This is a genomic window from Cellulosimicrobium sp. RS (assembly GCF_046159675.1).
GTDB classification, from domain to species: domain Bacteria; phylum Actinomycetota; class Actinomycetes; order Actinomycetales; family Cellulomonadaceae; genus Cellulosimicrobium; species Cellulosimicrobium funkei.
The window spans coordinates 1-57277 of record NZ_JBJXVU010000008.1 but is presented as its reverse complement, the minus strand read 5'-3'; the positions used below and the strand labels follow the sequence as shown (position 1 = coordinate 57277).

The window sequence follows — 57277 nt, the reverse complement described above, 5'->3', positions numbered from 1 at the left end:
GGTTCTCGGCGAGGATCTTCAGGCTGTACGGGAGGCGCTCGACACCCTCGACGGCGGAGAGGCGGAAGATCTCGTACGAGTTCTCACCGACCTCCAGCGTTCCCTTCGACCCGAACGTGTCGACGCTGCTCACTCGTAGCTCCTTCGTGGCGAGACGGTGGCACGGATGCCATGGTTCAGGGGGCTTCGCCCAGACTACGCCGGGCCGGTGCGCCGCTCCGGCCGCGTCCCGGAGGACGGGCGGGGCGGTGGCCGGCGGCTCGTCCACGACCCGCTGCGACCTGCACCGCGACCAGCATACCCCATATATCTTGACGTCAAGATATATGGGGTCGGCGACGGCTCAGAGGTCGCAGTCGCACAGGACGTTGAGCTCGACGACCTGCTCCCCCTCCTCGGGCCGCGCCCACGCCTCCGCCTCGGCGCGCGACGCGAAGCTCCGGCCCACGAGCCGCCCGTTCGGCATCAGGACGCCCACGCCGACGACGTCCCGGACGTCGTCCGGACCGTCGCCGGGCCCGTCCTGGCTCGCCGCCCGGACGACCGTCCGGGTCCCCGTCGCCGCCGTGCTCGTCATGCGCGCCTCACCGTCCGTGCTCGTGGGGTCTCCCCTCATCATGCGCCCGGGGCGGCGCGCACGCGCCGCCGCGCGGTCAGCGCGTGAGGACCGCCACCGCCTCCAGGTGGTGGGTCATGGGGAAGAGGTCGAACGCGCGCAGCGACGACAGCCCGTAGCCGTGCTCCGCGAGGTACGACACGTCGCGCGCGAGCGCGGCCGGGTCGCACGCGACGTAGACGACGCGCGACGGCACACGGCCCACGACGGCCTCGACGACGGCGCGCCCGGCACCGACGCGGGGCGGGTCGAGCACGACGACGTCCGCACCGCTCCCGTCCTGGGCGAGCACCTGCTCGACCGGCCCGTGCCGCAGCTCGACCCGGTCGAGCCCGTGCGCGTTGCGCCGAGCGTCGCGCACGGCCCGCTCGTCGCCCTCGACCGCGAGCACGGTGCCCGCGTCCCCGACGGCGGCCGCGAGCGGCGACGTGAACAGCCCGGCCCCCGAGTAGAGGTCGAGCACGCGCGCGCCGTCGACGTCACCGACGCCGTCGAGCACCGCGCGCGTCAGGGCGGCGGGCGCCTCGCGGTGGACCTGCCAGAACCCGTCCGCGGCGACCCGGTACGTGTGCTCGCGGTCGCCGAGCACCACGCGCTCGGTGACGCTGCGCCGCGCGTTGGGCCGGTGGTCGGGCGACCCCCCGCGCCAGGGCTCGCCGTCGACGAGCAGGACCGGCGCGGACCCGACGGGCGCGACGAGCTCGATCCGGGTGCCCGGGCGCCACGAGCGGGTGAAGACCTTCTCGTGGGCCGCGAGGTCGGCGACGTCCTCGCTCGCGAGCGGCATCGCGTCGAGCGGGACGACGGTGTGCGAGCGGAAGCGGTGCATCCCGGCGCGGCCGCCGCCGTCGGCCACGAGGTCCACGCGCGTGCGGTAGGCGAGGCCGCCGCGCTCGTCGTCCCCCGGCAGACCCTCGACCTCTACCTGAGGGTGAAGATCGTCCAGGTCCACGTGCGCGAGGCGGCGCAGCTGCTCGGCCAGGACGTCGCGCTTCCACCGCCGCTGCGCGCCGATCGCGACGTGCGCGAGCTCCCCGCCGCCCACGCCGCCCGGACCGGCCTCGGGCCACGCGGACGGCACGCGGTCGGGCGACGCCTCGAGGACCTCGACCGCGTCGGCGCGCCAGAACTTCGCGGCGTCGCCGCCCTCGGTGACGCGGGCGCGCACGCGCTCGCCCGGCAGGGCGTGCCGCACGAAGACGACCCGGCCCTCGTGCCGTGCCACGCAGTGACCGCCGTGCGCCACCGGGCCGACCTCGAGCTCGACCTCGACCTCAGGTCGAGGGAGCACGCGCGGCGACTGCCGGGTCTGCCGGCCGGGTCGTCGGCCGGACCGGCGCGGCGCGCGCTCGGGACGACCCGCGCCGGGGTCGGACGGTCGGTCGGAGGGCACGGCAGGACCACGCGAGGAGGACGGCATGCCCCCAGTATCCCGGACTCTCCCGCGCGCTCCCCCCGCACTCTCCCCCGGCTTCCCGCCGGCCCCCGCCGCGGACGCACGAAGGCCCGGCCCCGACGTCGGGACCGGGCCTCCTCCGGGGGTCGCGCCGGCGCGATCAGTACCCGGTGAAGCGCTGGCGGAAGCCCTCGCCCTCGAGCCCGGTCTGCCCCTCCGTCGAGGAGAGCTGCCACGGCACGGACGCCACGACGACGCCCGGCGTGAAGAGGAGCCGGCCCTTGAGGCGCAGCGCGCTCTGGTTGTGCAGGAGCTGCTCCCACCAGTGCCCGACGACGTACTCGGGGATGTAGACGACCACCAGGTCGCGCGGGGACTCGCGGCGGACCGACCGCACGTACGACAGCACGGGGCGCGTGATCTCGCGGAACGGCGAGTCCAGCACGCGCAGCGGCACCGGGAGGTCGAGAGCCTCCCACTGCCGCATGAGGTCCTCGACGTCCTCGGCGTCGACGCCGACGGTGACGGCCTCGAGCACCGACGGCCGTGACGCCCGCGCGTACGCGAGCGCCCGCATCGTCGGGCGGTGGATCTTCGAGACGAGCACGATCGCGTGCACGCGGCTCGGCAGCGCGCGGGCGGCCGCGGCGTCGTCGCCGAGCGCGAGCTCGTCACGCACCGTGTCGTAGTGCTTGCGGATCGACTTCATGAGCACGAAGACGATCGCCATCGCGAGGATCGCGATCCACGCGCCGTGCGTGAACTTCGTGAGGAGCACGATGACGAGCACCGTGCCCGTCATGCCGAGGCCCACGGTGTTCACGACGCGCGAGCGGCGCATGCGGGACCGCTCGCGCGGCTGGTGCTCGGTGCGCAGCGCGCGGGTCCAGTGCAGCACCATGCCCAGCTGGGACAGCGTGAAGGACACGAACACGCCCACGATGTAGAGCTGGATCAGGCGCGTCACCTCGGCGTCGAAGGCCCAGATGAGCACGATCGCCGCGACCGCGAGCGTGATGATCCCGTTCGAGAACGCGAGGCGGTCGCCGCGCGTGTGGAGCTGGCGCGGGAGGTAGCCGTCCTTGGCGAGGATCGAGCCGAGCACCGGGAACCCGTTGAACGCGGTGTTGGCCGCGAGCACGAGGATGAGCCCCGTCACGGCCGACACGACGTAGAACAGGATCGGGGCGCCGCTGAACACCGTCTCCGCGAGCTGCCCGATCACGGGGTGCTGCACGTAGTCGACCGGGAGCGGCTCGCCGTTGAGCGAGAGCTGCGCGTGCGGGTCCTCCGCGTAGTGCACGCCCGTCGCCCGGGCGAGGAAGAGGATGGAGAGCATCATCGCCGCCGAGATGCCGCCCAGCAGGGCGAGCGTCGTGGCCGCGTTGCGCGACTTGGGCTTGCGGAACGCGGGCACGCCGTTGCTGATGGCCTCGACGCCCGTGAGGGCGGCGCAGCCGGACGCGAACGCGCGCGCCACCAGGAACGCGCCCGCGATGCCCATGAGCCCCTGGTCGAACCCGCTCTCCGCCGTGAGCTCGAACTCCGCGCTCTCCGCCGGGCCGAGGTTGCCGGTGACGTACTGGAAGAAGCCGACGACCGCCGTCGTGCCGATCGCGAGCATGAAGAGGTAGACGGGGATCGCGAAGAAGGTGCCCGACTCCTTCACCCCGCGCAGGTTGACGAGCGTGAGCAGCACGACGAGCCCGATCGCGAACGCCGCCTCGTGGTCGCGCAGCGCGGGGATCGCGCTCGCGGCGTACTGCGCGCCCGAGGAGATCGAGACCGCGACCGTGAGCACGTAGTCGACCATGAGGGCCGAGGCGACGCCGACGCCCGCCGTCGGGCCGAGGTTGACCGTCGCGACCTCGTAGTCGCCGCCGCCCGACGGGTACGCCCGCACGTTCTGGCGGTACGACGCGACGACCGTGAGCAGCACGACCACGACCGCGAGGCCGACCCACGGCGAGATCATCGTCGCGCTGAGGCCCGCGAGCGCGAGCGTCAGGAGGATCTCGTCCGGGGCGTACGCGACGGACGAGAGCGCGTCGGACGCGAACACGGGCAGCGCGACGCGCTTGGGGAGCAGCGTGTGCCCCAGGTGCTCGGAACGGACAGGCCGTCCGAGCAGCAGCCGCTTCGCGGCATCAGCGATCTCCGACACGAGGCCACATGCTATGCCCGACGGCGTCCGGTCGCGCTGGTGCGCGCCCGCGGGCCCGGCGGGCGGTAGCGTTCGGTGCGTGCACTTCGTGATCATGGGCTGCGGGCGCGTCGGTGCGACGCTCGCCCAGTCCCTCGAGTCGAGCGGCCACTCGGTCGCCGTCGTCGACCAGAACCCCGACGCGTTCCGGCGCCTGCCCGCGGAGTTCACGGGCAAGAAGGTGACCGGCGTCGGCTTCGACCGCGACACGCTCGTGCAGGCCGGGATCGAGGACGCGTACGCGTTCGCCGCCGTCTCCGACGGCGACAACTCGAACATCCTGTCCGCGCGCGTGGTCCGCGAGACGTTCGGCGTCGAGAAGGTCGTCGCGCGCATCTACGACCCGCAGCGCGCCGAGATCTACCAGCGGCTCGGCATCCCGACCGTGGCGACCGTGCGCTGGACCTCCGACCAGGTGCTGCGCCGCATGCTCCCGTTCGGCGCGACCGACGAGTACCGCGACCCGTCCGGGCGCGTGCGGCTCGCCCAGGTCGACTTCCACCCCGGCTGGATCGGCCGCACCGTGCGCGCCATCGAGGACGCGACCGAGGCGCGCGTCGCGTTCGTCAGCCGCTTCGGCGACGGCGTCCTCGTCACCGACCGCACCGTCCTGCAGGAGAACGACGTGCTGCACGTGCTCATGGACGACGAGCGGGCCGCCGTCGTCGAACGCAAGCTCACCCACGCACCGAAGGTCGAGGCCGAGTGATGCGCGTCGTCATCGCCGGGGCGGGCTCCGTCGGCCGCTCGATCGCCCGCGAGCTCCTCAGCCACGACCACGAGGTCATGCTCGTCGACAAGCAGCCCGCGGCGATGCGCGTCGCGCAGGTCGCGGACGCCGACTGGCTGCTCGCCGACGCGTGCGAGCTGTCGTCGCTCGCCGAGGCGAAGGTCGACGAGTGCGACGTCATCGTCGCCGCGACGGGCGACGACAAGGTGAACCTGGTCGTGTCGCTCCTCGCCAAGACCGAGTTCGGCGTGCCGCGCACGGTCGCGCGCGTCAACAACCCGAAGAACGAGTGGATGTTCGACGAGTCGTGGGGCGTCGACGTCGCGGTGTCCACGCCGCGCATCATGACGGCGATGGTCGAGGAGGCCGTCGCCGTGGGCGACCTCGTGCGCATCTTCACGTTCCACCAGTCCGGCGCGGACATCCTCGAGGTGACGCTGCCGCCGTCGTCGCCGCTCCTCGGTCGCCGCGTGGGCGAGGTGCGCTGGCCGGCGGACACCGTGCTCGCGGCGATCGTGCGCGGCACGCGCCCCATCGCGCCGAGCGCGGACGACACGCTCGAGGTCGGGGACGAGCTCTTGCTCGTCACGGGAAACGAGGCGGACGAGGGCGCGCTCGCGCGGCTGCTCGCCGGCGAGGGCGAGGACGGCCCGACGGCGCCGGACGCGCCCGTCGAGGCTCCCGAGCTCGGCGGCGACCTGCTCTGACGGCGCGGCCCGCGCGACGGCGCGGCCCGCGCGACGGGCGGCTACGCCGTGCGCCGCGGTCCGGCGGTCGCGGGGCGGCGCACCAGGATCCACGTGAGCCACAGCACGAGGGCCCACAGCGGGATCCCCATGACGAGGCGCGCGGTGCCGAGCCAGCCGACGTCGCCGTCGAGGTACAGCGGCACCTGGACGGCGAGGCGCGCCCCGAAGAGCCCGATCCACAGCCACGTCGCGGCGGTGTAGCGGCGCACGAGCGCGCGGTCCGACCGCCACGCCCGCGCCCAGCGGGCGAACGCGCCGGGCTCTCCCGCGCTCCCGGCGGCCGGCTCGGCGGGCTGCGGCGCGGGAACGTCCGCGCCCTCGCGGGGCTCGCCGTCGGTCGCGTCCGCCGTCGTGCCGCCGGACGCCGTCCCCACGCCGAAGCCGCTGCGGAAGCCCTCCACGACGAGCCCGACGAGCGGCCAGCGGACCACCACGGACACCAGGAGCGCGACGAGGTACGCGGCGTTGGTCCACAGGCCCCACGCGAAGTAGTCCTGCGCCTCCCCCGAGCGCCACGCCCACAGGACGCCGATGCCGACGCCCAGAAGGCCACCGAACGCCTGCGTCACGGGCGTGCGCTGGACGAGGCGCGCGGCGACGGCCACGAGGGCCGCCGCGACGGACGTGACGAGCGCCCAGCGCAGGTTGGTCGTGGCGACGTAGACGACGACGAACACGAGCCCGGGCGCGACGGACTCCACGAGCCCGCGCACGCCGCCGATCGCGTCGGCCACCGAGAAGTCCTCGCCCGCGAGCGCGCGCACGCCGCGGGCGCGGCCGTCCTCGGGCGCCGCGACGTCGTCGACGACCGTCTCGACCACCTCGGCGTCGTGCGCGACGGGCTCGGGCGCGCGGCCCGGGTCGGGGCGCCCGCCCACGGGGCCGCCGGTCGCGTCGCTGCTGCTCGTCATGTCGTGGCGTCCTCGGGGGCTCGGGTGGGCGGCGCCGGCGGGAGGGCCGGTGCGGCCGGGTCGGGTGCGCAGGATCGTACGGCACGGCCGTCCACGACGGCCGCCGGGCTCACTCCCCCGGCTTGGCCAGGAGCTCGTAGCGCGGGTTGAAGATGGTGCGGCGGCCGTCGACGTCGCACACGAGGCCCTCGACGAGCGCGCGGCGCCCGGGCTCGATGCCCGCGATCCGGCGGCGCCCGAGCCAGACGAGGTCGACGACGCCGGACCCGTCGAAGAGCTCGACCTCGACCGTCGGTACGCCCTCGCGCGGGCGGAGCACGACGGACCGCAGGACGCCGGAGATCTTCGCGCGGCGGCGGTTGGGCAGCTCGGCGACGGCACGGCAGCCCTTCTGCCGGGCCGCCTCGGTGCGCTCCTCGTCGGCCGCGAGCTCCTCCTGGGAGGCGAGCGCGGTGCGCCAGGCGTCACGCAGGGTGGGGACCATGTCAGCGGATCTCCGTGATCTCCGGCCCACGGGTCAGCGGGTCGAACGACGGCGTCTCGGGGGCACCGGCCGGGGTCGGGGCCGGGGCGGCCTCCGGGCCCTTGCCCGGCAGGTGCAGGGTGAGCAGGTCGCGCGGCGGGCGCGGGTTCTGGTCGCGCACGACGACGATGTTCGCGAACACGGTCTCGAGCAGCCGCGCCTCGGCCGGGTCGACCGCGGCCTTGCCGGTGAGCACGCCGCGCAGGAACCAGCGGGGGCCGTCGACGCCCACGAAGCGCGCGGGCCGCACGCCCGGGCGGCCGTCCGGCGTCTGCGCGGGGATGCGCGCGAGCAGCTCGCGCCCGAACGGGCCCGGCAGGTCGTCGACGGTGCCGCCCTGCTTGGTGACGGACGCCGCGATCTCGCCGCGGATCTCGTCCCAGATGCCCTCCGTGCGCGGCGCGGCGAACGCCTGCACCTGGAGCCCGGAGCCGCCGACCGCGCACGCCACGCCCGTGATGCGCTGCGTCTTCTTGTCGACCTCCATGCGCAGCTCCATGCCCGGCACGCCGGGGAGCCACACCGCGCCGAGGTCGAGGCGCGGGCCGCGCTCGGGCACCTGGGCGGAGTCGTACGGGCCGCGTGCGGGGGCCTCGGCGGCCGCCTCCGGGGCGGACGCGCCGTCGCCGACCTGCTCGGACGTCGTGCCCGACGGCTCGGGCGACTCGGTCGGCTCGGACGACCTGGAGCGACGGAACAGACCCACGGACGAACTCCTTCACCTGCCCGGCACTCGGCCGGGACTCCTCACGGGGCGCTCGCCCCGCACTGATTCCACACTAGCCCGCGCAGCGGCGGGCCGGGTGCGCCGGTCAGGGTGCGGGCGTCCAGCCGCCGCTCGACCCGAACCCGCCCTCGCCGCGGTGCGAGCCGGGCAGGCGCTCGGCCTGCACGAACCGCGCCCGCTCGACCTTCTGGACGACGAGCTGCGCGACCCGGTCGCCGCGCCGCAGGACGACGGGCTCGCGCGCGTCGGTGTTGAGCAGCGTCACCTTGATCTCGCCGCGGTACCCGGCGTCCACGGTCCCCGGCGCGTTGACGACCGTGAGGCCGTGCTTCGCCGCGAGACCCGAGCGCGGGTGCACGAACGCCGCGTAGCCGTCGGGCAGCGCGATCGACACGCCCGTCGGGACCACGGCGCGCTCCCCCGGCGCCAGCTCGACGTCGACGGTCGTCACGAGGTCCGCACCCGCGTCGCCCGGGTGGGCGTAGGCGGGCAGGGGGACGTCGTCGAGGAGCGTGATGAGGACGTCGACGTCGCCGGTCGAGGGCTGCTGGTGGTTCGGCACCCGCAGAGCCTAGTGCGCGCGGCGCGCTGCGAGCACGTCGGCCGCGGTGCGCGGGGCTGGGATGATGGACCCATGACCGACGCCGCCGACCGCAGCACCCCGTCCTCGACCCGCGGAGCCGCCGGGACGCCCGGCACCGCGGGCACGGCCTCCTACCGCGAGCGCCTCGTCCCGGGCGTCGGCGGCTGGGCCGCGGCGCTCGGCTTCGCGCTCGTCCTCGGGATCGCCCTGTGGCCGGCGAGCCACGCCGTCGCCCTCGGGGTCGGCGGCCTGGCCGCCGTCGCGGGCGTCGTCGCGCTGTGGTGGACGTCGCCCGTCGTCGAGGTCGCCGACGGCGAGCTGCGCGCGGGGCGGGCCCACGTCCCGGCGTCGCTGCTCGGCCAGGTGACGACGCTCGACGCCGACGCGATGCGCGTCCAGCTCGGCCCCCGCCTCGACGCCCGCGCCTACGTGTGCCTGCGCGCGTGGGCGCGCACCGGGGTCCACGTCGTGCTCGAGGACCCGCAGGACCCGACGCCGTACTGGCTCGTCTCGACCCGGCACCCGCAGCGCCTGGCGGACGCGGTCCGCGCCGCGCACGCCGCCTGAGCGGGGGCGCTCGCACGCGGCGCGGCTGGACCGCTGGACCGCGCGTCCGCGCCCCGCTCGGTCTACAGGCCCCGCGGACGACGACGGCCGCCACCCCGGGGAGGGGGCGGCGGCCGTCGGCCGTGGTGCGCGGAGGGTCAGGCAGCGCACTCCGAGCAGATCTGCTGGCCGTTCTTCTCGTAGGCGAGCTGGCTGCGGTGGTGCACGAGGAAACAGCTCGCGCACGTGAACTCGTCCGCCTGACGGGGAAGGACCCGGACGGAGAGCTCCTCGCCGGACAGGTCGGCACCGGGCAGCTCGAAGCCTTCGGCCGCCTCGGTCTCGTCCTCGTCAACGACGCCCGAGCTCTTGTCGGAGCGACGAGCCTGGAGCTCCTGGAGCGAGTCCTCGCTGAGCTCCTCTTCACTCTTGCGGGGGGCGTCGTAGTCTGTTGCCATCTGTGGGGTCACTCTCCGGAATATCGTCGATCGCGACTGTGCGCGTCCGGACCACCGGCGACGGCCGGTCGTGCCGGGCGGCACGGGTGCGGGGTGCGGGGGCACCCCCTGACGTGTCGTGCCCCGAGGGGGTTCGTGGCACTGCACGCTCATCAATGCGCGGCGCACCGGAATTGTTCCCGGTGGGCCCCCGGATTCTGCACCATTTCCCTGAGTGATGCACCCTGTGGCCGGGCACCCGCCCGGGTGTCGTTGGTCACGGGTGCACGGCACCCCGTCAGGAGTCGGAGTCCGCTCCCGCGTCCTCGAGGATCCGGACGAGCCGGGCGACCGCCTCGGGCGGTCCCGCGACCGTCATCTCGCGGTCCGCGGCGCGACCCCGCAGGCCCGTCACGAGCGCCCCGGCCTCGTGCGCGACGAGCGCTCCCGCGGCCATGTCCCACGGGTTGAGACCACGCTCGTAGTAGAGGTCGAGCTCGCCCGTGGCGACGAGGCACAGGTCGATCGCGGCCGAGCCGAGGCGGCGGATGTCGCGCACCTGCGGCAGCACGTCGAGCAGCACGCGGGCCTGCGCGCGGCGACGGTCGGCGTCGTACCCGAAGCCCGTGCCCACGAGGCACTGGCCGAGGTCGGTCTCGGCGTTGACGTGCACGGGACGGCCGTCGAGGGTCGCCCCCGCTCCCAGCCCCGCCGTCCACGTGCGGTCGTCGACGACGGAGTGCACCGCCCCGGCGAGCACCGTCCACTCCAGCGGGTCGGGCGGGCCGACCACCGCGGCGACCGATACCGCGTACGACGCGACGCCGTAGAGGTAGTTCACCGTGCCGTCGACCGGGTCGATGACCCAGGTGACGCCCGACGTCCCGGCCGAGGCGCCCTCCTCCTCGCCGAGGATCGCGTCGTCGGGGCGGGCGGCGGCGATGCCGCGGCGCAGCAGCGCCTCGGAGTCGGCGTCCATCCGCGTCACGACGTCGGTCGCGGTCGACTTCGTCGCGGCCACCTCGACCCGGTCGGGACGGCCGGAGCGAACCAGCTCGCCGGCCTCGCGCGCGAGGCGCTCGGCCAGGTCGCGCAGGTCGGCCACGGTGACGTCGTCGGGCTGCCGGGGGTCGTCGATGAAGAGGCGCACGGCTCACATCCTGCCCGACCCGCGGCCTGCCCGGCGACCCTCCCACGGGCCGGGCGCGGACCAGCCGAGGCGCAGCGAGACGAGACGGAAGCCGAACACGAGCGCGAGGACCGCCGCCTGCGAGAACGGCCCGAGCAGGTCCGCCTCGGCGAGCGCCGCGGTGAGCGCGGCCCCCGCGAGCGCCGGGATGGCGTAGAGCTGCTTGTCCTGGAACAGCAGCGGCACCTCGTTGGTCAGCAGGTCGCGCAGGATGCCGCCCCCCACGCCCGTGAGCACGCCCGCGAAGACCGCGGCGAGCGGGCCGACGCCGTACTCCAGGGCCTTCATGGTCCCGGACAGCACGAAGAGCGCGAGGGCGCCGGCGTCGAGCACGATGATGCTGCGCCGCAGCCGCTCGAGCCGCGGGTGCCAGAAGAACGTGACGACGCCCGCGAGGGCGGCGACGGCCACGAGCCGCCAGTCGGAGATGCCGACGGGCGGGATGGCCCCGATGAGGACGTCGCGCAGGAGCCCGCCGCCCAGTCCCGCGGCCCACGCGAGCACGAGGACGCCGACGAGGTCGAACCGCTTGCGCACCGCGGCGAGCCCGCCGGACAGCGCCGCGAAGAACACGCCGCCGAGCTCGAGGGCGTCGCCGGGCACGAGGTCGAGGATCACCCCCGCATCATCCCAGCCACGGCCCGCTGGGGCCGGGGCCGGGCCGGGGCCGGGCCGGGCCGGTGCGAATGGGCGGCACACCGCGCGTGCTGCGCCGCTCGGGGATGGGACGATGGCACCCTCGAGGGAGCGGTGGCGCGGGCGTCGCGGTCCACGGCGCACGGCGGTCCGGCACGCGGCCAGGCGCCGGACGACCGGGGCGGCACCACGAGCGGCACACGAGCGGCACACGAGCGGCACCGCGAGCGCCACCGGGCGCGGCGACACGGGAGGGTCCATGGACGAGCTGGAGCTGGTGAGACTGCACGAGGACGGGGAGCACCTCGTCCTGCGCGCGACGGGTGGCGCGCAGTTCGTGCTGCCCATCACCGAGGCGCTGCGCGCGGCCGTACGGCGCGACCGCCCGCACCTGGAGCACCTGCGCGCGGAGGGCGAGCGCAACCTCGCCCCGCGCGAGATCCAGGCCCGGCTGCGCGCCGGGGACTCCGTCGAGGCGGTCGCCGAGGCTGCGGGGCTCGGGGTCGAGCACGTGCGCCGGTTCGCCGGCCCGGTCGTCGCCGAGCAGGAGTACGTCGTCGAGCGCGTGCGCGGGCTGCGCCCGGGGCACGACGAGGACTCCCCGACGGTGGACGAGCTCGTCGCGCAGCGGCTCGCCGCGCGCGACGTCGACGCCGCGGCGGTCGCGTGGAGCGCGGCGCGCGCGCACGGCTCCCCGTGGGTCGTGACGGCGACGTTCGAGGCCGGGACCGGCGAGCGGACGGCCCGCTGGACCTACGACCCGGCGACGCGCGCGCTGCAGGCGCTGGACGACGAGGCCCGCTGGCTCTCCGGGACGGACGCCCCGCGCGACCCGGCACCGGGGGCCGTGGCGGTGTTCGACGTGGACGCGACCGCGCGCGGCGCCCGCGGCCTGCGGGCCGCGCCGCCCGCCGACGACGGGACGGCCGAGCTGCTCGACGACCTGAGCCAACGGCGCGGCGTGCGCCCGCGCAAGGACCCGGCGTCCGCGGGCGACGCCGTCGGGCAGGAGCCGTTCGAGGGCTTCGGTCCGCTCGCCCCGGGGAACCGTGAGCAGGACGAGGACGAGGGCGGGTTCTCCGGCGGCCTGCCCGCGGGCGCGACCGTGGTGCACCTGCCGACGATCCGGCCCCCGCAGGGCCTGGTCGCCGCCGCCGACGCGTCCGAGGACGGCCCCGACGAGCCCGGGCGCCCGCAGACCGCGCCGTCCGGGGAGGCGGGCGCGGACGACGACGCCCCGTCGGCGTCCGACGCCGACGGCGCCTCGAGCACGACGCGGCCCCCGGCCGCGCGCGAGCCCCGCAAGGGCAAGAACCGGTCGCGCGCGAAGGTCCCGAGCTGGGACGAGATCGTGTTCGGGGCCCGCCCCGAGTGATGCCGGCGGCGCGTCAGCGCGGCAGGTCGAGCGGCAGGCCGTCCTCCGTCGCGTGCCGGCGCGCGACCACCGTCGTCATGCGTCGCATGTGGTGGCGCCGGCAGAGCACCTCGTAGCCGATCTCCCCCGAGCCGGCCCGGACGTCCCCGACGACGACCTGGTCGCCCTCGACGACCATGCGCCCGTCCACCGTGCGCGCGTTGTGCGTGGCGCGCCGCCCGCACCAGCACAGCGACTCGACCTGGAGGACCTCGACCCGGTCCGCGAGCTCGATGAGGCGTGCGGAGCCCGGGAACAGGCGCGTGCGGAAGTCGGCCGTGATGCCGAACGCGAAGACGTCGATCTCCGTCTCGTCGACGAGGCGCGCGAGCTGCTCGACCTGCGCCGGGGAGTAGAACTGCGCCTCGTCGCACACGAGGTAGTCCACGGGCACCGGCTCGGCGGTGACCAGCGACCAGAAGTCGGTGTCGTCGTGGACCTCGCGCGCGACGACCTCGAGCCCGAGGCGCGAGGAGAGCCGGTCGGACCCGGCGCGGTCGTCGCGCGAGAAGATCAGCCCGCGCCGGCCGCGCGCGGCGTGGTTGTGGTCGAGCTGGAGCGCCAGGGTGGACTTGCCGCAGTCCATGGTCCCGGAGAAGAAGACGAGCTCTGCCATCGGCGGTCCTCCGCGAGGTCGGTCGGTGCGTCCGCGCCGGGTGGCTCCGGCGCGACGGGACGCGGTCGGGTCAGGTGGCCGCGACGAGCAGCGGCACGCGCATCTCGCGCTCGGTGAGCGAGCCGTGCACGCCCACGAGCGTGAGCGACGCGGGCGTCTGGGTGCGCGAGTCGACGACGGTCGCCCGCCCCCGCAGCGCGACCATCACGTCGCCGGCGGAGGCGACGGCCTCGGGCCGAGGGTCGGGCCCGAGGAATCCCCGGGCCAGCACCTCGTCCCGCTCCAGCACGAGCGCGTCGTCGCCGAGGACGTCGCGCCAGCGCGCGGCGACGGCCGCCGTCTGGCCGGGCTCGGTGTACACGTGGACGGCGCGCGGCTCGCCGCCGACGAGCTCGACGCCGCGGGCGAGCGCGGGGTCGGTCGCGACGTCGCGGCGCAGCGCCGGGTCGACGTCGACCATGCCGTGGTCCGCGGTGACGAGCACGAGCGTGCCGCGCGGCACCGACCGCACGAGGCGCGCGAGCTCGCGGTCGAGCGCCTCGAGCTCGTCGCCCCACTGCCACGACGCGCTGCCGTGGTGGTGGCCCGCCTTGTCCACCTCGCCCCAGTAGAGGTAGACGAGACCGGGCCGGGACAGCGCGCGGACGGCCGCGTCGACGCGCCCCGCCAGCGGCTCGGCGGCCGCGTACGTGCCGCCCCGCAGCGCGGCGACCGTCATGCCCGACCCGGCGAACCGGGCGGGGCCGGTGGACGTCACCGCGACGCCCGCCCCGGCCAGGCGCGCGAGCACCGGCTCCTCGCGCTGGAGCTCGGCGGGCGCGGGCGCGCCCTCCCACGACACCATGTTGGCGAGGCCGCGCGTCACCGGGTTGCGCTGCGTGTACCCGAGCATGCCCGTGCGGCCCGGCGCGGTGCCCGTGCCGAACGCGCCGATCGCGGCGGCGGTCGTGCTGGGGAACGTCGAGGTGAGGGGCCGCGCGTCGGGCAGGAGCGAGCGCAGGAACGGGGCGTGCCCCGCGCGCTCGGCGAGGTTGACGTGGCCGAGGCCGTCGACCAGCACGACGCACACGCGCTCGGCGCGCGGCAGGTCGAGCGCGCCGCGCGCCGTCTCGCTCGCGAGCCCCGTGGCGGTGGTCAGGCCGACGCCGAGCGCACCCGCGGCGGCGGGCAGGACGGCCGCGAGGCCGCGCGTCCCGTGCTCCGGCGCGAGCAGGCCCGGGGGGAGCGCCGGGTCGGCGACCGGGGCCGGCGCGCCCGCGGGTGCCTCGCTCACCGGGCGCTGTGCCGGGTGGTCGAGCGCGACAGGGCCCGCGCGAAGTCCACCGCGGCACGGACGGCGTCGCGGCCCTCCGCCTCGGCGCTCACGCGGACGACGACGTCGTCGGGCGTGATCTGGCCGGTGAGCCCGTGGTCGGCGTCGCACGCGGGGTCGGGGCAGCCGGCGGGCTCGAGGTCGACGCGCGAGACCGCGCCCCAGCCGAGCGCGAGCGTGACCTCGAGCGGCGCGGCGCCCGCACGGTGCTCGTGCGGCTCGGCCACGACGTGCGTGAGCGAGACGGACCGCACCTCGGACAGGGGCACCGCCTCGGTCGTGGCGGCGGCGGAGGCCGACGGGTTCTCGCTGTCCGCCGGGTGGTCGTCGACGTGCGCCGTGACGAGCCGCGTGGGCGTGAGGACGAGCACCGTGAGGTGGCGGCGCACCTCGGTCGCGTCGAACGTCGTCTCCGGGAGCACGAGGTGCGAGACGATCTCCTCCCCCGCGACCGCGAGGTCGAGGACGTCCGCGACGAGCTCCGGGTAGTAGCCGGCGCGGTGGAGCTGGGTCGTCAGGTCGGTCCAGGCGTTGGAGGTAGCAGAGGGCACCCGCGCATTGTCCCATCCGGCGCCGGGCCGGGGCCACCCGCCGTCGGGGGCCCGGGCAGGTCGCGGCCGGCCCGTCAGCCCGGCAGGGCCCGCCGGAGCGCGTCGGCCCGCTGGGCGTCGGCGAGCGTGACGCGCGCGCTGAGGACCGCGGCCCCGTGCTCCGAGACGACGACGGGGTACAGCTCGAGGCTGCGGACCTCGGGCAGGTCGTCCGCGAGCACGGACACGCGCGCCAGGACGTCCTCGAGCGCGGCCGTGGCCACCACGTGCGTGCCCATGTAGCCGAACAGGCGCGGCGCGGCCCGCACCGAGCGGACCATCGCCGCGACGTCGACGTCGGTCAGGGGCGGCACGCCGTACGCGACGTCGCCGAGGAGGTCGACGGCGTCGCCCGCGAGCCCGAACGAGACGACGGGGCCGAAGAGCTGGTCCTCGGTCGAGCGGACCACGCACGCGACCCCGGCGTCGGCCATCGCCTGGACCTCGAACGGCTCGTCCGCGGCGCCCGGCAGCACGGCCGCGAGCGCCTCGCGCATCTGCGCGAAGTCCGTGCGCAGCTCGGTCTCGTTCGCGATGTCCAGCCGCACGCCGCCGAGGTCGGCCCGGTGCCGCAGGCCTGCCGCGGTGCTCTTGAGCACCACGGGCCAGCCGACCTCGCGCGCCGCCTCGACCGCCTCGTCGGCGGTGCGGACCCGGCGCGCGGGCCAGACCCGCACGCCGTAGCACGCGAGCAGCTCCGCCGTCGTCGTCGGGTCGAGGTCGACGGCGTCCTGACCGGCGAGCGCCTCCTCGACGAGCGCGCGCGCCCGCACCGGGTCGACGCCGGCCGGGCGCACGGGCGTGCCGTGGTCGGCCTCGCGCCAGCGCGCGTAGCGCACGACCGCGCCGAGCGCGGCGACGGCGTCCTCCGGCGTCGAGTAGGCGGGGACGCGCACAGGGGCCGCCCCGCTCTGCGCCCCCGGGGCCGGGGCCGAGAGCTCGTCGGTGAGGCCGTGCAGGCCGAGCATGCTCGCCACGGTCGTGCGGCCCGTGCGGGCCGCCGCGTCCGCGACGGCGCGCGAGACGTCCGCGCGCCGGGGCCCGACGACCGGGACCTGCACCACGACGACGACGTCGCACGCGTCGGGCGCGTAGAGCGCGTCGACCGTCGCGGCGAGCTCGTCGGCGGACGCGTCCTCGGGCAGGAAGTCCGAGCGCGCGACGACGAGGCCCGCCGAGGAGGACGCCTCGGCGACGAGCGCGGCGAGCGACGCGGAGCTCGCGAGGATGCCGACGCGGCGTCCGGCCGGGAGCGGCTGGTGCGCGAGCAGCTGGGCGATGTCGATCATGTGGTGCGTGTTATCGGCCCGGATGACGCCGGACTGCCGCAGCATCTCCTCGAGCGTCCGCCGCGGCGCGCGCGTCGAGCGGACCGCGTGCCCCGGCGGCACGACGTGCCCCGAGCGCCCCGCCGTCACCACGACGACGGGCTTGACCGACGCGAGGCGGCGCGCGATGCGCGAGAACTTGCGCGGGTTGCCGATGGACTCGAGGTAGAGGCACACGACCTGCGTCGCGGCGTCGTCCTGCCAGTACTGCATGAGGTCGTTGCCCGAGACGTCGGCGCGGTGCCCGGCGGACAGGAACGACGACACGCCCAGGCCGCGCCGCGCCGTCGTCGCGAGGAGCGTCACGGCCATGGGCGCGGACTGGCTGAACAGGCCCACCACGCCGGGGGCCGGCAGGTCGTGGGCGAGGGTCGCGGCGAGGGCGGGGCGGTCGGGCGCGTCGCCCGTGCGCAGCAGCCCGTAGCTCGCGGGCCCGACGACGCGCAGGCCCGCCGTGTGCGCGACGCGCAGGAGCTCGCGCTGCAGCGCGAGCCCGTCCGGACCCGTCTCGGCGAAGCCGGCCGACAGCACGACGACGCCACGTACCTCGAGGCGCGCGAGCCGGCGGACGGCGTCGATCGCCGCGGGCGGGGGCAGCGCGACGACGGCGAGGTCGACGGGACCGGGCACGTCGGCGAGGGTCGCGGACCACCGCTCCTCCCCCGGGCCGCGCGCGGCCCCCACGACGTGGACCGTCACGTCGCTGCGCTCGAGCGCGGCGAGCGCGCGCTGCGCGAGCAGGCGGTCGAGGGCCTCGCCGTCGTGCTCCGCGCGCGCGTCGGCCGGGGCGTCGGGGCCCACGAGCACGACGCTCGTGGCGCCCAGCAGCCCCTGCATGCTCCGGGCCTCCGCGCGGTGCTCGCGGTCGGCCATGACGGCCCGCGACCGCTCCGTGGGGTCGAGGTCGACGCTGACCTGGACGAAGCCGTCGTCCATCTGCTGGCGCACGTCGTACCCCGCCTCGCGGAACACCGCGAGCATCTTGCCGTTCTGGGGCAGCACCTCGGCCGTGAAGCGGCGCACGCCGCGCTCGCGCGCCGCCGCGGCGACGTGCTCCAGCAGCACGGAGCCCAGGCCCCGGCCCTGCGCGGAGTCCGCGATGTTGAAGGCGACCTCCGCCTCGGCGGGGCCGGTGCGGTCGAACCGTGCGACGCCGATGATGTCCTCGCCGCCGTCCCCGGGGGCGCCGTCGCGCGGGCGCACCGCGACGAGCGCGACGCGGTCCACGTGGTCGACGCGCGTGAAGCGCTCGAGGTCGCGCTCGGACAGCCGTTCCATGGGCGCGAAGAACCGCAGGTAGGTGGAGCGCTCGGACTGGCCGACGTGAAAGCGCTGGAGCGCGTCGGCGTCCTCGGGGCGGATGGGCCGCACGTGCGTGGTGGTCCCGTCGCGCAGCACGACGTCGGCCTCCCACTCCACCGGGTACCGGTCCGGGTCCCGCCCCGGCGCGCCGTCGTCCACGACCCCAGGCTATGCGGTCGCGCGCGCGGTGCGCCTGCGCCACCCCGGCCCGCGCCGGGAGGACAATGGTCCCGGCAGGCAGTCCCGGCACGTGCCACGGCAGGCGCCGTGGCACGGCGTGTCGGACGCGTGGCGTACCCTCGCGTGCGGCACGCAACCGCAGCACCCCGGCCGGCCCAGCACCGGCCACGACGGCACAGACCCCGCGCCACCGCGGCGCACCGAACGGCAGGAGCCCGCAGGCCCATGGCGCGCAAGTCCTCGACCCCCTCGATCGACCCGGCCGAGGTGAACGAGAAGATCGTCGACGTCGACGTCCAGGCGGAGATGGAGACGTCGTTCCTCGAGTACGCCTACTCCGTCATCTACTCGCGCGCACTGCCCGACGCGCGGGACGGCCTCAAGCCCGTCCAGCGCCGCATCCTCTACATGATGGCCGACATGGGGCTGCGCCCCGACCGCGCCCACGTGAAGTCGGCGCGCGTCGTCGGCGAGGTCATGGGCAAGCTGCACCCGCACGGCGACGCCGCGATCTACGACGCGCTCGTGCGCCTCTCCCAGGACTTCTCGCTCCGGCTGCCGCTGGTCGACGGGCACGGTAACTTCGGCACGCTCGACGACGGCCCCGCCGCCTCCCGGTACACCGAGGCGCGTCTCGCGCCGCCGTCGCTCGCGATGACGGCAGGGCTCGACGAGGACGTCGTCGACTTCGTGCCGAACTACGACAACAAGCTCCAGCAGCCCGAGGTCCTGCCCGCCGCGATCCCCAACCTGCTGGTCAACGGCGCGTCGGGCATCGCGGTCGGCATGGCGACGAACATGGCGCCGCACAACCTCGTCGAGGTCGTCGCCGCGGCACGCCACCTCGTCGCGCACCCGGATGCCGACCTCGAGGCGCTCATGCGGTTCGTGCCCGGCCCGGACCTGCCGACGGGCGGCAAGATCGTCGGCCTCGACGGCGTCCGCGACGCCTACCGCACGGGCCGCGGGACGTTCCGCACGCGCGCCACGGCACGCGTCGAGAACCTCACGCCGCGCCGCAAGGGCATCGTCATCACCGAGCTGCCCTACCTCGTCGGCCCGGAGAAGGTGATCGAGAAGATCGCCGAGGGCGTCAAGACGAAGAAGATCCAGGGCATCACGGCCGCGACCGACCTCACGGACCGCGAGCACGGGCTGCGCATCGTCGTCGAGGTCAAGACCGGCTTCAACCCCGAGGCGGTGCTGGAGCAGCTCTACAAGTTCACGCCGCTCGAGGACTCGTTCGGCATGAACAACGTCGCGCTCGTCGACGGCCAGCCGCGCACGCTCGGCCTGCGCGAGATGCTCACGGTGTGGGTGAACCACCGGATCGACGTGGTCCGCCGTCGCTCGGCCTACCGCCTGCGCAAGCGGTCCGAGCGCCTCCACCTCGTGGACGGCCTTCTCATCGCGATCGTCGACATCGACGAGGTGATCCAGGTGATCCGCTCGTCCGACGACACGGCGACCGCCCGCGGGCGCCTGCAGACGGTGTTCGACCTGTCCGAGCCGCAGGCGGAGTACATCCTCGAGCTCCAGCTGCGCCGCCTCACCAAGTTCTCGCGCATCGAGCTCGAGAAGGAGCAGGAGACGCTGCGCCGCGAGATCGAGGAGCTCCAGGAGATCCTCGGCAGCGACGCACGGCTGCGCGCCGTGGTGTCGGGCGAGATGGCCGACGTCGCGAAGACGTACGGCACCCCGCGCCGCACGATCCTGCTGGAGTCCGCGGGCGCGGCGCCGACGACGACCGCGGCCGTCCCGCTCGAGGTCGCCGACACCACGTGCTGGGCGCTGTTCTCCGCGACCGGGCTCCTCGCGCGCACGAGCGACGAGACGGAGCCCGCGCGCTCGGGGCCGCGCGCCGCGCACGACGTGCTGCGCGCCGCCGTCCGCACGACCGCGCGCGGCGAGGTCGGCCTCGTCACGAGCCGGGGCCGCATGCTGCGCGTGTCCGTGCTCGACCTGCCCGCCCTCCCGCCGACGGACAACGCGCCGAGCCTGTCGGGCGGCGTCCCGCTCAGCGAGGTCGTCGCGCTCGAGCCGGGCGAGGACGCGGTGACCATCGCGTCGCTCGACCCCGACGCTCCCCCGCTCGCGCTCGGCACCGCGCAGGGCGTCGTCAAGCGTGTCACGCCGGGCGACGTCCCGGGCAACCGCGACGAGTGGGAGGTCATCGGGCTCAAGGACGGCGACACCGTCGTGGGCGCGGCGCCCGCGACGGACGCCGACGAGCTCGTGTTCGTCTCCAGCGACGCGTCCCTGCTGCACTTCGACGCGTCGGCCGTGCGGCCCCAGGGCCGCCCGGCCGGCGGCATGGCCGGCATCCGGCTCGCCGACGGCCAGCGGGTCGCGTTCTTCGGCGTCGTCTCGGCCGACGTGCGCGACCTCGGCGTCGTCGTCACCGTCGCCGGGTCGTCCGACGCGCTCCCCGGGACCCAGACCGGCGCCGGCAAGGTGACCCCGTACGAGCTCTACCCCGGCAAGGGCCGCGGGACCGGCGGCGTCCGCGCGCACCGGTTCCTCAAGGGCGAGGACGCGCTCATCCTCGCGTGGGTCGGGCAGGGTCCGGCGCGCGCGACGGGGTCGGGCGGGCAGTCGGTCGACCTGCCCCCGGTCGACCAGCGCCGCGACGGGTCGGGCACGCCGCTCGCGTCCCCGGTCACGGCCGTCGGGTAGAGCTCGACCCTCGCGCCCGGTCCGCGTCGTGCGCCGGGCGGGATGCCCCGCGCGCGCCCGCCCTTGCGAGTGCACGGGATCGGGGCAGGCTCGAGGTGTGGCAGAGAACGAAGGGGGCGGCGTCCGCACGCCCTCGGACGTGGACGGGGCCGCGGGCCCCGTCGACTACCACGCCGTCTTCTCGGTCCTCACGGCGCCCAAGGCGGTCCTCGCGCCCGACCTGACCATCCTCGACGCCAACGAGTCCCTCCTGCGTACCATCGGCGCGCCCGCGAGCGCCGTCGTCGGGCGCCACTACCTGGACGTCTTCCCCGTCCAGGGGCCGGACGGGAGTGCCGTCGACCGGGTCGTGCTGTCGCTCGAGCGCGTCGCGCGGACGGGACGTCTCGAGATGATCGGCCCGCACCGGTACGACTTGCGCGGTCCCGGCGGCGGGTGGTCCGAGCGCTGGTGGCTCACGACGAACCTCCCCGTGCTCGACGCCGCGGGCCGGGTCACGGCCGTCGTCCACCGCGCGGAGGACGTGACGTCCGTCGTGCAGGCCGGCGGGACGACGGCGCCCGAGCCCCCGTCCGGCCCCGCGGACCCCACCGCGCTCTCGGTCGTCGACCAGGCCCTCCTGCTCGGGTCGTCCGTCGACCGGTACGCGGACGTGATCACGCGCGAGCGCAGCGCGTCGCTCGCCCTCCAGGACTCCGTGCTCACGCCTCCCCCGCGCATCCCCGGCCTGATGATCGACGTGCGGTACCGGCCGGCGGTGCCGGAGGTCCACGTCGGCGGCGACTGGTACGACGCGTTCGTCCACCCCGACGGCGAGGCGACCGTCGTCGTGGGCGACGTGACGGGGCACGACGTCGCCGCCGCCGCCCACATGGCCCACCTGCGCGGCGTGCTGCGCTCGGTCGCGTTCGCGACGGACGCCGGGCCAGCCGAGGCGCTCGACGCCGCCGAGCGCACCGCGGAAGGGCTCGGGCTCCAGGCGCTGTCCACCGTCGCCGTCGCGCGCATCGGCACCCCTGGCCTGACGGGGCGGCGCGCCGTGTGCTGGGCGAGCGCCGGGCACGTCCCGCCCGTCGTGCGTCGCGCCGACGGGACCGCGCACCTGCTCACCGCACGCCCCTCGCCGATGCTCGGCGTCGGGCTCGGCGGCCCGCGCGCCGAGCACGAGACGTCGCTCGACCCGGGCGACACGCTCCTGCTCTACACCGACGGGCTCGTCGAGCGGCGGGACCGGTCATTGCGGGACGTGCTCGACGAGCTGCCGGCCCGCGTCGAGGCGCTCGGCGCTGTGCCGCCCGACGCGCTCCTCGACGCCCTCCTCGCCGAGCTCGTGCCGCTCGGCTCCCAGGACGACGTCGCGCTCGTCATGGTGCACGTCGACGACGAGCGCACGGCCGCGGGCGCCTAACCAGGTACTGCCAGAACCCTGCTGGAGCGGGACTCCCTCAGGCCCCGGGGTGCGGTGTCGAATGGTGAGCGCACCCCACAGCGAGGAGAGCTCCATGAAGGCCACCATCATCTACGGCGCGGGCGACGTCCGGGTCGAGACCCGTCCCGACCCGACGATCCTCGAGCCGACCGACGCGATCGTCCGCGCGGTGCGCGCGTGCGTCTGCGGCTCGGACCTGCACCCCTACCGCTCGATGGGACGCAGCGACGAGGGCGTCCCGATCGGCCACGAGCTCCTCGGCGTCGTGGAGGAGACCGGGTCCGCCGTCGCGACGGTCCGTCCGGGTGACCTGGTGATCGCGCCGTTCGCCTGGTCGGACAACACGTGCGCCGTGTGCCGCGACGGGTTTCAGACCGCGTGCCCCCACGGGGGCTTCTACGGCAACCCCGGCGACGTCGGCGGCCAGCAGGCCGAGCTCGCGCGCATCCCGCTCGCGGACGGCAGCCTCGTCGCCGTGCCGGACGTCGACGAGACGAGCCCTCTGCTGCCGTCCCTGCTCACGCTCTCGGACGTCTACCTCACGGGCTACCACGCCGCGCACATGGCGCGCGTGTCGCCGGGCCAGACCGTCACCGTCGTCGGCGACGGCGCGGTCGGGCTGTCCGCCGTGCTCGCCGCACGCCTCATGGGCGCCGAGCGCATCATCCTCATGGGCCGTCACGAGGCCCGGACCGACCTGGGGCGCGAGTGGGGCGCGACCGACGTCGTCGCCGAGCGCGGCGCCGAGGGCGTGCAGCGGGTCCTCGACCTCACGGACGGCCTGGGCAGCCACGTCGTCGTGGAGGCCGTCGGGCACCTGCCCGCCTACGAGCAGTCCTACGGCGTCGTGCGCGCGGGTGGCGTGATCAGTCGCGTCGGCGTGCCGCAGTACGACGACGCCCCCGTCGGCTTCGCCTCGCTGTTCGGCCGCAACATCACGCTCACCGGCGGGCCCGCCCCCGTCCGCGCGTACCTCGAGGACGCGATCCCGCAGGTGCTGAGCGGCGCGATCGACCCCGGCCGCGTGTTCGACCAGGCCGTCGCGCTCGACGACATCGCCGAGGGCTACGCCGCGATGGACCGCCGCGAGTCCCTCAAGACGATCGTCACGTTCTGACCGGCGGGACGCTCGGACCGGAGCCGCGCCGCGTGGACGGGTGCACCGCTCGCGCGTCGCGCCGTCGTCCCGCACTACCGTGAAGGACGTGGAGGCCATGGACAACCGTTCCGAGGTGCGCGAGTTCCTCATGAGCCGCCGCGCCCGGGTGACGCCCGAGCAGGCGGGCATCGAGACGTACGGCGGCCGTCGGCGCGTCGACGGGCTGCGCCGCGACGAGGTCGCCCGCCTCGCCGGGGTGAGCGTCGACTACTACACGCGGCTCGAGCGGGGGAACCTGCGGGGCGTGTCCGACGCCGTGCTCGAGTCCGTCGCGCGGGCCCTCCTCCTCGACGCGGCCGAGCGCGAGCACCTGCTCGACCTCGCGCGCACCGCCAACCCCGTCGGCGCACGCCCGCCGCGCGGCCACGGCGACACGCCGGTGCGCCCGGAGCTGCAGTACCTGCTCGACGCGATCACCACCGCGCCGGCGTTCATCCAGAACAACCGCATGGACCTCGTCGCCGCCAACGCGCTCGGGTCCGCGATGTACGCGCCCATGATCGCGGGCTCCGCGGGACCGGCGAACTTCTCGCGCCACATCTTCCTCGACCCCGCGTCCCACGACTTCTACCCCGACTGGGACCGGGCGGCCTGGACGAACGTCACGATCCTGCGCCGCGAGGCGGGCCGCCGCCCGACAAGCGGCTCCAGGCCCTCGTCGGCGAGCTGTCGACGCGCAGCGAGCGGTTCCGCGAGTTGTGGGCGTCCCACGACGTGCGGCGGCACTACGCCGGGCAGAAGACGTTCCGGCACCCCGTCGTGGGGGACCTCGAGCTGCACTACCAGACGCTCGAGCTCCACGGCGACCCCGGGCTCGGCATGACCGTGTACACCGCGACGCCGGGCTCCCCGACGGAGGAGTCGCTGCGCCTGCTCGCGTCATGGGCGGCCACCGCGGCCTCGACCACCGCGACCTTCACCGACTGAGAGGAACCCATGGACCTGGACGACCTGCTGGCCGAGCTCGACGCCGGGCGGACGATCCCTGGCGGCTCGCCGCTGCACGCCGTCATGCACCGCACGAGCCAGGAGGCGCTGCGCATCGCCGGTGAGCTCAACGGCGCATACCGCTCGCCCGAACGGGTCCGCGAGCTCCTCGCGGAGCTGACGGGCAAGCCCGTGCACGAGTCCGTGAACCTCTTCCCGCCCTTCACCGCCGACTTCGGCAAGAACATCACCCTGGGGCGTGACGTGTTCGTCAACTCCGGCTGCCGGTTCCAGGACCAGGGCGGCATCGTCGTCGGGGACGGGTGCCTCATCGGGCACAACGCCGTCCTCACGACCCTCAACCACGACCTCGACCCGGCCCGCCGCGCCGACATGCACCCGGCGCGCGTCGTCCTCGGCCGCAACGTCTGGCTCGGGGCGAACGTGACCGTCCTCCCGGGCGTGACGATCGGGGACGACGCCGTCGTGGGGGCCGGTTCCGTCGTCACCCGGGACGTGCCGCCGCGCACGGTCGTCGTCGGCTCACCCGCTCGCGTCGTCCGCTCGCTCGACGCCTGAGGCCTCAGTCGCCCTCGAACCGCAGCTCTGACCCGAGCTCCCGACGACACCGTTCGGCGAGCACGACGACCGCGCCCAGGACGACGGCGTCAGGAGGGGACGAGCGGTCCATGAGGATGTGCAGCTCGTCGAGGAGCTGTTCCATCTCGGAGCCGCTGAGCACGACGTCACCGTACGGATCGACCCGCGCGAGCATCGGCAAGCCGCTCGCCGGGAGCAGCCGGGCCAGCACGTCACCGTCGTCGGGCACCACGTCGACAGACGTCGTGGAACGACGCCGGGGACTCGTCCCCTGCTGAACGACCCTCGCGAGCGTCACGTCGACGCCCATGCGGCTCCTCCCTTCTCCGCGACGGGGACCACCGCCGCACGCTCTCGACGGAGCACACCGAGCACGAGCAGCACCTGGCCGACGACGTAGGTGAGCATGACCCAGAAGCCGTGCCCGGGCAGGTCGTACCACGGGGCGAAGGCGTTCAGCGCGATGAGCGCGTCGGACAGGAGGAAGACCGCACCACCGACCGCGGCGAGCCGGTCGACGCCCGTCGCGACCACGGCCATCGTCACGAGGCACACGCCGTAGACGACGACGGGGACGAGCAGCGACCCGGCGTCCGGCGCGCACGCGACGACGAGGGCGAGCAACGCGAGGCCGTACGGCACGAGCGCGAGCGGGCGGCGCAGGACGGAGCCCGCGCGGTAGGGCCAGAACGCGATCGTGTACGTGATCTGGGCGCAGAGGAAGAACCCGACCATGACCAGGAAGGCGGTGTCGCCGTCGGCGAGGTCGGGCGCGGTGTCGCCGAGCCACGAGAAGCCCAGCGCGACGAGCGTGAGCCGGACGAGCCGCGAGCGCCGGCCCGGGCCGTGGGCGGCGTGGCGCCGCGTGGCGAGCCAGAGGCAGCCCGCCAGGACCGGCATGAGGAACCACTGCGACGTGTCGGCGAAGGTCTCGGCACCGAGGAGGTGGGCGGCGAGGTGGACGAGGGTGAGCAGGGCGAGCACGCCCCACGCGACGATCATGGGCGAGGAGACTCCTTCGGTCGTGCACCGGCTTCCTTGCCGGCGGTGGCCGATCCTAGCGCCTGGGACCGGGGCGAATGACCTTGTGGGGCACCCCGGTGCGCGCGAGCATGGGGTGATGACCGAGCCCGTGCGGTGGACCCGCGCAGCCGTCTACCCGGACATGTGGGTGGACCCGGACGAGGACCCGCGCAACACCGACGGCGTGAGCCCGGACGGCGAGCTCGCGACGCTGCTCGACTACACGGCGAGCTACCGGACGACGCTGCTCATGAAGTGCGAGGGACTCGACCCCGAGCAGCTCGCACGGCGCTCCGTGCCGCCGTCGACGATGTCGTTGCTCGGCCTTGTCCGCCATCTCGCGGAGGTCGAGCGGGAGTGGCGCGGGTGGGTCTCCGACGACGACGGCGAGCCGGCGCTGTACGGGGGGCACGACGCGGACTTCGACGGCGCGGTCGCCGACCAGCGCGTGGTCGACGAGGCGTACGCGAACCTGGCGCGCGAGCAGGCCGCGACCGACGCGGTGCTGGCCCGGCACCCGGACCTCGGGGAGCGGCTCGGCGCGGACCGGGTCGCGGTCCGCGAGGTCCTGGTCCACCGGATCGAGGAGTACGCCCGGCACTGCGGGCACGCCGACCTCCTGCGCGAGCGGATCGACGGCAGGACCGGACAGTAGGGCCTCAGCCGACGACGGCCCTGCCGCTCACGTCGTCGCGCCTCCCGCCGTCCCCGGTGTCGAGGTCGCGGCGTCCGCGACGAGGACGCGCCCGTCGCGCACCTCGGCCGCGAAGACCGCCAGGGGTCTGCGGTCCTTGCCCCCGGCGTCGAGCACGTCGCCGGTGTCGACGTCCCAGACCTGCTTGAGCATCGGGGTGGTCACGGTGTCGACGTCGCGCTCCGTGCCGTCGTCGAGCGTGACGCGGTGCGTGCCGACGAGGCCGCGCGACATGACGTTGGCGCCGGAGTAGGGGTCCCGCTGCTGGACGGCTCGCACGGTGCCGTCGGCGAGCCGGAAGACGGCGATCTGGATCCCGCCCAGGAGGGCCCCGACCCCGCGCTCGGGCTCGAGGTCGTCGAGCGCGCAGATGTCGACGAACGTGCTCATCGGATGTCCTCCAGCTCGGCGCGGGCAGCAACGAGCGCGACGTCGCGCGCCGCGCGGGGGTCCGGGTAGGCGACGGCGTCGGTCTCGTCGGCGGGACGGACCTGCCCGCGCTCGGGGACGAACGCGAGGTCGCCGTCGACGGCCTCCGGCGCGTTGACGAACGGCGTGAACTTGCGCAGCTTGGCCGGGTCCGCGAGCGTCGCGCTCCACTCGTCCTCGTAGTCGCGCACGTGCTCGGCCATCGCGGCCTCGAGCTCGTCGGCGATCCCCAGCGAGTCCTCGACGACGACGCGGCGCAGCTCCTCGAGCCCGCCCGCGCGCTCCGCGACCCAGGGCGCCGTGCGCTGGAGACGGTCGGCCTCCTGGACGTAGAGCATGAGGAACCGGTCGACGTAGCGGACCAGGGTCTCGTCGTCGAGGTCCTCGGCGAGGAGCTGGGCGTGGGCCGGCTGGGCTCCGCCGTTCCCGCCGACGTAGAGGTTCCACCCCTTGTGGGTCGCGATGATGCCGACGTCCTTGCCACGAGCCTCGGCGCACTCGCGCGCGCACCCGGAGACGCCGAACTTGATCTTGTGCGGCGAGCGCAGGCCGCGGTAGCGCAGCTCGAGCCGCACCGCCATGGCCGACGAGTCCTGCACGCCGAACCGGCACCACGTACGCCCGACGCACGTCTTCACGGTGCGCAGCGACTTCCCGTACGCGTGCCCGGACTCGAAACCCACGGCCGTCAGGCGCCGCCAGATCTCCGGGAGCTGGTCGAGGCGCGCGCCGAACATCGCGAGCCGCTGGCCGCCGGTGACACGCACGTAGAGCCCGAAGTCGTCGGCGACCTTCGCGAACTCCAGGAGCTGGTCCGCACGCACCTCGCCCCCGGGCATCCGCGGGATCACCGAGTAGGTGCCGTTCTTCTGCAGGTTCGCCATGACGTGGTCGTTGGTGTCCTGGAGCGCGGCCTGCTCGCCCTCGAGGACGTGCCCGCGGCGCAGCGTCGAGAGGATCGACGCGACGGTCGGGCGGCAGACCGCGCAGCCGCGGCCCGTCCCGTGCGCCGCGACGATCTCGGAGAACGTGCGCAGCCCTTCCTCCCGCACGATCCGGTACAGGGTCGCCCGGGACATCGCGAAGTGCTCGCACAGCGCGTCCGAGACGGTGACCCCTGCCCGGGACAGCTCGCCGTTCAGCAGCTTGGTGAGCGCCGGGACGCACGACCCGCACACCGTGCCCGCCGTCGTGCAGTCCTTGACCTGCCCGATCGTCCGGCAGCCGTGCTCGGTCACCGCGGCCCGGACCGTCCCCGCGTCGACGTTGTTGCACGAGCACACGACGGCCTCGTCGGGCAGCTCGGTCTCGGCCAGGCCCTCGCCGTCGGGCGCGATCACGGCCGCGGGGTCGGCGCCGAGCGGGCGGCCCAGGAGCGGACGCAGCGCCGAGTAGAGCTCGATGTCGCCGACGAACACGCCGCCCAGCAGCGTCGTCGCGTCGTCCGAGAGCACGAGCTTGCGGTACCGGCGGTGGATCGGGTCGACGAACGAGACCTCGAGCGCGCCCGCGCTCACCGCGTTGACGTCGCCGAACGACGCCGCCTCGACGCCCACGCCCTTGAGCTTGGTGCCGTCGTCGGTGCGCCGGTGCACGCGCTCGCCGCCGAGGAAGCGGTCGACGACGACGTCGGCCATGTCGTTCCCGGGCGCGACCAGGCCCGCGCACGCGCCGTCGACCGACGCGCACTCGCCGATCGCCCACACGCCCGGGTCGGAGGTCTGGCACGCCTCGCCGACGACGACGCCGCCGCGTTCGCCGATCGCCAGGCCCGCCTCGCGCGCCACCCTGTCGCGCGGACGGATGCCCACGGAGAAGACGACGACGTCCGTCGCCAGCTCAGAGCCGTCCGTGAGCTCGACCGAGCCCACGGACCCGTCGCCCGCAGGCAGGAACCGGTGCGCGCCCGCACCGGTGCGGACCGTGACGCCGAGGTCCTCGATGAGCAGGCGCAGCATCTCGCCGCCGCCCTGGTCGAGTTGGACGCTCATGAGCCGGTCGGCGAACTCCACGACCGTGGCCTCCGCGCCGAGCCGCTGGAGCGCCGCCGCCGCCTCGAGGCCCAGCACGCCACCGCCGACGACGACGCCGCGCACCGCCCGCCCCAGCGCCCGCTCGCGCAGGCGCACCCACTCGGCGAGCCGCTCGACGTCGTCCAGCGTGCGGTAGGTGAACAGTCCCGGCAGGTCCGTGCCCTCCGCGCGCGGCGTCCACGCCCACGAGCCCGTCGCGAGCACCGCGCGGTCGTAGTGGACCTGACGCCCCGACCGTGTCGTCACGACGCTCGCCGTGCGGTCGAGCGACGCGACCGCGTCCCCGGTGACGAGCGTGACGCGCGGGTCGTCCCACACCGCGCGGTCCAGGGTGAGGGCGTCCACGTCGCGGGCGTCGAACCACTCGGACAGGTGCACGCGGTCGTACGGCTCGTGCGGCTCGTCGCCGATCACAGTGACGGACCAGGGGCCCTCGGGGTCGCGGGAGCGCAGGCCCGCGACGAGGCGGTGGGCCGTCATACCGGCGCCGACGACGACGATCCGGTCGCCGTCCAGAGGGCCGTCGTGGGGCGAGGGCTGAGAGAGGGAGGCCACGGGGAGCACTTTCGAGAGGCGGGGCTGCGTCGAGGCACCGACCCGGGTGCGACCGGTGCCTGCCCCGACCCTAGGCGACGCGGTCCGACCACAGCCGCCCTCGGGGACCAAGGTCCTCGGTTCCCACGGCGAAAGCCACCCGCCCGGCCATGCGTGCGGTGGCGACGGCACGACGCCGCGTCCCCTCCGGGGCGCGGCGTCGTGCCGCCGAGCGCTCGGCGGCGCGTCAGGCGTTCGCGAGCTCGCGGGCCTCGTCGGCCAGCTGGTCCTCGTAGCGACGCACGACGCGGCTCACGGTCGACCGCGACGCCGAGACCCGCTGGGCGATCTCGCGCTGGTTGAGGCCCTCGCGCGCGAGCTCGACGATGCGGCGGTCGCGCTCGGCCATCGGGTCCTCACCGAGCGTCGTCCCGGCGTCGTCCGCCGGCGTCGGCTCCACGTCCTGGGGCCGCGGGAGGTCGAAGACCTCGACGCGGCGCGTGTGCCCCGTCACGGCCGGCGGCTCGGGGGCCGACGGCGTCTCCGCCTCCTCGGGGGCGGGCTGCTCCCACGGGAGCGGCCGCGTGCGACCGAAGATCTCCTTGACTCGTGCCTCGAGGTCCGGCAGGGCCTCGAACGCGGGCTCGGCGGCGGGCGCGTCCTCCGCAGTCTCCGCGTCGGTCGCCTCGGCCGTCGCCTCGGCGGCGGGCAGGTCGCGGGTCACCTCGCGCACCGGGAGGTCGGCCGACGGCGCACCGTCCGTCGGGACCTCGTCGCGCAGCGCGGCGTCGGTCGTCACGGCGTCGGTCGTCACGACGTCGACCGGTTCGGGAGTCGGGGAAGTCTCGACCGCGCCGGTGTCGTCGTGGCGCGCGGGCTCCGGCGCGAGCAGCGCCGGGCCGCTCGCCCCGGCGGCCACGGCGGCCACGCCCATGGGCGCCTCGGCGGGCGCGGGAGCCTCGGACACCGCGGCCCCCGCCTTGCCACGCGCGGTGCCGCGCTTCGCGGAGCTCGCCCCGATGAGGTCGAGCCGGTTGCCGTGCCGCTCGGCGGCCTCCAGGCGGTCGACCCAGACCTGCATGCGACGCTCGAAGTCCTCGACCGTCAGCAGCTTGAGCGCGGCGTCCCGGGCGGCGCGTTGCCGCTCGTGCGCGGCGCGGACCTTGCGCAGGTCCGCGGGCGAGCCAGCGCTGTCGGCGCGCGCGTCGCGCCACTGCTCCAGCGCGGACACGTACCCGTGGACGCGCAGCTCACGACGGCGCTCCTCGAGCGTGTGGCCCGTGACCATGTGCCGCTCCCCCACGAGGGCGAGGTGCCACATGAGCGCGGCGACCAGCGGCGGCACGAACCGGAACACCACCATGTACGGGGTGCTCGCCGTCGGGACGGCGATCTCGTGGAGAGCGGCGAACAGGCCCGACGTCCCCGAGAGCACCCACGTGAGCGCGAGGAGCACGCCGTAGGGCCGCCCCTCGAGCGCCGCGTTGCGTGCCATGAGCGCGACGGCGACGAGGCTGATCTCGAGGAAGCCCGCGAGCCCGTACGCCTCGAGCGGCGACATGTGCGCCACCTCGAGACCGAACAGGACCATGCCGCTGTACGCCAGGGCGGTGGCGATCGTCGCCGCGATGACCACCGCCACCATCGGGAGATGCCGGCCGCGATAGCGCACCTGCCGCGGGGAACCGCCCGCGCCGGTCTGGTCCTGCTGTGTCACGTCGTCCTCCGAAAAGTGGTGTGGGCGCACATATCCCAACACTCAGGACGATCCGCGTCAACGTACCGGAAGGGGCGAACCGCGACCGGGCACGACCGGCACCGCACGACCTGCCGGGAACAGCACGACGCCGCGCCCCCCGGACGGGGACGCGGCGTCGGTCGCAGCGGTGGTCTCAGACGTTGAAGCCGAGCGCGCGGAGCTGCTCCTTGCCGTCGTCGGTGATCTTCTCCGGGCCCCACGGCGGCATCCAGACCCAGTTGACGCGGAAGCCGTCGACGAGGCCTTCGAGCGCCTGCGCGGACTGGTCCTCGATGACGTCGGTCAGCGGGCACGCCGCGGACGTGAGCGTCATGTCGATGACGGCGTGGTTGTTCTGGTCGATCTGGATGCCGTAGACGAGGCCGAGGTCGACGACGTTGATGCCGAGCTCGGGGTCGATGACGTCGCGCATCGCCTCCTCGACGTCCGCGACGTTCGGCGGGCTCGGCGTGGCGCCCGCGGCGGGCGCGCCGGTCTCGGTGGTCATCGGTTCTCCTCCGTCGTTCCCCGCGCGGCGAGCGCCGCGTCGGAAGCCATTGCGGTCGATGCGTCGCCCAGCGGGCTCAGGGCGCCCGAGGTGACGAGCGAGTCGCGCAGCGCGGCCCAGCCGAGCAGGGCGCACTTGATCCGTGCAGGGTAGCGCGAGACGCCCGTGAACACCGTGGCGTCACCGAGCTCGTCCTCCGCGGCCTCGTCGAGGCCCTTGCCCCGCGAGCCCATGAGCTCGCGGAAGACGTCGCCGAGGTGCTCGGCCTCCGCGGCGGGGCGCCCCGTCACGAGGTCGGTGAGCACGGACAGGGACGCCTGCGAGATGCTGCAGCCCTGCCCCTCCCAGCTCACGCGGTCGATGGTGCCGTCGGCGAGCTCGACGCGCAGCGTCACCTCGTCGCCGCACGTGGGATTCACCTGGTGCGACTGGCCGCTCGTTGCGCCGTCCGCCACCTCGACCAGGCCTCGCCCGTGCGGGGTCTTCGCGTGGTCGAGGATGACCTGCTGGTACATCTGCTCGATCGAGCTCATCGGGTCCTCTCTCAGTCCACCGAGAAGAACGCGCGGACCCCGGCCAATGCTTCCCGGAACGCGTCGACGTCCTCGCGCGTGGTGTACACCGACGCGGACGCGCGCGCGGTCGCGGCGATCCCGAAGCGGCGGTGCAGGGGCTGGGCGCAGTGGTGACCGACGCGCACGGCGATGCCTGCGTCGTCGAGCACCTGGCCGACGTCGTGCGCGTGCACGCCGTCCACGACGAACGACACGACGGCGAGCCGGTCGGCCGGCTCGCGCGGGCCGACGATGCGCACGCCGGGGATCTCCCCGATGCGCAGCAGCTCCGCGGCGAGCTCGTGCTCGTGCGCGGCGACGCCGTCCATGCCGAGCTCGTGCAGGTACTTCGCGGCGGCACCGAACCCGACGACCTGCGCGACGGGCTGCGTGCCCGCCTCGAACCGCTGCGGCGGCGCCATGTACGACGACTCGGTCATCGTGACGACCTCGATCATCGACCCGCCGGTCGTCACGGGCGGCAGCGCCTCGAGCAGCTCGCGCCGCCCGTACAGCACGCCCACGCCCGTGGGGCCGAGCATCTTGTGCGCCGAGAACGCGGCGAAGTCGACGCCGAGCGCGGGCAGGTCGACCGGCAGGTGCGGCACGGACTGGCACGCGTCGAGCACCGTGAGCGCCCCGACCTCGCGCGCCCGGGCCACGATCGGCTCGACCGGGGTGACCGCGCCCGTCACGTTCGACACGTGCGTGAAGGCCACGACGCGCGTGCGCTCGGTGATGACGGTCGCCGCGTCCTCGACGCGCACGCGACCGTCGTCGTCCACCTCGAACCAGCGCAGGACGGCCCCGGTGCGGGCGGCGAGCTCCTGCCACGGCACGATGTTCGCGTGGTGCTCCGCCTCGGTGACGACGATCTCGTCGCCCGGGGCCAGCGCGAAGCGGCGGGCCGCCTCTCCCCCGCGGCCGAGCGTCGCGTTCGAGATCCCGTACGCGACGAGGTTGATCGCGGCCGTCGCTCCCGACGTCCAGACGATCTCGCCCGGGCGCGCACCGACGAACGCCGCGACGTCGGCCCGGGCGTCCTCGAACGCCTCGGTCGCCTCCTCGGCGAGCTGGTGCGCGCCGCGGTGCACGGCCGCGTTGCGCTCCTCGTAGAAGTCGACCTCGGTGTCGAGGACGACCTGCGGCTTCTGCGCGGTGGCCGCGGAGTCGAGGTAGACGAGCGGACGACCACCGCGCACGGTGCGCTCGAGCAGCGGGAAGTCCGCCCGCACGGCGGCGAGCTCCACGTCGGTCAGGCGCGCCGGACCGGCGTGCTGCCCTGCGGGGTGCGCGGTGGTCGTCATGGTCGTCTCCTCAGGTGGTGCGAGCGCTCAGGCCGAGGCGGCCGAGGCGGACTCGACGGCGCCACCGAGGTAGCGGTCGTAGCCCTCCTCCTCCAGGCGCTCGGCGAGCTCCGGGCCGCCCTCCTCCGCGACCTTGCCGTCGACGAAGACGTGGACGAAGTCCGGCTTGATGTAGCGCAGGATGCGCGTGTAGTGCGTGATGAGCAGGACGCCCGCCTGGGTCGCCTCGTGGACGCGGTTCACGCCCTCGGAGACGATGCGCAGCGCGTCGACGTCGAGGCCCGAGTCGGTCTCGTCGAGGACGGCGAACTTCGGCTGGAGGAGCTCCATCTGGAGGATCTCGTGGCGCTTCTTCTCACCGCCCGAGAAGCCCTCGTTGACCGAGCGCTCGGCGAAGGAGTCGTCCATGCGCAGGCGCTCCATGGCGCCCTTGACGTCCTTGACCCAGTGGCGCAGCGCGGGGGCCTCGCCGTCGATCGCGGTCTTCGCGGTGCGCAGGAAGTTGGACACGGAGACGCCGGGGACCTCGACCGGGTACTGCATGGCGAGGAACAGGCCCGCGCGGGCGCGCTCGTCGACGCTCATGGCGAGGACGTCCTCGCCGTCGAGCGTCACGGTGCCGCCGGTGACCTGGTACTTGGGGTGGCCGGCGATCGAGTAGGCGAGCGTGGACTTGCCCGAGCCGTTCGGGCCCATGATGGCGTGGACCTCGCCGCTGGCGATCGTCAGGTCGACGCCGCGCAGGATCGGCTTCGGCCCTTCCTTGGTCTCGACGCTGACGTGCAGGTCGCGGATCTCGAGAGTGGACATCAGTGGTTCTCCAAGAGGTTCTTGAGCTGGGGGGCGCGCGCGGCGCGCCGGGTCAGAGGAGGTCGGGTCAGGTGGGAGCGACGACACGGTCGACGTCGACGAGCACCTGCTCGCCGTCGACCGTCACCGGGTAGACCGGCACGGGCCGCATCGCGGGCAGCGCGGTCGGCATGCCGGTCCGCAGGTCGAACTGCGAGCCGTGCAGCCAGCACTCGACGAAGCAGCCCTCGACCTCCCCGTCGGACAGGGACACGGCCCCGTGCGAGCAGATGTCGGAGATCGCGTGCCACCCGCCGTCGCCGTCGCGCACGACCGCGACCTCGACGACGCGCCCGTCCTCGGCCGGGAGCTCGACGCGCAACGCCTCCTCCGGGCCGAGGTCGGACGTCGTGCAGGCGGGCTGTGCGGTCACGCCGTCGCCTCGGCGGGCTCGGCGCTCCCGTCAATGATCGACATGGACTTGCTCAGCTCGCGCTCGATCGCCTCGAGCAGGCGCTCCTCGACCGACGCGACGCCGATCTCCTGGATGAGCTCGGCGAAGAAGCCGCGGACGACGAGACGGCGCGCCTCGACCTCCGGGATGCCGCGAGCCTGCAGGTAGAAGAGCTGCTCGTCGTCGAAGCGGCCGGTCGCGGACGCGTGTCCCGCGCCCTCGATCTCACCCGTCTCGATCTCGAGGTTCGGCACGGAGTCCGCGCGCGCGCCGTCCGTGAGGACGAGGTTGCGGTTGAGCTCGTAGGTGTCGGTGCCCTCGGCCTCGGCCCGGATGAGCACGTCCCCCACCCACACGGCGTGCGCGCCCTCGCCCTGCAGCGCGCCCTTGTACGTCACGCGGGACTTGCAGCGCGGGACGGCGTGGTCGACGAACAGGCGGTGCTCCTGGTGCTGGTCCGCGTCGGCGAAGTAGAGGCCCACCATCTCGACCTCGCCGCCCTCGGCGGTGAACTCCGCGTCCGGGGTGACGCGCACGACGTCGCCGCCGAGCGTGACGACCACGTGCTTGAGGCGCGCGTCGCGCCCGATCCGCGCGCGGTGCGACGACGCGTGCACGGCGCCGTCGGCCCAGTCCTGGACGGACACGACGGTGAGGTGCGCGCCCTCCTCGACGACGATCTCGACCGTCTCGTTGAGCGTCGCGGCGCCCACGTGGTCGAGCACGACGACGGCCTCGGAGTGCCGCTCGGCGCGCACGAGGACGTGGCTCGCCGTCGGCGTGGAGCCGTGGCCCTCGATGCGGACCGAGGTGACGTCGGAGGCGACGGCCTCCTTCGGCACCGTGACGACCGTGGCCTGCTCGAAGGCGTTCCACGCCGTCACGGCCGTGCGGTCGCCGGGCTTGCCGGCGGTGCCGAGGCGCTCGTCGTCGCGGCCGACGATCGTGACCTCGACCTCGGGCGCCTCGACGACCGTGACGCGCACGTCGCCGCCGCCGCTCTGCCCGACGATCGTGTCGTCGAACAGCGGCGCGAGGCGCGCCACGGGCGAGAAGCGCCACTCCTCCTCGCGCCCGGAGGGCACGGGGATGTCGGCGAGGTCGAACGACGTGAGCCGCTCGGCGCGCGAGCCCTGGGGCACGACGACGCCGTGGGAGTGCGCCCCGTCGGCCTGCGCGCGCGAGTGGTCGGTGGTCAGACCGGCCTCTTCGGGAACGGTGGTGGTGGTCATATCAGCCGACGGACCCTTCCATCTGCAGCTCGATGAGGCGGTTGAGCTCGAGCGCGTACTCCATGGGCAGCTCGCGCGCGATGGGCTCGACGAACCCGCGCACGATCATGGCCATCGCCTCGGTCTCCTCCATGCCTCGGGACATGAGGTAGAACAGCTGGTCCTCGCTCACCCGCGAGACCGTCGCCTCGTGCCCCATGGACACGTCGTCCTCGCGGACGTCGACGTACGGGTAGGTGTCGGACCGGGAGATCTGGTCGACGAGCAGCGCGTCGCACAGCACGGTCGAGGCCGAGTGCGAGGCGCCCTCGAGCACCTGGACCAGACCGCGGTAGGACGTGCGGCCACCGCCGCGCGCGACCGACTTCGAGACGATCGACGACGACGTGTGGGGCGCCGCGTGGACCATCTTGGCCCCGGCGTCCTGGTGCTGGCCCTCGCCCGCGAACGCGATCGACAGCGTCTCGCCGCGCGCGTGCTCGCCGAGCAGGTAGATCGCCGGGTACTTCATGGTGACCTTGGAGCCGATGTTGCCGTCGACCCACTCCATCGTCGCGCCCTCGGCCGCGGTCGCCCGCTTGGTCACGAGGTTGTAGACGTTGTTCGACCAGTTCTGGATCGTCGTGTAGCGCACGCGGGCGTTCTTCTTCACGACGATCTCGACGACCGCGGAGTGCAGCGAGTCCGACGAGTAGATCGGCGCGGTGCAGCCCTCGACGTAGTGCACGTACGAGCCCTCGTCCGCGATGATCAGCGTCCGCTCGAACTGGCCCATGTTCTCCGTGTTGATGCGGAAGTAGGCCTGCAGCGGGATCTCGACGTGCACGCCCGGCGGCACGTAGACGAACGACCCGCCCGACCACACGGCCGAGTTGAGCGCGGCGAACTTGTTGTCGCCCGACGGGATGACGGTGCCGAAGTACTCCTGGAAGATCTCCGGGTGCTCGCGCAGCGCGGTGTCCGTGTCGAGGAAGATGACGCCCTGGCGCTCGAGCTCCTCGTTGATCTGGTGGTAGACCACCTCGGACTCGTACTGCGCGGCGACGCCCGCGACGAGGCGCTGCTTCTCCGCCTCGGGGATGCCGAGCTTGTCGTACGTCTCCTTGATGTCCTCGGGCAGGTCGTCCCACGTGGCGGCCTGCTTCTCCGTGGAGCGCACGAAGTACTTGATGTTGTCGAAGTCGATGCCGGTGAGGTCGGAGCCCCAGCTCGGCATGGGCTTCTTGCCGAACAGGCGCAGCGCCTTGAGGCGCTGGTTCAGCATCCACTCGGGCTCGTTCTTGAGCCGGGAGATGTTGCGCACGACGTCCTCGTTGAGGCCGCGCTGCGCGATCTGGCCCGCCTCGTCGGAGTCGTGCCAGCCGTACTCGTAGGCGCCGATCGAGGCGATGATCTCGTCGTCGGTCTGCTTCTCACCGGTCGGCAGGGCCGTGCCGGCGGCGTCCTGGGTGGGAGCGCTCATGGTCGTCCTTCCACTGTCCGTCGTTGCGGGCGGGGGCAGTCGGTACAGGTTCTTCGGGGGAGGTCGTGCGGGCGGGGCGGGGCGCCCCTCGGGGTCAGGTCTCGCCCGACGACGGGCGCCCCCGCGCCCGGACGTCGTGGGCCAGGGCGGCTCGCGCCACCCGCGGTGCGGGGGCCGGGACGGAGATCCCGACCGGCACGTTCGTGGTGCACGCGTGCGCGCCCGTCGCGAGGGTCGCGAGGCGCTGCACGTGCGAGCCGAGCAGCTTGGCGAAGACCTGGGCCTCCGCCTCGCACAGCTGGGGGAACTCCTCGGCGACGTGCTGCACCGGGCAGTGCCCCTGGCACAGCTGGACGGCGGAGGTGCCCGGCACGGGGCGCACGCTCGCGGCGTAGCCGTCGTCGGCGAGCGCGGCGGCGAGCTGGGCCGCGCGGCCCTCGACGTCCGGCGCGTCGAGCCGGTCCGCGTAGCGGTCGGCGAGCTCGGACAGCCGGTCCTGGGCGAAGCGCTCGACGGCGCCCGGTCCCGCGACGTCGCGCAGGTAGCGCAGCGCCTGCGCGGCGAGGTCGGCGTACGTGCCGCTGAGCTCGCCCTGACCGGCCGACGTCGTCACGTACCGCCGCGCGGGGCGGCCGCGCATCCCGGTGGGGTGCCCGGCGTCGTGCACGGCGACGAGGTCGTCCTCCTCGAGGAGGGCGAGGTGGCGGCGCACCGCGGCGGGCGTGAGGCCCAGCGTCGCGGCGAGGTCGGCCGCGCTGACGGGGCCCGCGCTCGCGACGAGCTCGAGCACGCGCTCGCGCGTGCGCCGGTCGACGTCGGCAGCGGGCGCGCCGGAGGGGGCGACGGTACGCAGCGCGTCCGGTCGGACGGCTCCTGCTCCCATGCTCACCTCCGTGGTCGGTCGGGGGCACGCCTGCGCGCAGCGCCCTCGATATAGACAACATGGTTGTTCCCTAATTGTTCCGGCGCAAGCAAGGCGACCCTCAGACGGGGCCCTAACACGGCGGATGTGGCGTACGCGACACCCTGCGCGACCAGGGCGGGCGCGGGTCGGCAGGCGCGCGCGCTCCCCCTAGAATCGGCCGGGTGCCCGCCCCCGCCGTGCTCGTGCACGACCTCGTCAAGCGCTACGACGGTCGTGCCGTCGTCGACGGCGTGTCCCTCAGCGCCGAGCGCGGCGCGATCACCGCGGTGCTCGGCCCCAACGGCGCCGGCAAGACGACGACCGTCGAGTGCTGCGAGGGCCTGCGCTCCCCCGACGCCGGGCGCGTCGAGGTGCTCGGGCTGCACCCGCTGACCGACGCGCGCGAGCTGCGTCCCCGCGTGGGCGTCATGCTCCAGGACGGCGGGCTGCCGACGGGCGTGCGCGCGCTGGAGATGCTGCGGCACGTCGCGTCGATGTACGCCCGGCCGCGCGACGTCGGCGAGCTCACCGAGCGCCTCGGGCTGGAGAGCTTCGCGCGCACGACCGTCCGGCGCCTGTCCGGCGGCCAGCGGCAGCGCCTCGCGCTCGCCGCGGCGATCGTCGGGCGGCCCGAGGTCGTCTTCCTCGACGAGCCGAGCGCGGGCATGGACCCGCAGAGCCGGCACGCCGTGTGGGAGCTCGTGCGCGAGCTGCGCGCCGAGGGCGTCGGGATCGTCCTCACGACGCACCTCATGGACGAGGCGGAGGACCTCGCGGACCAGGTGTACGTCGTCGACCACGGGAAGGTCATCGCGGCGGGCGCGACGCGCGAGCTTCTCGAGTCCGGGGACGACGGGGAGACCGACCGCACGGTCCGCGTCGAGGCGACGGCCGGCCTGGACCTCGGCGGCCTGCGCGACGCGCTCGCCGCGCCCGACGGCGCCCCCGGCCCCGCGTCGTGGACCGTCGCCGAGCCGCAGCCCGGCTCGTACACCCTCACCGGCCCGGCCGACCCTGCGACGCTCGTCGCGCTGACGACGTGGCTCGCCGCGCGCGGCGTCCTCGCGTCGCGCGTCACGGTGGGCCGCCGCACGCTCGAGGACGTGTTCCTCGACCTCACGGGACGGCACCTGCGATGACCGCGAACGAGACGCCGTCGGCCACCGCCGCGGCCCGGGGACCGGCCGGGACCGAGCTCGCCGCGCCCGCGTGGCGCCGCGTCGCCGCCCAGACGGCGTTCGAGACCCGGATGATCCTGCGCAACGGCGAGCAGCTGCTCGTGACGATCATCCTGCCCGTCATGCTCCTGCTCGGCCTCGTGCTCACGTCCTTCGTCGACCTCGACACCGGCGGTGCGTCGCGCGTCGACTTCGTGACGCCGGGCGTGCTCGCGCTCGCCGTGATGTCGACGGCGTTCACCTCGCAGGCCATCGCGACCGCGTTCGACCGCCGCAACGGCGTGCTGCGCCTCATGTCGACGACCCCCCTCGGCCGGGGCGGCCTGCTCGCGGGCAAGGTGCTGGGCGTGCTCGCGGTCGAGGTCGTGCAGGTCGTCGTCATCACCGCCGTCGCGCTCGCGCTCGGCTGGCAGCCCGACGTCGCGGGGATCCCGGCCGCGCTCCTCGCCGTCCTGCTCGGCACCGCGGCGTTCACGTCGCTCGCGATGCTGCTCGCCGGCACGCTGCGCGCCGAGGGCGTGCTCGCGGTCGCGAACCTCGTGCTCGTGCTCCTCACGGTCGGCGGCGGCGTGCTCGTCCCGGCGGACCAGCTGCCCGGACCGCTCGCGCCCGTCGCCCTGCTGCTGCCGTCGGGCGCGCTCGGCGAGGCGATGCGCGGCGCCCTGCTCGACGGCTCGGTCCCGCCGTTCTCGGTCGTCGTGCTGCTGGGCTGGACCGCCGCGCTCGGTTGGGGCGCGGGCAAGCTCTTCCGCTGGACCTGACCCGCCCCGGGCACATCTCACACCCGCAGGATTCCGGGGCTGCCCGCGCGTCCCGATACCGTGGGACCGTGAGCACCCCGCCCCCCGCGCTCGACCCCGGCACGACCGCCCGCCCCGCCGGCGACGGCGTCGCCCGTCCGGACCGGCTCGCGCCGCTGCGCCGCTGGACCCGGCCGGTGCTCGTCGCCAACCTCGTGGCGCAGATCGGCATCATCGTCACCGGCGGCGCCGTCCGGCTGACCGGCTCGGGCCTCGGGTGCTCCACGTGGCCGCAGTGCGAGCCCGGGCAGTTCGCGGCGCGCTTCCACCCGGAGACGACGTACCACCAGTTCGTCGAGTACGGGAACCGCACGCTCACCGGGGTGCTGAGCGTCATCGCGATCGCGGCCCTCGTGCTCGTGTGGACCGACCGCTCGCGCGTCCTGTCCTACCGGCTCCTGGGCGCCGTGCCGCTCCTCGGCGTCGCCGCGCAGGCGATCATCGGCGGCGTCATCGTGCTGCTGCACCTGCACCCGGGCTGGGTGTCGCTCCACTTCGTGGTCTCGGCGGCGCTCGTGTCCGTCTCGCTGCTGCTGCTGCACCGCTCCGGGGAGGGCGACGGCCCGCCCGTCCCGACGGTCGCGCCGCGCTCGCGCGCGCTCGCGTGGGCGCTGTACGGGCTCACCGCGGTCGTCGTGGTCCTCGGCGTGATCGTCACGGGCGCGGGCCCGCACAGCGGTGACGAGGAGGTCGGGTACCGGTTCGCCGTCGACCCGGCGCTCATGAGCAAGGTCCACGCGTGGGCCGTGTGGGTCTTCGTCGCCGTCCTCGTCGCCTACCTCGTGAGCGTCCGCCGCGGGCCGCAGGAGGTGCGCCGCGCCGGGTGGATCCTGCTCGCCATCACGCTCGCCCAGGGCGCGATCGGCTACGTCCAGTACTTCACGGGCCTGCCCGCGCTGCTCGTGGGCCTGCACATGCTCGGCTCGGCGCTGCTCGTCGCCGGGTCCACGCGCGTCGTCCTCACGACCCGCACGCGCGCCTGACACCGGGGTCCGGCGCGTCGACGGACGACGCGCCGGACCGGGCCCGCGCTCAGCGCCAGAGGCGCGCGACGCGGTCGGCGGTCTCCACGCCCTGGGCGTGGCCCGCGCGGGCGGCGGACGGGCGCAGCGTCAGGTCCATCGCCCGCGGTCCCACGAGCCCCTCGGCGGACGCGTCGGGGACGAGCGTCTCGACCGCGCTGCCCTGCGCGCGCAGCTCCGCGACCTGCACGTCGAGCTGCATGCCCCACTCCCGCGGCGTGCGCGTCCTGCCGCCCAGCGGCGACAGCACGAGCACGCGGCGGTACCCCGCCGCGACGTCGGCGTTCTCGTTGCGGCGGTACCCGCCGTCGATGAACCGGTCCGGCCCGACGCCGTACGCGAACCCGCCCGCACAGCTCGCCGCGACCGCGTCCACCAGGTCGACCCCGCTATGCGCGCCGAGGACGACCGGTGCGCCGGTCCGCGCGTCGACCGCGATGAGGAGAAGCGCGCGGCGCGGCCACGCCGTGCTCGGCAGGCGCGCCGCGACCGTCGCCCGCCAGTGCTCCTGCGCGGACGCGTCCGAGGCCGCCGGGAGGTCGAGCGCCGCGGCGCCGAGCCGGCGCCGCATGTCCGCAGCGTCGCGCGACGCGGCGATGAGCGCGGCCGTGCGTGCCATCTGGTCCGCCGCCTGGCGCGTGCGCTCGCGGCGGTCGTCCCGCCCGGGATCCGGTGCGCGCCGCGGCGGGGCTCCGGCGACGACGGCGGCGTAGAGCTCGGCGGGCGTCGCGCCGGCGAGCTGGGCCGCGGTGGTGGCGCCCGCCGACGTCCCTACGGTGAGGTCGGCCGTCGTGACGTCGACCCCGGCGTCGGCGAGACCGGCGACGACGCCGATCAGCCACGCGTTGCCGGTGGACCCGCCGCCCCCGAGCACGAGGGCGCGCTCGCCCGTCGTCGGGGTCGGGGTCTGGACCGGGACCGGGACCGGGACCGGGACCGGGACGGACGCTGCCGCCGGGCCGGGGACCGCGGCGCCTGCTGAGGAGCCCGGTACAGGGGAAGGTGTGGTGGTGCTCATAGGAGTCGCCTCTCGCGATGGTGCGGCGAGCGCTCCCGGGACGGCTACGGCCGTCGCGCGATCGTGGGCAGCGAGGGAGCGCCCGGTACGGACACAGCGTTCACGGGGCTCACCTCCTCGGCTCGGTGCACGACCGACTCGACGCTAGCACACCCGCCTCGGCGGGCCCGGGGCGGGACGGCAAGGGACCGCGGCTGTGGCCGGCCGCCGGCGTCGGGCACGCCGGGGACGAGAAGCCCGCGGCATGGCTCACGACGCCGCCCGCGGTCGGACCGTCACGGACCGCGGACCGGCCCTCGTCGGTGTCAGCCCCCGCGGCGCTCGGGCCACGGCGCGTCGGCAGGGCGCAGGGAGGCCCAGCCGCCCGCGCGCGACGTGGCGGCCGCGAGGATCCCGACGACCGCCGACGGGTTGTGCAGCGCGCCCCCGAGGACGGCGGGCACCGCCTCGTCGAGCGGGACCCAGCGCAGCTCGATGTCGAGCTCCTCGGCCTCGCGCGCGAACCGCTCGTCGTCCGGCACGGGCGACAGGTCGCGCGCCAGGAACACGCGCAGCGCCTCGTTGGACCCGCCGGGCGTCGTGAAGTAGTCCACGAGCACGTCCCACCGGGCCGCCCGCAGGTCCGCCTCCTCGGCGAGCTCGCGGGCCGCGGCAACGCGCCCGTCCTCGCCCGCGACGTCGAGCAGGCCCGCGGGCACCTCCCACAGCTCGCGCCGTACCGGATGGCGGTACTGGCGCAGCAGCAGGACACGCTCGTCCGCGTCGAGGGCGACGATCGCGACCGCACCGGGGTGGTCGAGGTACTCGCGCGTGACGCGGCCGCCGTCGCCGAGGTCGACGACGTCGGACCGCAGGTCGAACACGCGACCCTCGTGCACGACCGTCGTCTCGACGACCGGTCGGGGCGCGAGCGCGTCCACGACCGGGTGCTCGCCGGCCACTCAGTCCGCCTGGTTCTCGAGCGCGGCGCGGACGAGGCCGCTGAACAGCGGGTGCGAGCGCGTGGGGCGCGACTTGAACTCCGGGTGCGCCTGCGTGCTCACGTAGTACGGGTGGACGTCCGCGGGGAGCTCGACGAACTCGACGAGCGACGAGTCGGGCGACGTCCCGCTGATGACGAGCCCCGACTCCTCGAGCTGCTTGCGGTAGGTGTTGTTCACCTCGTAGCGGTGGCGGTGGCGCTCCGTGACGCGCTCCGCGCCGTAGGTCTTCGCGACGACCGAGCCCGGGGTGAGCGCGGCCTCGTAGGAGCCGAGGCGCATCGTGCCGCCGAGGTCGCCGTCGCCGCCGACGATCGCGAGCTGCTCCTCCATGGTCGCGATGACGGGGTGCGACGTGCCCGGGTCGAACTCGGTCGAGGACGCGTCGTCGATGCCGAGCACGTTGCGCGCGTACTCGATGACCATCGACTGCAGGCCGAGGCAGATGCCGAGGGTCGGCACCCTGTTCTCACGCGCCCAGCGCAGCGCGCCGAGCTTGCCCTCGATGCCCCGCACGCCGAACCCGCCGGGCACGAGGACGGCGTCCACGCCGTGCAGCGCGTCGTCCGCGCCCTCGGGCGTCTGGCACTCGTCGGACGCGACCCAGCGGATCGTGACCTTGGCGTCGTTCGCGAACCCGCCGGCGCGCAGCGCCTCCGTGACGGAGAGGTAGGCGTCCGGGAGGTCGATGTACTTGCCGACGAGCGCGACCTCGACGCGGTGGGCGGACTGGTGCACGCGCTCGAGGAGCTGGCTCCAGCCGTCCCAGTCGACGTCGTGGAACGGCAGGCCGAGGCGGCGCACGACGTAGGCGTCGAGGCCCTCCGCGTGCAGCACGCGCGGGATGTCGTAGATGCTCGGCGCGTCGATCGCGTTGACGACGGCCTCGTTGTCGACGTCGCACATGAGGGCGATCTTGCGCTTCACCGGCTCGGGCACCACGCGGTCCGCGCGCAGCACGATCGCGTCGGGCTGGATGCCGATGGACCGCAGCGCCGCGACGGAGTGCTGCGTGGGCTTCGTCTTGAGCTCGCCCGACGGGCCGATGTACGGCACGAGCGACACGTGGAGGAAGAAGACGTCGTCCCGGCCCAGCTCGTGGCGGACCTGGCGGGCCGCCTCGAGGAAGGGCTGCGACTCGATGTCGCCGACGGTGCCGCCGATCTCGGTGATGATGACGTCGACGTCCTCACCGGCCTGGGCGCGCATGCGCGTCTTGATCTCGTCGGTGATGTGCGGGATGACCTGGACCGTGTCGCCCAGGTACTCGCCGCGCCGCTCGCGCGCGATGACCTGGGAGTAGACCTGACCGGTCGTGACGTTCGCGGACGCCTCGAGGTCGACGTCGAGGAAGCGCTCGTAGTGGCCGATGTCGAGGTCCGTCTCGGCGCCGTCCTCGGTGACGAACACCTCGCCGTGCTGGAACGGGTTCATCGTCCCGGGATCGACGTTGAGGTACGGGTCGAGCTTCTGCATGGTGACGCGCAGGCCGCGCGAGCGGAGCAGACGACCGAGGCTGGACGCCGTGAGGCCCTTGCCGAGCGAGGAGGCGACGCCGCCGGTGACGAAGACGTGCGCGGTGCGGTGCTCGGTACGAGCGCCCGAGGCGTTGAGGCGGGAGGAGGGCCGGTTCAGGTGATCTGCCACGGAACTCCATCCTAACAGCGTGCCCGACGACGGCACGCGGACCCGAGGGTCGGTCCGCTCACACCGGGCGGCACGGCGAGGTCTCCCTCGTCTCGACGCGCGACCCGGCGCGCGTCCGGGCGCGCGTCACGGGCGCGTCACCTCGGCGACGTGTCGCCGGGTGCCTTCGTCGTGGGTTCGTCCGCCGCGGGCTCGTCCCCCGCAGGCGGGTCCGTCGTGGGTCCGACGGTGTCGCCCGCCCCGGGAGCGGCCGTGCCGCCGGTGCTCGGCGTCCCGCGCCGCAGGACGCCCAGGAGGGCCGCGCGGTCGCCGACGAGCGAGACGCCGACCACGACCGTGCCCGCGACGAGGGCCGCGAGGGCGCCGACGCCGACGGCGGGCAGCCAGCCCGCGTCGTCGGGCAGCAGGACGCTCGACAGCGCCGAGCCCGCGAGCGAACCCAGCGCCACGCCGACCGCGACGACGACGAGCGTGCGCGGGACGCCGCGCGTCGCCTCCGGGCCGGCGTGGCGCCGCGTCGCGAGGAGCAGCCCCGCGCCCGCGACCGACATCCCGACCGCGGTCGCGAGGCCGAGCTGCAGGAGCACCCCGGCCTGGTCGCGGGCGCCCGTGAGGGCGGGGAGCACGTAGGCGGCCGCCGCGACGACGAGCCAGCCCGCGGCCGTCACGACGACCGCCACCCGCTGGCGGTCGATCGTGTACAGCGCGCGGGACAGGTGCAGGATCAGCGAGAACCCGACGATGCCCACCGCCATCGCGGCGACCGCTCCCCCGAGCCCGTCGACGGAGCCCTGCGCGATGCGGGCGAAGACCGCCTCGACGGCGGCCGACGCGGCGATCAGCGCCGCGACGCCGAGCCCCGCGACGACGAGCAGCGTGCGCGTCGTGGTCGCGAGCAGGCGCCGGTAGGCGTCGTGCCGGGCGTGCGCGACGTGCTCCGCGAGGCGCGGGAACGTGCTCGTCGCGAGCGGGAACGCCAGCACCGCGTACGGGAGCAGGTAGACCTGCTGGGCGTACCAGTAGGTCGGGAAGGTCTGCTCCGGTCCGAACCGGTAGGCGGCGCCCATGATCGCGAGCACCGAGAGCTGCTGCGCGACGAGCGCCCCCACGCCCGCGAACGCGAGGTTGCGCGCCCGGACCGCCTCGCCGCCCGGGAAGCGCAGCGTGGGGCGCAGGCGGACGCCCAGCCGGTGCACCGGGAGCACGAGGGGCAGCGCGAGGACGGCGACGCCCGCCGTCATGCCCCAGCCGAGCCACGCGATGGCCTGCCCCGAGAGCGCGGCCACGTCGTCCTGGTTCCCGCCCGCCAGGCTCTCGAACACGAGGAAGACGACGATGACCGCGACGCTCGACAGGAGCGGCGAGAACGCCTGCCAGAAGAACCGCTTCTGCGCCTGGAGGATGCTCCCGAGCACGACCGCCATCCCGTAGAGCGGCACCTGGAGGGCGAACACGCGCACGAAGGTCGCCGTGACGTCGACGAGCTCCGGGTGCTTCGGCAGCATGAGGAGGGACGCGATCGGCTGCGCGAGGAGCGCGAGCAGCGCCCCGAGCGGGACGAGCACGACGAGCGTCCACCCGAGCAGCGCCGAGGCGATGCGCGAGACCTCGCCCCCCGCGCGCCGGGCGATGGGCCCGGCGAGGAGCGGGACCACCGAGCCGGCGAGCGCGCCGCCCGCGGCGACCTCGAACAGCACGTTCGGCAGAAGGTTCGCCGCCGTGAACGCCGACCCGACGCCCTCGGTGCCGACGGCGGCGGACTGCACGAGCGACCGTGCGAACCCGACGAGGCGGCTCGCGATCGTCACGAGCGTGATCATCGCGGCGGCGCCCGCCAGGGTGCCCGTGGCGGCGCGCAGCCGCCCCGCCCGCGCGCTCACGCCGGGCGCCGGCCCCACGCGTCCACGCGCCGCAGCGCGTCGTTGCCCTCGATGACCTTCGAGAAGCTCACCTTCTCGCTCGCGAGCGTGAGCCCCACGACGCCCGCGAGCGCGAGCCAGCGCACCGGGCGGGGCGCCGTGAACGCGACCTGGGAGCCCAGCGCGGCACCGAGCGCGTTCGCGCCGCAGTCGCCGAGCATGTCGCGCTCGCCGAGGTCCCCCGGGGCCGCGGCGACGGCGGCACCCAGGACGGCGCCCGTCGTCGGCGCGGCAGCGGTGCCGAGGTACGGGAGCGACGCCGCGCCGGCGGCCTTGAGGGCGCGCCCCGGCCGCAGGTCGAGGAGGTTGACCAGGTTCGCGGTGCCGGCCATGAGCGCGCCGTTCACGCCCACGTCCACGAGGTGCCCGAAGGCACCGCCCGTGCGTCGCGTGCCGATCGCCGCCGCGACGAGCGAGACGCCGCTGATCCCGAGGATCTTCAGCGCACCCGTCGTGACCCGACCCTGCGCGAGCGCGCCGAGGTGGCCGCGCAGCCCCTTGGTGCGGCTCGTCGTGTCCTCCGCGAGGTCGTCGACAAGGCCGAACGTGCCCGCGCTCGCCGTCGCGAGGGCGACCGCCGCGCGCGTGCGCGCGTCGCCTCCCGCGGCGAGCGTGCCGGCGACGAGACCGGCGGCCACGGCCGGGCCCTCGAGCAGGCTGATCGGCTCGCCCCGGTGGTTGGTCCGGGTCCAGCGCTCCGCGCCCCCGGGCGCGCGCGACCCGGTCGTGCGGCGTACCGCGGCCGTCACCGTCGCGGCGACGCCGGCAGCCGCGAGCGTGCGCAGCGCGCGCCCCACGTCAGCCCTCCCCCGCGCCGTCACCGGCCTGCTCGACGTCGGCCCCGTCACCGGCCGGTTCGCCCGTGGTGTCGCCCGCCGCGGCGTCCTGCGCGCCGGTGGGGGACGCCGTCGTGCGCGTCACCGGCGGGAGCTCGACCGCGGGCGGGAGGACGGCCGTCGCGCTCTCCTCGAACCCGAACTGCCCCACCTGGTCCGCGAGCCGCGCGGCGAGCGCGAGCGGGACGTTGATCCGGCCCGGCTCGGCCTCGATGCCGCTGACGGTCGAGACGGTGGAGGCAAGGTCCTCGTTCGCGCGGATCGTCGAGACGACGTCACCCGAGACCGCCGTCGGGCCGGCGACCAGCGCGGCTCCGGCGACCTCCTGCGCGGCGACGGCCACCTGGACCTCGATGTCGACCGCGTAGGTGTCGGGCGCGGGCGGCTCCTCGCCCTCCGCGGCGGGGGTGGCCGGCGAGGGCGCGGAGCCCCCGAGCAGCAGGACCACGTCCGCCGGCAGCGTCTGCTCGGAGACCACGTCGACGAGCGCGAAGCGCTCGAGCAGCGCCTCGAGCTCGAGCGCCTCGGGGCTGCGCTCCTCCGTGCTCGACGGTGCCGCCCCGGTGAGCGACAGCGCGAGCGCGCGCGACAGGCGCTGCTCGGGGGTCGCGTCCTGCGGGACGTCGCCCAGCTTGTCGCCGAGACCCTCGGCCACCGTCTGTCGCGCGCTCTCCTCGTCCTGGCTCGTCCACGAGTCCGTGAGGCGTACGTGCCCGACGACGGACGCACCCGCCGTCTCGAGCTGCGCGGCGATCGCGTCGTCGCGCTCGTCGTCCGCCCCGTCCAGGTCGACGACGGCCACGCGACGGTCCTGGAGGGAGCCCGCGACGAGCTGCGGGCCCGCGGCCTCGATGTACCGTGCGTCGTCGCCGAGCGTCACGTTCGCCTGGTCGAGCTGGTCGCGCAGCTCGTTGCGCTCGGTGCGCAGCTGCTCCACCTGCCCGGTGAGCTGGTCGCCGATCGCGCCCTGGAGCGGGCCCGCGCCGAGGATGATCCCCACGGCGAGCGCCAGGAAGACCGAGATCAACGAGACGATGTGGTACCTGAAGTCGATCACTGTGCGGTGGTGTCCTTCGGTTCGAGCTGCTGCGTGCTGGCAAGGGTCAGGGTCGGCGCTGGCCGCCGGAGGGCACGGGCCGCAGGCACGTGCGCGGGCCGTCGACCACGACGGCCCGGCGGGATCAGCCGCCGCCCGAGAAGAGCGTCCCGATCCACGACCAGAGGTCGTCGAACCGGGCGCCCACGATCCCGAAGAACGTCTGGCCCGCCGCCGTCGACCACAGCGCCGCGACGACGGCGAGGAGCCCGGCGATCGACAGGAGCCAGAGCTGGAGGTTGGAGATCCGGTGGCGGTACAGGCGCGAGACGCCCTTGGCGTCGACGAGCTTGCCGCCGACCCGGAGCCGGGTGAGGAACGTGCTCGCCATGCCCGCACGGCCCTTGTCGAGGAACTCGACGAGCGTCGCGTGCGTGCCGACGGCCACGATCACCTCGGCGCCCTTGTCGTCGGCGAGGAGCATCGCGATGTCCTCGCTCGTGCCGGTCGCCGGGAAGACGACGGGCTCGACGCCGAGCTCCTGCACGCGCTCGAGGCCGGGCGCCTTGCCGTCGCGGTAGGCGTGCACGACGATCTCCGCGCCGCTGCTCAGCGCGCGGTCGGAGACCGAGTCCATGTCGCCGACGATCATGTCGGGCTTCCACCCCGCGTCGAGGATCGCGTCCGCGCCGCCGTCCACGCCGATGAGCACCGGGCGGTACTCGGTGATGTAGGGGCGCAGCGTCGCGAGGTCCTCGCGGTAGTGGTAGCCGCGCACGACGATGAGGACCTGACGCCCCTCGATGGACGTGCGGATGTCCGGGACGCCGACGCCGTCGAGCAGGAGGTCCCGCTCGCGGCGCAGGTAGTTCATCGTGTTCTCGGCGAACGACTCGATCTCGACCGAGAGGTTGGCGCGCGCCTCCTCGAGGCTGCGCGCGACCGTCTCCTCGCTCTGCAGCACGCCCTCGGCGACGAGGTCGTCGCCCAGGTAGACCTTGCCGCCGTCGAGCCGCACCACGCGGCCCTCGGGGATCGCCATGATCGCGGGGCCAAGGTCGTCGACGAGCACGATGCCGGCCTCGACGAGGACGTCGGGGCCGAGGTTCGGGTAACGGCCCGAGACCGACTTGGCCGCGTTGAGCACGGCGGACGGCTTCGCGGCGACGAGCGCGTCGGCGGCGACCCGGTCGATGTCGACGTGGTCGATCACCGCGACGTCGCCCGGGTTGAGCCGCTTCGTGAGCGCCTTCGTGCGCGCGTCGACCTTGGCCGGGCCGAGCGTGCCGGACCCGGCCTCCGGCAGGGAGGCTTTGCGCAGAGTGAGTCTCATCGTGCCCTATCGTCCCACGACCGACGACTCCAGAAGCTCCACCGCGTGGCGGCGGGCCGCGTCGGAGTCCTCCTGGCCCGAGAGCATCCGCGCGAGCTCGCGGACGCGCTCCTCCCCCGTGACCTCGCGCACACCGGTGACCGTGACCGCGGTCGACGGGTCGCCCTCGCCCGACGCCTTCGTGACGACGAGCTGCACGTCCGCGAACGCCGCGACCTGCGCGAGGTGGGTGACGACGACGACCTGGGTGCGCCGCGCGAGCGACGCGAGCCGGCGCCCCACCTCCACGGCCGCCTTGCCCCCGACCCCGGCGTCGACCTCGTCGAACACGAACGTGGGCAGCACCTGGCCGGTGCCGTCGACGGCGGCCGTCGCGAGCGCGACCTCGATCGCGAGCATGACGCGCGACAGCTCGCCGCCCGACGCCCCCTTGCCCAGCGGGCGGGCGGGAGCGCCCGCGTGCGCGACGAGCGAGAACGTCACCGCGTCGACGCCCCACGGGCCGGGCTCCTCTGCCCGCTCGACGTCCACGACGAGGCTCGCCCCGCCCATCGCGAGCCCGCGCAGCTCGTCGGTCACGGCCGCGGCGAGCTCGGCGGCGGCCCGCTCGCGCGAGGCCGTGATCGCCGTGCCGAGCCGGTCCAGCTCCGCGTCGAGCTCGTCGCGGCGCGCCGTCGCGGCCTGGAGCCGCTCCCCGCCGTCGTCCAGGTCCAGGAGCCGCAGCCCCGCGTCGCTCGCCCAGGCGAGGACGTCGTCGACCGTCTCCCCGTAGCTGCGCGTGAGCGTCCCCAGCTCGGCGAGGCGCGCGTGCGCCGACTCGAGACCCGCCGGGTCCGCCGCCAGGTCCTCGACGTAGCCCGAGATCTCCGTGGCCACGTCGGCCAGCACGTACCCCACCTCGGCGAGCCGCTCGGCGAGGCGGGCGAGCGCGGGGTCCGTCCCGGCCACCGACTCGAGCGCGCGGCGCGCGCGGTCGACCGACACGACGGCGTTCTCCTGCGGCTCCGCGGCCTCGTCCCCCGCGACGGCGTCGTGCGCGAGCTGCGCGGCGACCCGGAGCTCCTCGACGTTCCCGAGCCGCGCGACGAGCGCGGTGAGCTCGACGTCCTCGCCCGGCTGGGGCGCGACCCGCTCGACCTCGGCGAGCCCGAGGCGCAGCAGCTCCGCCTCGCGGGCGCGCTCACCGGCGCGCGTCTCGATGTCGTCGATCTGCGCCTGCAGCGCCGACCGCTCGGCCCACGCCTCGCGGTACTGCCCGAGGAGCTCGGCGTGCTGCGGCCCGGCGAACGCGTCGAGCGCCGTGCGCTGTCTGCTCGCGGTGCGCAGCCGGAGCTGGTCCGACTGGCCGTGCACCGTGACGAGGTCGTCGGCGATCTCGGCGAGGACACCCTGCGGGACGCTGCGCCCGCCGAGGTGCGCGCGCGAGCGGCCCTCCGCGGCGACCGTGCGCAGGATGACGACCGAGCCGTCGTCGTCGACCTGCCCGCCCGCGTCGTCGACGCGCTGCGCGACCGCCGGGCGGTCCGCGACGCGCACCCGGCCCTCCACGACGGCGCTCGCCGCGCCCGGGCGCACCGTCGCCGGGTCCGCCTTGCCGCCCATGAGCAGGCCGAGGCCGGTGAGGACCATCGTCTTGCCGGCACCCGTCTCGCCCGTGATCACCGTCAGCCCGGCGCCGACCGGGACGCGCGCCGACCGGATGACCCCGAGGTTCTCGATCGCGATCTCCTCGAGCACGCTCACTCCTCCTCGTCCGTGGTGCCCCCGTCGCCCGGGAGCCTGGCCGTCTCGCCCGCGCCGCCCGGAGCGGCGGCGGCGTGCTCCGCGGTGGTGCCCGCCGTCGCGGCGACGCTCGCCGCGCGCTCGCGCCACCCGACCACCGGCAGCGAGAACTTCGACACCAGCCGGTCCGTGAACGGCGCCGTGCTCAGGCGCGCGAGACGCAGCGGCGTGTCGGAGCGCCGCACCTCGACGCGCGAGCCGTTCGGCAGGTCGATGCGGCGGCGGCCGTCGCACGTGAGGACGCCCGATGACGCCGAGTCCGGCAGCACGTCGACCGTGATCGTCGAGCGGGGACCGACGACGAGCGGGCGCGCGAACAGCGCGTGCGCCGCGAGCGGCACGACGAGCACCGCGTCGACCTCGGGCCACATCACGGGTCCGCCGGCCGAGAACGCGTGCGCCGTCGACCCCGTCGCGGTGGCGGTGATGACACCGTCGCACCCGAACGACGAGAGCGGGCGGCCGTCGACGCCGAGCACGACCTCGATCATGCGCTCGCGCTGCGCCTTCTCCACCGTCGCCTCGTTGAGGGCCCAGCCGACGAGCGGCTCCGGCTCTCCCGGCAGGTAGGCACGGACCTCGACGATCGTGCGCTCCTCGACGGTGTAGTCGAACGCCGCGAGGCGGCCCACCGCGGCGCGCAGGTCCTCGCGCTCGCTCTCCGCGAGGAACCCGACGTGGCCCAGGTTCACGCCCAGGAGCGGCACGCCCGTGCCGTGGGTGAGCTCCGCGGCCCGCAGGATCGTGCCGTCGCCGCCGAGCACGATGACGACCTCGGACTCCGCGACGCCCTCGCGCGCCCGCGTGCGCGCCATGTGGTCGCCGAACGACTCCGCGAGGTCGTCGTCGTGCAGCGTCACCTCGAACCCGGCGCGCTCGAGCTCGCTCACCGCCTCGTGCAGCGCGACGACCGCCTCGGGGCGGCCGCCGTGGGTGACGATCAGGACGCGTCGCGTCACGCTGCTCCTCCGGTCAGGGGTCGGTCGGTGGTCTCGGTCGCACCCGGTGCGGCGTGCGGCGCCGGTGGCGGGACGGCCCCGGCGGGAGGTCGGGCGGACGTCTCGGCGGGCGGTTCGGCGGACAGCTCGACGGACGCAGCCACGGCGCGGGCGACCGCGACGACCGGGGGCGGGCCGCCGTCAGGCCCCGGCTGCCACGCGACGGCCTGCGCCGCGGCGCCCTCGAGCGCCTCGTCCTCGAACGTCGCGCCGTCGGCCCGGCCCGGGTCGCCCGCGCGCAGCCACCAGAAGTACTCGCGGTTGCCGCTCGGACCGGGGAGCGGGCTCGGCACGACGGCGAGCGGCCGCAGGCCGACCAGCGCGGCGTGCCGCGCGACCGCGGCGACGACCTCGACGTGCAGCGCCGGGTCGCGCACGACCCCGCCGCTGCCGAGGCGCTCCCGGCCGACCTCGAACTGGGGCTTCACGAGCAGCAGGAGGTCCGTCCCGGGCCCGACGACGCCGGCCACCGCGGGCAGGACCATCGCCAGCGAGATGAACGAGAGGTCGCCGACCACGACGTCGGGCACGACCCCCACGTGCTCGGGCGACAGGTCGCGCACGTTGAGCCCCTCGTGCACGACGACGCGCGGGTCGGCGCGCAGCGCGGGCACGAGCTGGTCGTGGCCTACGTCGACCGCGACGACCTCGCGCGCGCCGCGCCGCAACAGCACGTCGGTGAAACCCCCGGTCGACGCGCCGAGGTCGAGGCACCGCGCGCCGTCGACCACCGGGCCGCGGGGCAGCGTCCCCGCCTCCGCCGAGCCCTCACCCGCGGCCGCGTCGAGCGCGTCGAGGACGCCCGCGAGCTTGAACGCGGCCCGGGACGCGTAGCCCGGGTCGTGGGGGTCGGCGGCCACCTCGACGACGTCCTCCGGGCCGACGCCGGTCGACGGCTTGGTCAGCACCGTCCCGGCACGCGTCACCCGGCCCGCCGCGACGAGCTCGGCCGCGTGCCGACGCGACCGCGCGAGCCCGCGCCGGACGAGCTCGCCGTCCAGCCGGGCGCCGTCCCGCTGCCCCACGCTCAGTCCTCCGCGCGGGCCAGCTCGGCGACCAGCGCGTCGTGCACGGCCTCCAGCACCCCCACGTGGTCGGTGGTCGCGAGGCCGTCGAGCTCGGCGAGGCGAGCGAGCACGGGCTCGAGCGACCCCTCGGCGTCGGCGACGCCCGGGTCGGCCACGCGGCCCGGAGGCGGACCGGGCACGGGTCGCTGCGGACCGTCCGTCATGTCCTGCCTCCTGTCTGGTCGCTCGTCGCCCGGGCGTCGTCCCGGGACCGCGGACCACGCTACCGGTAGCGTCCCACGGACGACCGCGCGCGGTACCGGAAGCACGCCGCGCGCCGCGCGCCGCCGCGGTGATCTGCCCCGCGTGCCGTCAGTGCGTCCCCACCGGGAGGTCGGGGACGCTCGCCGGCTCGACCGACAGGCCGTCGTCGACCGCCGCCCAGGCCGCCGACGCCGCGGCTCGCACCGTGTCGACCGTCGCCGCGCCGCGCACGTCCAGCCGGAGTGCGCCGTCGTCGACGCGCGCCGCGCTGTCCCCGCACGTCCACCAGCCCTCGGCGCCGCGCTCGGGCGCGGGGTGCGGCTCCAGGAGGCTGCGCAGGTCCGCGCCCACGTAGTGCGGGCGCAGCCCGGGCTCCGCGAGGATCGCGTCCCGCGCGGTGCTCACGCCTGTGAGGACGTGCAGACCGGGGTAACCCCCGGCACGCGCTCCGGCGAGGTCGGTGTCCAGACGGTCGCCGACGACCAGCGGCGCCCGCGCGCCCGCCCGGTCGATCGCGAGGCCGTACATCGTGGGCGACGGCTTGCCCGCGCTGTCGGGCGTCACGCCCGTGGCGGCCCGCACCGCCCCGACGAGCGACCCGTTGCCCGGCGCGAACCCGCGGGCCGTCGGGAGGGACAGGTCGAGGTTGCTCGCCACGTGCCAGGCACCGCGCTGGACGGCGTAGGCGGCCTCGGCGAGCTGGGTCCAGCCGAGCTCGGGCGCGAACCCCTGCGCGACGGCGTCCGGCTCGTCGTCCGCGCTCGCCACGACGACGAAGCCCGCCTCGCGCACCGCCGACAGCAGACCCGCGCCACCGACGACGAGGACGCGCGCACCCGGCTCGAGCCGGGTCCGCAGGAGGGCCGCGGCGGCCTGCGCCGCGGTCATCACCTCGTCCGGCGTCGTCGGGATGTCGAGACCGGTGAGCTGCTCCGCGACCGACCCGGGCTCGCGGGACGCGTTGTTCGTCACGAAGACGAGCCGCATCCCGCGCCCCCGCGCGGCCGTGAGGCCCTCGGACGCGTGCTCGATCGGCTCGTGCCCGCGGTACGCGACCCCGTCGAGGTCGACCAGCGCGAGGTCGTAGCGGTCCGCGAGGGCGACGTCGCTCGCGAGCAGGCCCGCGCTCACCGGTCGCCCCCGTCCGTCTCGCCCTCGCCCGTCTCGCGCTCGCCCGTCTCGCGCTCGTCCGTCTCGCGCTCGTCCGAGCCGGACGACGCCGGCCCGGCCACGTCCGCGTCAGGAGCACCGCCGGGCTCGTCGGTCGTGGCGTCGGGCTCTTCCGAGCCGTCCGTGTCCTCGTCCGCCTCCTCGAGCTCCTCGCTCAGGTCGTAGACGACGACGTCCTCGTCCTCCTCGCCGAGCGCGGCCGCCAGCAGGCGCGCGTCGATGCCGGCGAGGATCTCGGCGGCCTCCTCCGTGCGGCCGGCGAGCTCCAGGACGGACGCGCGCGCCTGGAGCACGCGGGCGCCGAGCTCGCCGCCGCGGCCGACCGGCGGCACGTTGTCGAGCGCCGCGAGCGCGGCGTCGAGCTCGCCGAGATCGACGCGCGCGCCGCTCACGACGATCGCCAGTTCGGTCCGGCCGACGTCGTCCAGGGTCGCGGCCTCGTCCGACGACGCGAGGGCGAGCGCGCGCTCCGGCCGCCCCAGGCCGCGCTCGCAGTCGGCCATGATCGGCAGGTGCTCCGACGACCCGTTGAGACGGCGCACCGTGCGCAGCTCGCGCAGGGCCTCGGCGTACCGTCCGGTCCGGTAGGCCGTCAGGCCCGCGGCCTCGCGCGCCACGTCGACGCGACCCGCCCGACGCACCGCCGCCTGGGCGTGCTCGTACGCGAGCTCCGGGTCGGTGTCGATGAGACGGCCGGCCATGACGAGGTGGCGCCCGACGACCTCGGCGGTGTCCTTGCTCAGCGTCCGCAGCCTGCCGCGCGCGGCGCGGTCGAGCTGGGAGATCTGCACGTCCTCGGGCAGGTCCGGGCCGGCAGGGTGTCGCGGCTCGGGACGGCGGTCGAAGCCCTCGCGGTCGCGACCCGCCCCGGCGCGCGGGGCGTGACCTCGGCGCTCACCGCCGGGACGGTCACCGCCGCGGCGATCGTCGCGCGGTCCCCCCGGTCCCCGGCGCCCGCCCGCGGAGTCGCGGTCGAAGCGACGCCGACCCGCGTCGCCACCCCGTGCCGGACGGTCCGCACCGTCACGCCACGGACGCGGCCCGGTGTCACCGTCACGAGAACGTGACCGGTCGTCGCGGCCTGCCCCGTACTCCCGCCGGGGACCGCGCGACGCGTCGCCACGCTCGTCCCAGGCACCCCGACGCTCGGAGCGGTCGCCGCTCCGGGCGTCACCGGTGCCGCGAGACGCGTCGCGACGGTCGCGGTCCGGGCGTGCGCCGGTACCGCGGCTCGCGCCGTCCCGCGCGGGCCGGTCACCGCCCGGGCGGCCACGGTCGTCGTCGCGCCGACCGCGGTATCCGCCCTCGCCCCGGCCCCGCTGGTCCCCGGCGCCTCGGCCCGCTCCCCGGGCGGACCCGCCACGGCGGTCGCCCGACGGCGCGCCGCCCTGCCGGCCTCGTCCTTCACGGGGAGGATCCTGCCGGCCGTCACGGTCGCGGCGACCGCCGCGGTCGTCGCCCGCGGACGGACGATCCGGCTCGGGCTCACGGGGGGTGTCGTTCACCGGGGTTCCCTCTCGTTCTGAAGTTTGCGCAGGCCATCCTCCCACGACGGGACGACGAGGCTCCTGCCGTGCCACCGGCGACCCGCTCACGATGCGGCAACCCGGCGTCCCTCAGGGCAACGGATGCGCGGTGGCGTCCGATCCGGTCGGCGGCTCTCGCACGCGCTCTGCACGGCGTGCTGCGGCACCAGCGAGTCGGCGTGCTGGGCGCGGAAATGCCGAAGGCCCACCCCGTGTGGGGTGGGCCTTCGGTGAAGGGTTGTCCGGCGGCGTCCTACTCTCCCACCCCGTCTCCAGGGCAGTACCATCGGCGCTGAAGGGCTTAGCTTCCGGGTTCGGTAT

53 protein-coding genes and 1 pseudogene (1 of these 54 cut by a window edge) are annotated in these 57277 nt (G+C 75.2%); 13 read left to right on the top strand and 41 right to left on the bottom strand.

Features of this window, described 5'->3' with window-relative positions; genetic code table 11:
- From ACI769_RS13330 to ACI769_RS13315, 4 genes are all read right to left on the bottom strand, one after another.
- Positions 1–133, bottom strand: partial view of an aconitate hydratase gene (locus tag ACI769_RS13330; protein WP_076404955.1) — the 5' end (the start) only. 2687 nt of this gene lie to the left of the window's left edge; the window shows 133 of its 2820 coding nt (coding positions 1–133); its start codon is at positions 131–133; its stop codon lies off the left edge, out of view.
- A gap of 210 nt (positions 134–343) precedes the next feature.
- Positions 344–577, bottom strand: a complete 234-nt coding sequence (locus tag ACI769_RS13325; RefSeq protein WP_409141735.1) for a hypothetical protein — start codon at positions 575–577, stop codon at positions 344–346.
- 76 nt (positions 578–653) lie between these two features.
- Positions 654–1907: a class I SAM-dependent RNA methyltransferase gene (locus tag ACI769_RS13320; protein ID WP_409141734.1), complete on the bottom strand. Its 1254-nt coding sequence runs from the start codon at positions 1905–1907 to the stop codon at positions 654–656.
- 265 nt (positions 1908–2172) lie between these two features.
- Positions 2173–4176, bottom strand: coding sequence for an APC family permease (locus ACI769_RS13315; protein ID WP_409141733.1), 2004 nt, complete (start codon positions 4174–4176; stop codon positions 2173–2175).
- A gap of 94 nt (positions 4177–4270) precedes the next feature.
- Between ACI769_RS13315 and ACI769_RS13310 the strand changes: the two genes are divergently transcribed.
- Together ACI769_RS13310 and ACI769_RS13305 are read left to right on the top strand one after the other, a co-directional pair.
- Positions 4271–4924 carry a TrkA family potassium uptake protein gene (locus ACI769_RS13310; protein ID WP_031316042.1) on the top strand — a complete coding sequence of 218 codons (654 nt, stop codon included), beginning with the start codon at positions 4271–4273 and terminating at the stop codon, positions 4922–4924.
- Positions 4924–5652: a TrkA family potassium uptake protein gene (locus ACI769_RS13305; RefSeq protein WP_051028145.1), complete on the top strand. Its 729-nt coding sequence runs from the start codon at positions 4924–4926 to the stop codon at positions 5650–5652. Before ACI769_RS13310 ends, ACI769_RS13305 begins: the two co-directional genes overlap by 1 nt.
- Positions 5653–5693: 41 nt before the next feature.
- On the opposite strand, the gene ACI769_RS13300 is transcribed toward ACI769_RS13305, so the two are convergent.
- The 4 genes from ACI769_RS13300 to dut form a co-directional block, all read right to left on the bottom strand.
- Positions 5694–6605 carry a DUF3159 domain-containing protein gene (locus ACI769_RS13300; RefSeq protein WP_081895825.1) on the bottom strand — a complete coding sequence of 304 codons (912 nt, stop codon included), beginning with the start codon at positions 6603–6605 and terminating at the stop codon, positions 5694–5696.
- Between the two features lie 109 nt (positions 6606–6714).
- Positions 6715–7089 (bottom strand): OB-fold nucleic acid binding domain-containing protein, encoded by a 375-nt coding sequence (locus tag ACI769_RS13295; protein ID WP_034652381.1) that lies wholly within the window; start codon positions 7087–7089, stop codon positions 6715–6717.
- A 1-nt stretch (position 7090) separates the two neighbouring features.
- On the bottom strand, positions 7091–7834 hold the full coding sequence (locus tag ACI769_RS13290) for a DUF3710 domain-containing protein (RefSeq protein WP_043652079.1): 744 nt from the start codon (positions 7832–7834) through the stop codon (positions 7091–7093).
- Between the two features lie 106 nt (positions 7835–7940).
- Entirely contained in the window at positions 7941–8417 is a 477-nt protein-coding gene (gene dut, locus ACI769_RS13285) for a dUTP diphosphatase (RefSeq protein ID WP_034652386.1), read from the bottom strand.
- 72 nt (positions 8418–8489) lie between these two features.
- On the opposite strand from dut, the gene ACI769_RS13280 reads away from it, so the two are divergent.
- On the top strand, positions 8490–9005 hold the full coding sequence (locus tag ACI769_RS13280) for a DUF3093 domain-containing protein (protein WP_034652389.1): 516 nt from the start codon (positions 8490–8492) through the stop codon (positions 9003–9005).
- 137 nt (positions 9006–9142) lie between these two features.
- Here the strand turns inward: ACI769_RS13280 and ACI769_RS13275 are convergent, their stop codons facing one another.
- From ACI769_RS13275 to ACI769_RS13265, 3 genes are all read right to left on the bottom strand, one after another.
- Positions 9143–9442: a DUF4193 domain-containing protein gene (locus ACI769_RS13275; protein WP_021483601.1), complete on the bottom strand. Its 300-nt coding sequence runs from the start codon at positions 9440–9442 to the stop codon at positions 9143–9145.
- A gap of 277 nt (positions 9443–9719) precedes the next feature.
- A complete protein-coding gene (locus tag ACI769_RS13270; RefSeq protein ID WP_232422900.1) occupies positions 9720–10571 on the bottom strand; it encodes an inositol monophosphatase family protein in 852 nt (283 codons plus the stop codon).
- 3 nt (positions 10572–10574) lie between these two features.
- Complete coding sequence (locus ACI769_RS13265) at positions 10575–11228, bottom strand: trimeric intracellular cation channel family protein (protein WP_085388037.1); 654 nt, start codon at positions 11226–11228, stop codon at positions 10575–10577.
- 277 nt (positions 11229–11505) lie between these two features.
- Between ACI769_RS13265 and sepH the strand changes: the two genes are divergently transcribed.
- On the top strand, positions 11506–12621 hold the full coding sequence (sepH, locus tag ACI769_RS13260; RefSeq protein WP_409141732.1) for a septation protein SepH: 1116 nt from the start codon (positions 11506–11508) through the stop codon (positions 12619–12621).
- 13 nt (positions 12622–12634) lie between these two features.
- Here the strand turns inward: sepH and ACI769_RS13255 are convergent, their stop codons facing one another.
- From ACI769_RS13255 to ACI769_RS13240, 4 genes are all read right to left on the bottom strand, one after another.
- Positions 12635–13276 carry a thymidine kinase gene (locus ACI769_RS13255; protein WP_085388039.1) on the bottom strand — a complete coding sequence of 214 codons (642 nt, stop codon included), beginning with the start codon at positions 13274–13276 and terminating at the stop codon, positions 12635–12637.
- 70 nt (positions 13277–13346) lie between these two features.
- Complete coding sequence (locus ACI769_RS13250) at positions 13347–14549, bottom strand: alkaline phosphatase family protein (protein WP_085388040.1); 1203 nt, start codon at positions 14547–14549, stop codon at positions 13347–13349.
- A complete protein-coding gene (locus ACI769_RS13245; RefSeq protein ID WP_043652060.1) occupies positions 14546–15139 on the bottom strand; it encodes a DUF5998 family protein in 594 nt (197 codons plus the stop codon). Before ACI769_RS13245 ends, ACI769_RS13250 begins: the two co-directional genes overlap by 4 nt.
- 74 nt (positions 15140–15213) lie before the next feature.
- On the bottom strand, positions 15214–17967 hold the full coding sequence (locus ACI769_RS13240) for a GNAT family N-acetyltransferase (RefSeq protein WP_409141731.1): 2754 nt from the start codon (positions 17965–17967) through the stop codon (positions 15214–15216).
- Positions 17968–18213: 246 nt separating this feature from the next.
- Between ACI769_RS13240 and ACI769_RS13235 the strand changes: the two genes are divergently transcribed.
- The 5 genes and pseudogenes from ACI769_RS13235 to ACI769_RS13215 all read left to right on the top strand — a co-directional run bounded on the left by ACI769_RS13235 (position 18214) and on the right by ACI769_RS13215 (position 24758).
- Positions 18214–20664 carry a DNA topoisomerase (ATP-hydrolyzing) subunit A gene (locus tag ACI769_RS13235; protein ID WP_409141730.1) on the top strand — a complete coding sequence of 817 codons (2451 nt, stop codon included), beginning with the start codon at positions 18214–18216 and terminating at the stop codon, positions 20662–20664.
- A gap of 97 nt (positions 20665–20761) precedes the next feature.
- Complete coding sequence (locus tag ACI769_RS13230; RefSeq protein ID WP_391515850.1) at positions 20762–22072, top strand: PP2C family protein-serine/threonine phosphatase; 1311 nt, start codon at positions 20762–20764, stop codon at positions 22070–22072.
- A gap of 94 nt (positions 22073–22166) precedes the next feature.
- Positions 22167–23210 (top strand): zinc-binding dehydrogenase, encoded by a 1044-nt coding sequence (locus ACI769_RS13225; protein ID WP_194216269.1) that lies wholly within the window; start codon positions 22167–22169, stop codon positions 23208–23210.
- Between the two features lie 97 nt (positions 23211–23307).
- Positions 23308–24179, top strand: a pseudogene (locus tag ACI769_RS13220) (helix-turn-helix transcriptional regulator).
- A 9-nt stretch (positions 24180–24188) separates the two neighbouring features.
- Positions 24189–24758 (top strand): DapH/DapD/GlmU-related protein, encoded by a 570-nt coding sequence (locus tag ACI769_RS13215; RefSeq protein WP_085388045.1) that lies wholly within the window; start codon positions 24189–24191, stop codon positions 24756–24758.
- A gap of 4 nt (positions 24759–24762) precedes the next feature.
- On the opposite strand, the gene ACI769_RS13210 is transcribed toward ACI769_RS13215, so the two are convergent.
- Both ACI769_RS13210 and ACI769_RS13205 read right to left on the bottom strand, forming a co-directional pair.
- Entirely contained in the window at positions 24763–25011 is a 249-nt protein-coding gene (locus ACI769_RS13210; protein ID WP_144723176.1) for a hypothetical protein, read from the bottom strand.
- Between the two features lie 62 nt (positions 25012–25073).
- Entirely contained in the window at positions 25074–25781 is a 708-nt protein-coding gene (locus ACI769_RS13205) for a lysoplasmalogenase (RefSeq protein ID WP_409141729.1), read from the bottom strand.
- Between the two features lie 118 nt (positions 25782–25899).
- Between ACI769_RS13205 and ACI769_RS13200 the strand changes: the two genes are divergently transcribed.
- Positions 25900–26457: a DinB family protein gene (locus ACI769_RS13200; RefSeq protein ID WP_034656065.1), complete on the top strand. Its 558-nt coding sequence runs from the start codon at positions 25900–25902 to the stop codon at positions 26455–26457.
- A gap of 27 nt (positions 26458–26484) precedes the next feature.
- Here ACI769_RS13200 and ACI769_RS13195 read toward each other — a convergent pair whose 3' ends face one another.
- The 11 genes from ACI769_RS13195 to ACI769_RS13145 form a co-directional block, all read right to left on the bottom strand.
- Positions 26485–26886: a nitrite reductase (NAD(P)H) small subunit gene (locus ACI769_RS13195; RefSeq protein ID WP_085388048.1), complete on the bottom strand. Its 402-nt coding sequence runs from the start codon at positions 26884–26886 to the stop codon at positions 26485–26487.
- Positions 26883–29438, bottom strand: coding sequence for a nitrite reductase large subunit NirB (gene nirB, locus ACI769_RS13190; RefSeq protein WP_085388782.1), 2556 nt, complete (start codon positions 29436–29438; stop codon positions 26883–26885). The genes ACI769_RS13195 and nirB overlap by 4 nt, the downstream gene beginning before the upstream one ends.
- 301 nt (positions 29439–29739) lie before the next feature.
- A complete protein-coding gene (locus tag ACI769_RS13185) occupies positions 29740–31209 on the bottom strand; it encodes a helix-turn-helix domain-containing protein (RefSeq protein ID WP_137280413.1) in 1470 nt (489 codons plus the stop codon).
- A gap of 175 nt (positions 31210–31384) precedes the next feature.
- Positions 31385–31738: a metal-sulfur cluster assembly factor gene (locus ACI769_RS13180; RefSeq protein WP_074805999.1), complete on the bottom strand. Its 354-nt coding sequence runs from the start codon at positions 31736–31738 to the stop codon at positions 31385–31387.
- Positions 31735–32271 carry a Fe-S cluster assembly sulfur transfer protein SufU gene (gene sufU, locus ACI769_RS13175; protein WP_085388050.1) on the bottom strand — a complete coding sequence of 179 codons (537 nt, stop codon included), beginning with the start codon at positions 32269–32271 and terminating at the stop codon, positions 31735–31737. Before sufU ends, ACI769_RS13180 begins: the two co-directional genes overlap by 4 nt.
- 11 nt (positions 32272–32282) lie before the next feature.
- Entirely contained in the window at positions 32283–33599 is a 1317-nt protein-coding gene (locus tag ACI769_RS13170) for a cysteine desulfurase (protein ID WP_085388051.1), read from the bottom strand.
- 27 nt (positions 33600–33626) lie between these two features.
- Positions 33627–34409, bottom strand: coding sequence for a Fe-S cluster assembly ATPase SufC (gene sufC, locus ACI769_RS13165; RefSeq protein WP_021480874.1), 783 nt, complete (start codon positions 34407–34409; stop codon positions 33627–33629).
- Between the two features lie 67 nt (positions 34410–34476).
- Positions 34477–34821 (bottom strand): non-heme iron oxygenase ferredoxin subunit, encoded by a 345-nt coding sequence (locus tag ACI769_RS13160; RefSeq protein ID WP_021480875.1) that lies wholly within the window; start codon positions 34819–34821, stop codon positions 34477–34479.
- A complete protein-coding gene (gene sufD, locus ACI769_RS13155) occupies positions 34818–36074 on the bottom strand; it encodes a Fe-S cluster assembly protein SufD (RefSeq protein WP_085388052.1) in 1257 nt (418 codons plus the stop codon). The genes ACI769_RS13160 and sufD overlap by 4 nt, the downstream gene beginning before the upstream one ends.
- A gap of 1 nt (position 36075) precedes the next feature.
- Positions 36076–37536 (bottom strand): Fe-S cluster assembly protein SufB, encoded by a 1461-nt coding sequence (sufB, locus tag ACI769_RS13150; protein ID WP_074805987.1) that lies wholly within the window; start codon positions 37534–37536, stop codon positions 36076–36078.
- A gap of 94 nt (positions 37537–37630) precedes the next feature.
- Positions 37631–38419, bottom strand: a complete 789-nt coding sequence (locus ACI769_RS13145) for a metalloregulator ArsR/SmtB family transcription factor (protein WP_076404969.1) — start codon at positions 38417–38419, stop codon at positions 37631–37633.
- A 203-nt stretch (positions 38420–38622) separates the two neighbouring features.
- Here ACI769_RS13145 and ACI769_RS13140 point away from each other — a divergent pair, with 203 nt between their 5' ends.
- The 3 genes from ACI769_RS13140 to ACI769_RS13130 all read left to right on the top strand — a co-directional run bounded on the left by ACI769_RS13140 (position 38623) and on the right by ACI769_RS13130 (position 41401).
- On the top strand, positions 38623–39579 hold the full coding sequence (locus ACI769_RS13140) for an ABC transporter ATP-binding protein (protein ID WP_396051414.1): 957 nt from the start codon (positions 38623–38625) through the stop codon (positions 39577–39579).
- Positions 39576–40379 carry an ABC transporter permease gene (locus ACI769_RS13135; protein WP_409141728.1) on the top strand — a complete coding sequence of 268 codons (804 nt, stop codon included), beginning with the start codon at positions 39576–39578 and terminating at the stop codon, positions 40377–40379. Before ACI769_RS13140 ends, ACI769_RS13135 begins: the two co-directional genes overlap by 4 nt.
- Positions 40380–40447: 68 nt before the next feature.
- Entirely contained in the window at positions 40448–41401 is a 954-nt protein-coding gene (locus tag ACI769_RS13130; protein ID WP_085388055.1) for a heme A synthase, read from the top strand.
- 49 nt (positions 41402–41450) lie between these two features.
- On the opposite strand, the gene ACI769_RS13125 is transcribed toward ACI769_RS13130, so the two are convergent.
- The 13 genes from ACI769_RS13125 to ACI769_RS13065 all read right to left on the bottom strand — a co-directional run bounded on the left by ACI769_RS13125 (position 41451) and on the right by ACI769_RS13065 (position 56221).
- Positions 41451–42458 (bottom strand): patatin-like phospholipase family protein, encoded by a 1008-nt coding sequence (locus tag ACI769_RS13125; protein ID WP_409141727.1) that lies wholly within the window; start codon positions 42456–42458, stop codon positions 41451–41453.
- A gap of 305 nt (positions 42459–42763) precedes the next feature.
- Entirely contained in the window at positions 42764–43399 is a 636-nt protein-coding gene (locus tag ACI769_RS13120; RefSeq protein WP_409141726.1) for an NUDIX domain-containing protein, read from the bottom strand.
- The gene (locus tag ACI769_RS13115) at positions 43400–45085 is read right to left on the bottom strand and encodes a CTP synthase (RefSeq protein ID WP_409141725.1); all 1686 of its coding nucleotides are present in this window, start codon (positions 45083–45085) and stop codon (positions 43400–43402) included.
- 137 nt (positions 45086–45222) lie between these two features.
- Positions 45223–46965 (bottom strand): murein biosynthesis integral membrane protein MurJ, encoded by a 1743-nt coding sequence (murJ, locus tag ACI769_RS13110; RefSeq protein ID WP_409141724.1) that lies wholly within the window; start codon positions 46963–46965, stop codon positions 45223–45225.
- Positions 46962–47801, bottom strand: a complete 840-nt coding sequence (locus tag ACI769_RS13105) for a hypothetical protein (protein ID WP_409141723.1) — start codon at positions 47799–47801, stop codon at positions 46962–46964. The genes murJ and ACI769_RS13105 overlap by 4 nt, the downstream gene beginning before the upstream one ends.
- A 1-nt stretch (position 47802) precedes the next feature.
- Positions 47803–48897 (bottom strand): copper transporter, encoded by a 1095-nt coding sequence (locus ACI769_RS13100; protein ID WP_409141722.1) that lies wholly within the window; start codon positions 48895–48897, stop codon positions 47803–47805.
- Positions 48898–49021: 124 nt separating this feature from the next.
- Positions 49022–50209 (bottom strand): putative cytokinetic ring protein SteA, encoded by a 1188-nt coding sequence (steA, locus tag ACI769_RS13095; protein WP_021482582.1) that lies wholly within the window; start codon positions 50207–50209, stop codon positions 49022–49024.
- A gap of 6 nt (positions 50210–50215) precedes the next feature.
- Positions 50216–51946 (bottom strand): DNA repair protein RecN, encoded by a 1731-nt coding sequence (gene recN / locus ACI769_RS13090; protein ID WP_043658037.1) that lies wholly within the window; start codon positions 51944–51946, stop codon positions 50216–50218.
- A 2-nt stretch (positions 51947–51948) separates the two neighbouring features.
- Positions 51949–52950 (bottom strand): NAD kinase, encoded by a 1002-nt coding sequence (locus ACI769_RS13085; RefSeq protein ID WP_409141721.1) that lies wholly within the window; start codon positions 52948–52950, stop codon positions 51949–51951.
- A complete protein-coding gene (locus ACI769_RS13080; protein WP_409141720.1) occupies positions 52947–54014 on the bottom strand; it encodes a TlyA family RNA methyltransferase in 1068 nt (355 codons plus the stop codon). Before ACI769_RS13080 ends, ACI769_RS13085 begins: the two co-directional genes overlap by 4 nt.
- A 2-nt stretch (positions 54015–54016) precedes the next feature.
- On the bottom strand, positions 54017–54220 hold the full coding sequence (locus ACI769_RS13075) for a hypothetical protein (protein ID WP_043658025.1): 204 nt from the start codon (positions 54218–54220) through the stop codon (positions 54017–54019).
- 148 nt (positions 54221–54368) lie between these two features.
- Complete coding sequence (locus ACI769_RS13070) at positions 54369–55391, bottom strand: HAD-IIA family hydrolase (protein ID WP_409141719.1); 1023 nt, start codon at positions 55389–55391, stop codon at positions 54369–54371.
- Positions 55388–56221, bottom strand: a complete 834-nt coding sequence (locus ACI769_RS13065; RefSeq protein WP_409141718.1) for a hypothetical protein — start codon at positions 56219–56221, stop codon at positions 55388–55390. The genes ACI769_RS13070 and ACI769_RS13065 overlap by 4 nt, the downstream gene beginning before the upstream one ends.
- Positions 56222–57277: the final 1056 nt, after the last annotated feature.

What these genes read in the sequence shown, in the direction of transcription:
- ACI769_RS13215 (WP_085388045.1), top strand. Translation starts at nt 24,189, where the DNA reads ATGGACCTGGACGACCTGCTGGCCGAGCTCGACGCCGGGCGGACGATC.
- sufC (WP_021480874.1), bottom strand. Translation starts at nt 34,409, where the DNA reads ATGTCCACTCTCGAGATCCGCGACCTGCACGTCAGCGTCGAGACCAAG.
- ACI769_RS13275 (WP_021483601.1), bottom strand. Translation starts at nt 9,442, where the DNA reads ATGGCAACAGACTACGACGCCCCCCGCAAGAGTGAAGAGGAGCTCAGC.
- nirB (WP_085388782.1), bottom strand. Translation starts at nt 29,438, where the DNA reads ATGACGGCCCACCGCCTCGTCGCGGGCCTGCGCTCCCGCGACCCCGAG.
- ACI769_RS13235 (WP_409141730.1), top strand. Translation starts at nt 18,214, where the DNA reads ATGGCGCGCAAGTCCTCGACCCCCTCGATCGACCCGGCCGAGGTGAAC.
- ACI769_RS13300 (WP_081895825.1), bottom strand. Translation starts at nt 6,605, where the DNA reads ATGACGAGCAGCAGCGACGCGACCGGCGGCCCCGTGGGCGGGCGCCCC.
- ACI769_RS13170 (WP_085388051.1), bottom strand. Translation starts at nt 33,599, where the DNA reads ATGACGACCACCGCGCACCCCGCAGGGCAGCACGCCGGTCCGGCGCGC.
- ACI769_RS13200 (WP_034656065.1), top strand. Translation starts at nt 25,900, where the DNA reads ATGACCGAGCCCGTGCGGTGGACCCGCGCAGCCGTCTACCCGGACATG.
- ACI769_RS13075 (WP_043658025.1), bottom strand. Translation starts at nt 54,220, where the DNA reads ATGACGGACGGTCCGCAGCGACCCGTGCCCGGTCCGCCTCCGGGCCGC.
- sufU (WP_085388050.1), bottom strand. Translation starts at nt 32,271, where the DNA reads ATGAGCTCGATCGAGCAGATGTACCAGCAGGTCATCCTCGACCACGCG.
- ACI769_RS13255 (WP_085388039.1), bottom strand. Translation starts at nt 13,276, where the DNA reads ATGGCAGAGCTCGTCTTCTTCTCCGGGACCATGGACTGCGGCAAGTCC.
- ACI769_RS13295 (WP_034652381.1), bottom strand. Translation starts at nt 7,089, where the DNA reads ATGGTCCCCACCCTGCGTGACGCCTGGCGCACCGCGCTCGCCTCCCAG.
- ACI769_RS13280 (WP_034652389.1), top strand. Translation starts at nt 8,490, where the DNA reads ATGACCGACGCCGCCGACCGCAGCACCCCGTCCTCGACCCGCGGAGCC.
- ACI769_RS13310 (WP_031316042.1), top strand. Translation starts at nt 4,271, where the DNA reads ATGGGCTGCGGGCGCGTCGGTGCGACGCTCGCCCAGTCCCTCGAGTCG.
- sufB (WP_074805987.1), bottom strand. Translation starts at nt 37,536, where the DNA reads ATGAGCGCTCCCACCCAGGACGCCGCCGGCACGGCCCTGCCGACCGGT.
- ACI769_RS13195 (WP_085388048.1), bottom strand. Translation starts at nt 26,886, where the DNA reads ATGAGCACGTTCGTCGACATCTGCGCGCTCGACGACCTCGAGCCCGAG.
- ACI769_RS13325 (WP_409141735.1), bottom strand. Translation starts at nt 577, where the DNA reads ATGACGAGCACGGCGGCGACGGGGACCCGGACGGTCGTCCGGGCGGCG.
- ACI769_RS13180 (WP_074805999.1), bottom strand. Translation starts at nt 31,738, where the DNA reads ATGACCACCGAGACCGGCGCGCCCGCCGCGGGCGCCACGCCGAGCCCG.
- ACI769_RS13135 (WP_409141728.1), top strand. Translation starts at nt 39,576, where the DNA reads ATGACCGCGAACGAGACGCCGTCGGCCACCGCCGCGGCCCGGGGACCG.
- ACI769_RS13125 (WP_409141727.1), bottom strand. Translation starts at nt 42,458, where the DNA reads ATGAGCACCACCACACCTTCCCCTGTACCGGGCTCCTCAGCAGGCGCC.
- steA (WP_021482582.1), bottom strand. Translation starts at nt 50,209, where the DNA reads ATGAGACTCACTCTGCGCAAAGCCTCCCTGCCGGAGGCCGGGTCCGGC.
- ACI769_RS13145 (WP_076404969.1), bottom strand. Translation starts at nt 38,419, where the DNA reads ATGGGAGCAGGAGCCGTCCGACCGGACGCGCTGCGTACCGTCGCCCCC.
- ACI769_RS13225 (WP_194216269.1), top strand. Translation starts at nt 22,167, where the DNA reads ATGAAGGCCACCATCATCTACGGCGCGGGCGACGTCCGGGTCGAGACC.
- sepH (WP_409141732.1), top strand. Translation starts at nt 11,506, where the DNA reads ATGGACGAGCTGGAGCTGGTGAGACTGCACGAGGACGGGGAGCACCTC.
- ACI769_RS13305 (WP_051028145.1), top strand. Translation starts at nt 4,924, where the DNA reads ATGCGCGTCGTCATCGCCGGGGCGGGCTCCGTCGGCCGCTCGATCGCC.
- sufD (WP_085388052.1), bottom strand. Translation starts at nt 36,074, where the DNA reads ATGACCACCACCACCGTTCCCGAAGAGGCCGGTCTGACCACCGACCAC.
- ACI769_RS13205 (WP_409141729.1), bottom strand. Translation starts at nt 25,781, where the DNA reads ATGATCGTCGCGTGGGGCGTGCTCGCCCTGCTCACCCTCGTCCACCTC.